We start from the raw sequence: 47,301 nt of genomic DNA, 5'->3' as shown, positions 1-47,301 counted from the left end.
CCAGATCAGCCCATTGCGCGTCGCTCAGCATCGTCCCTCCTCCATCAGAGAGACGAAAACGCAAGCCCAGCCAATCTGTTCAGGCGACGACAGGCCCTAGCGGCATGCAGGGTCACGAGGAACTTTAAGCGGGAGACGGTGCGATATAATCCGGCGCGGAAACCTCGGAAACTACCTCAAAGCTTTTGGGTGAGGTTGCTGTATAACTCCGGGTCTATGAGCAGCGGGGCGAGTTAGGTGATCGATACAGACGGCATCGTCGACATGCTCCACTGGCTGGCCTTAGGCGTCAGGCTGAACGAAGCCACACTTCGGCGGATTGCCGATGAGGTGCGCGGCGAGGGCAAGGTGCAGACGCGGGACGAGCAGGTCGCGGAAATCCGATGGCGTTTGTTGGAAGCAGCAAAGGCCTAGAACGCAAAAACCCGGCGCGCCATGACAGCGGCCGGGTGGGTGGAAGCGGTCTTGGGATGAGGATGCCTTGTCGCGAAACGCAATCCGCGACGCATTGGGTATGCCAGTGCTTGGCTGCCGCATCGCTTGGATCGCGGTGCGAGCATCGCAGCTAACAATGACTAAAACGAACTAGCGTGCGGCGATAGCTCTTGTTAGATATGGCTAGCGTTAGGAGATCTGCCGCGATGGACCCATTCGCCAACCCGTTTGCCCCAGGGGCCGGAAGCCGTCCGCCGGAACTAGCTGGCCGTGACGACATCCTCGAAAGGGCGCGAATCTCGTGTGGTCGCGCTATCCAAGGTAGGTCGGCTCGCTCAATGATGCTACTCGGCCTCCGGGGTACGGGAAAAACCGTCCTCCTCAGCGAGATCGGTCGGATTGCTGAAGCTGATGGCCTTCTAGTTTCGAAGGTAGAAGCTCCAGAAGGGCAGAGCCTAGCAAAACTGCTCTTCCCAGAGATGCGCAAGGTTTCGCGATCTCTGTCGGGCGTTGAGGCGGCCAAGCATTTTGCTTCGAGGGCTCTTGGTGGTCTCCAAAACTTCGCAGCAGCCTTTAATATCGAAGTGGGAGGCGTTGGCATGGGAGTTAATCCCGCGGCAGAGCCCGGACTTGCTGAAAGCGGCGACATTCAACACGATTTACCGGATCTATTCGGACAGATCGGGCGCGCAGCTAAGGCAGCAGGAAAAGGCTGGCTTCTGCTTATTGACGAGGTTCAATACCTTTCAGAAGCTGATTTGTCCGGCTTGATCGTAGCTCTTCATCGGATGTCTCAAGATTCACTTCCGGTTGTGTTCGTGGGCGCCGGCCTCCCTCAGGTGGCCAGACTCGCCGGCGATGCGAAATCGTATGCCGAACGGCTATTCATTTATCCTCCCGTAGGCCCACTCGATGAAGCGGCTGCATCAAAAGCAATAAAAAAGCCAATCACTGACGAGGAGGCGGACATATCTGCTGCTGGACTTGCAAAAATCTATGCTCTGACTCAAGGTTATCCATTTTTTCTTCAGGAACTTGCATCGTTTTCATGGAACAATGCTGAAGGTCCGCAGATTAGCGAAGAAGATATCGCGGCTTCATATGACGAGACTGTTCGTTCTTTGGATGATGGATTCTTTCGCGTTCGTCTTGATCGACTTACAAAGGCCGAACTTCAGTTTGTGAACTGTATGGCTTCGCTAGGTGACGGCCCATACCAATTTTCTGACGTAGCTCGAACTATGCATAAGGAAGCAAAATCTCTTGGTCCGGCGCGTGCAAGCATCATTGGAAAGGGAATGATCTATAGCACCGATCACGGCTATTTGGACTTTACGGTCCCACTGTTCGCTGATTTTGTCAGAAGACAAAATGCGGAGTGACTGCCTCCACTATGAGGCAAACGATTTGAACAAAAATCGCCTTCGACCATCCGGCTCGCGCGCATCTTCCTGAGTGCGCAACCGACGCGCCGCGTTACGTCCGTGAGCAGGCGCCGGTCCCGGCTGTGCTCTCGCTGCGCTGATCCAGAAAACCCGCTGCGGCTGAAACCGAGCGGGCTTCGGTCCGGTGAGGGTTCTGGGTCAGGCAAGGTCGTTCTGTTCCTCAGGGTCCTCGGGCAGCCGCTCCGCCGGATCGATCGTCTCCTGCGTGTGGCTACCTTCGATCTTCGGAGTCTTCATGATCACCTGATCCATGGGCACGTTCAGAGCGTCCTGCGGATCGGGGGCAGTCGGCGCGGACGTCGCATCACTCGGGGGCGCTTTATTCTCGCTCATCGTTTCCTCGCTGGCTTCTTGGATGAAACCAACGGCTGGGTGACGTGGATGTTCGAGCCGGCGTTTGACCCATCCTCGGTTCGTTGAAGCGACAGAACGAGCAACAAAAACCCGCCGCGGCCGGAGCCGGGCGGGTGAAGGTGGGTCTGGGTTGAAGGCTCGACGTTAGGCGGCCGATTCGCGAGCGGCCATCACATGGGTTGCCCCGATCGCAGGATGGGCTCGGTGCGTCGATCGGCTATCCCGCGCATCGGATATCCCGCGCGCCGCGCGTGAGCCCCTGGATCGCATCGATCAGCTCGCGGTGCTCCCGATGCCGGTCCTCGGCAAGCCGCTGCTCGTGCTGCCGCCGCTCCTCCGCAAAACGTTTCGCTGTGGTAGAAGGCCCGTATGCGCTCTTGGCCGTACCTTTTCGTCCTGCTCCTCGGCACGCCGGCCCTGGCTGATCCGATAGTTGGCCGGGCCAGCGTTACCGACGGTGACACGGTGGTAATCCGCGAAACGCGCATCCGCCTGCACGGGATCGATGCACCGGAGAGCGCTCAGACCTGCAAGGACGCCACCGGCAAGGACTACCGCTGCGGCCAGGCCGCCGCCCTGGCCCTCGCCGACCATATCGGCAAGCGTGTCGTGACGTGCGAGCCCCGGGACACCGACCGTTACGGCCGTGTGGTAGCCGTGTGCCGGGCGGAATCTAAGGATCTGAACGCCTGGATGGTCCGCGAGGGCCATGCCATCGCGTACCGGCGCTATTCCGAGGAGTACGTGAACTCCGAGCTCACGGCGAAGTCTCTTCGGCATGGCATCTGGGCAGGCACGTTCCAAGACCCGTCCGATTGGCGCCGCGAGAAGCGAGCTGGCGGGGAGCATTCGCGGCCCGAAACGCTTGCGGCACCGACCAAGGCCAGCGGGTGCAACATCAAAGGCAACATCTCAGCCGGGGGTGAGCGGATCTACCACCTTCCCGGAACCCGCGACTACGATCGCACCCGAGTCAACGACCGCGCCGGCGAGCGAATGTTTTGCTCAGTGGATGAGGCGAAGGCAGCCGGATGGTGCGCCCCGCGGAGCTGAAGAGGACCCCCTCGACGGCCATGTGACCGCCGCGCTACGCCCGATGTTTCTCGTTCGTTCCACAGGCTGATGCGCTCGCATCCGAAAGGTTGGTGGAGCACATAGGGGACACACCCGCTTCCGGTCCTGTCCCATGCTGCTCGCTTCTCGCACCGTCCTGCATCAACACCGCGAGGTAGCCGCGGTAATGGCCACCTACGGGATGTTCCTCAGCGCCATTCTAGCGCTGGCATGGGCGATCGGCTGAGGTCCTTTGACGTTCAAAGCGTTGCACGGACAGGAACGCTCACGATCACAACAGCTTTGCTTCTTGCAACGATGAGGGAGCGAGAAAGTGATCCAAGCCGATACGCCGCTGCCCGGCGCCGACCTTCAGCCGATCGAGGATGCGCCCGCCTCCCCGAAGCTGCCTGAGCGAGAGGCACCCTCGATCCCGGAAGCAGACGATCCGGAGATCGAAAAGACCGAGGAACAGCCGAGCTGATCGCACGCTGATGGCCTCGGACCGCAAGGCGGCCGGGGCTTCGTTCATCTGTCGCGCTCTAGGAGCGAATAGGGGTAGGATCGGCAAAGACCTGTCACTAGGGCAGGATCGAGGGAAACCGCCTATGACCCAGACGGCCGTGGCAAAACCAGAGCCGACGCCATTCTGGTCAGCGCTCTTCACGGATCGTCGGATCGCACCGGCCCTCGGCCTCGGCTTCACGTCAGGCATCCCGTTCCTGCTCGTCTACTCGACACAGTCGGCCTGGCTGTCCGACATCGGGATTTCGATCGTGACGATCGGGCTCCTCAGCGAGCTGACCCTCGCCTACAAGTTCAAGTTCCTATGGGCGCCGTTCCTCGACCGGTACGATCCGCCCTTGCTCGGCCGCGTCCTCGGGCGACGGCGAGGATGGATCGTCGTTGCGCAACTCGGTGTGATGCTGGCCGCGGCGGGGATCGCCTTCGGTGATCCCGCGCATCAGCTCGCCTGGACCATCGGGTTCTCGCTCGCTCTTGGGTTCGCTGGAGCCACGCTCGACCTCGTGATCGACGGTTGGCGCATCACCAGCGTGCGCCCTCCGGAAAAGCAGGCCGTACTCTCGTCATGGACGGAGATCGGCTGGCGCATCGGCAACCTTGCAGCTGGAGCTGGAGCGCTGTTCCTGGCCGACAGGATCGGCTGGCGCGGCGCCTACCTGTGCATGGGCGCTTTGATGCTGCCGGGCATGATCGCGGCTGTGCTGGCGCCTGAGCCGCCCTCGGACAAGCGTCCCCACCTCGCCAAGTCCGGCTTCCTCGACACGATCTGGGCGCCGATCAGGGAACTCTTGGCCCGGCTCGGGCCCATGGCGCCCGTGATCCTGCTTCTCGTCGCCGGCTTCCGCATGCCGGGCTACGTCGCGAGTGCGATGGCCATCCCGCTGTTCAAGCACCAGGGCTTCTCAAACACCGACATCGCCACCGTCACCAAGCTGTTCGGGTTCTGGATCGCGCTTGCCGGCACGTTCCTGGCCGGCGCGCTCATTCCACGGATTGGCATGCTGCCGAGCCTTCTCATCGGCACCGTGGCGGGCTCGGCCTCGCATTTGAGCCTCGCCTACCTCGCCGCACATGGCGGCGACGGTGGGGCGGCCTTCTGGACCTTCGCAGCTGCCGTGAGCATCGACGGCTTCGCCTACGCTTTCGCGTCTGTCGTGCTGATCACCTACATGTCGACGCTCGCATCGACCGATCACGCAGCAAGCCAGTTCGGCCTGCTGACGTCGCTGTGTGCCTTCCCGGGCAGCGTGCTGGCGGGGCTCTCGGGCTTTGCGATCGAGCGAACCGGCTTCACCTGGTTCTTCGTCGGCACGTCGCTGATCGGGCTGCCGGTGGCCCTGCTCGCCGTCTACGTTTGGGCAAAGGTCGGCATTTCCGATGAGTCTGCGCCGCGGCCCCCTCCGGCGCATTGAGCTGCATACCGCACGGCCGTGGTGCGATCGAAAACCTGCTTAGGGCGATATGGCACCGCGCCTTCGCGTTCCGTCACCCAACGGTCCTCGAAATGCGCTTGTCGGCGAGCGCGATCGTCCATAGCTCCCGGCCATGACTGCGATCCCGTTCGACAACATCTATGTCCGCTTGCCGGACCGCTTCTTCGCCCGCCGTGTGCCGACGCCCGTCGCTGCCCCGCGCCTGATCCGCTTGAACTACGCCTTGGCGGCAAGCCTCGAACTTGACCCGGACTGGCTCGCCGGCCCCGCCGGGGTAGAAATGCCTTCAGGGAACGGCGTCCCTAAAGGCGCCGACCCGACCGCGACGGGTGCCGCCGCGATATCCAGCTCAAGGGCGCGGGGCAGGTAGCGCCCGTCGAGCCCTGCCGGGATCGTTCCGGTCACGGGTAGATCCAGCAGCGTCAGTTCCTCACGCATCGGCGTGTGGACGCCGACCACGAATGGGTGCTGCGTTCCCGGCAGACGGAGCCGGTTGCAGGCTGCCACCAGCGCGACGAGGCCCTCGGCGGCGATGCGCAGGATCGACTCGACAGCATTCGGCATCGGTTGCAGTCTCGGGACTTTGGGGATTACCTGAACAACTGGGTTGGGATTCGCTGTTACATATTCAGCCTAGCCCAAATCTGAGTGTATCCTTATCTACGCACGTTGCGTGTAAATGGCCCCGCTTTTGGCGATACGGAGAAGAACGTGGCTGACGTAACGGGTGATTTGGCAGCAGCGGGTAATATCGAAGGCCCGCCAGCGCGCCTATCTGAAATTTCGCGCCTTGCGACACTTCTGGCTGATCGGGTTCTAGATGCTCAGATCATGAAACGTCCGGTTCTAGACGATGACATTCGCAGTCTTCTTGATGCCGGCTTGCTTCTTAAAGAGTACGGATTCGAGCTCCCGTCTTTACTCGGCCAGATCATGCTCGCCGCTGAAATATCAGAGCCCGACGTGTGTCCAAAGCCGGAGACGGATGCTGAAGAGGTAGGCCGGCTTGCGTGGCTTCTGCGGCCATTCAAGGGTGAAAAAGGCTGAATCCGGCCCGTCATTTTTAGCATGTATTACAGATTGAATTAATTAAAAAATGCAACCAAATGGCTGGCATTTATCTCCGGGCCTGCGGCACACTTGGGGCGTCGATCAGAAGCAACACCGCTCAATTTTTCGATTTTAGCAGCTGCCACACTCCATAAGATATTGACGATCGATGCGATTTCCGCAGGGTAGCGATAGAGAATTTTCGCACATGGGCGGAGGCGGGGGTGGTCAGTGAGCGAAACAGATAAGCTTACGTGGGACTTATCATTGCAACATTCTGATACTCCCGCAATCAGCACTATGTCCGATGATCGCAAAAGCGCGAAATTGACTAACGTTCTTAGGGTGTTTGGCTCATCTGGTGATGGCTATGCTCAATCGGCGCCAAATCGCAACTCGCCGCCGCAGGATTGGTCTCAACTGATAGAACGTGTGCGCTCTGCTGCTCTCCGCGTAAGGGAGGTCGAGGCGGATGCCCACGACCAAGAGTTGCGGGTCCGTGAACTGCTAAAAAATGTTCAGGAGGACATCAAAACTGCAAACGAAAGGGTTCGCGCTGCTGAAGCGCATGCTCGCGATATTCAAAACCGTGCTGATGCCCTGCTTAAGGCGGCAGATGATCGTGTGAGAGCGGCGGAAGAGCGAGCTCGGGTTGCTGAAGAATGGCTAACCCAGCTTTCGATAACGATTATTGATGGGTTCGGTGATAGCAAAACTGAGCGATTGATCGCGTAACCGGATCATACTGATTTTACTTGGCGAACATGGCCAACGCACCCCCGACCACCGGCGAACTCTCTAAAGCGAAGGCCGTGACCGAAGCGGACATCGTCGCTGCGGTGGACGCCTTCATGGCCGATCCGGGCACCACGGCGTTCCTGTTCGGCGAGGGGTATCGCCTCGACCTCGCTGAGGCCGTGCGCGCGCACGAGTGGGCCTCCGTCACAACGGCCAACAAGGATGCGACGGACCACCTGAAGCGCGCCGCCGTGCGTACCGCGATCCTGCTCGCTCGGCCGGAGAAGGTGTGATCCCGAATCGGGAAGAGGCCACCGCCAAACTCTTGAGCCACCCGTAGCCCGTCGGCTGTGGGCAAGATCATAAGGACTTACGTTCAAGGCGCGCATTTGCTGATCTTGCCGGCGATGTGGCTTTTGCACCCTCGTAGGTCTTCCAGGAATCATATTCCTTGGCGGCTCCAAAAAAAGGAGGCGTGCGTGCGTATCTGTGTTGCCCTGGCGCTCGGCGCATTGCCGCTCCCCGCAATGGCTCAGGGTCTTACCTTCGCGGATCCAGTGGCAATTTTCGGCCCGTCACCGATCGGATACCCCTTCACCGTTCCTGGTGGCACGCCAGTTTCCTCGGTCCAGTCGTATATCGCGGTGCTTCCGATGGGCACTGGGCAATATAACGGCTACATTTCGACCAACGATCTGATCGCCGCTTCATCTGAGGCGTCGAATGTGACAGGGCAGGTGAACGCGAATTCGGCGGCTCTCGTCGCTATCGCCAATCGGCTCGACCGGTTCGCGGATCGGTTCCGGGAGGGTATTGCCCTGGCTGGCGCCATCAACGTCCTGCCGCCCAATCCCGGAGACCGCTTCGCCGTGTCGTTCGGTGGTGCAGGATATGACGGCACCGGGGCCGGCTCCGTGGCGATCTCTGCGCGCATCAACGAGAGCACGCTGGCCTATATCGGCTACGCGCGCGGCCCCACGCAGAACCTCGTGAAGGGTGGCGTCGGCTTCTCATTTCGCTAAGCATCAGACCAACCCTCACGCGTGCGCCGTCGGCAGCTCGGCCACCTGCGTGGTGTAGCGTGGGCTGGCGCGCGCTGGCACCACCGACCCCCGCCCGAAGCGCCTGTTGCATTCGTCCATCGCCGCCATGAGTGGGCCGCTGCGCTCGCGGTCAAGCTGGCCGATGAGCGCCCGCGGGCTGTGGCGGAGCGGCATGAGGTCGGTCGTGATGACGCCGGCCTTGCTGTAGCGCCACGGCCGGTCGCCGGGCGCCTCGTGCCAGGTCCGGGCAACGCCGAGCTGCGCGGCCTGGATGAGCACGAGGCTGTCGTTCGTCGCCTCGGGCAGCGTCACGGTGGTGGAAACCGAGCGCATCGGGTCGCCGCGGTCGTGGGTCGAGGTGTGGTAGAAGACCGTCAGCTGGTCGGTGCCCAGCCCCTCGCGTCGTAGCTTCTCGCCCAGGCGCGTCGCGTGCGTCGCCACCGCCTGCTCGACCGTGCCCCGATCCTCCACCCGGCGGGAGAACGACCGGGTCACCGCGCAGCCTTTGCGCTGGGCTGGCACCAGCTCGAGGGGCAGGCACGACAGGCCGCGCAGCTCGTGGATGATGCGCTCGCCCACCACCGTCATCGCCTTGCGCACCGGGCGCGGGTCGAGGTCGCGCAGGTCCGCCACGGTGTCGACGCCCATGGCCTCGATCTTCGCCGCCGAGGCGCGCCCGATCCCCCAGACCTCGGCCGCCGCGATCCGGCAGAGCCAGTGGTCGTAGGACACCGGGTCGGTCAGGTCGCACACGCCGTCGAGGTCCGGCTGCGTCTTGGCGATGTGGTTGGCGAGCTTCGCCAGGGTCTTCGTCGCGCCGATGCCGACGCAGGTCGGGATGCCGGTCCAGGCCCGCACCGTTGCACGCAGATCGCGGGCGAGCTCGATGCGTAGGTCCGGGTGAACGTCCGAAAGGTCGAGGAACGATTCGTCGATCGAGTAGATCTCCACCCGCGGGGAGAAGTCCCGGTAGACCGCGTTCGTGCGCGCGCTCATGTCGCCGTAGAGGGTGTAGTTCGAGGAGAACACCCGCACGCCGTCGCGCCGGCACTGCTCGCGAATCTTGAAGAACGGGTCGCCCATCTTGATCCCGAGGGCCTTGGCCTCGGCCGTGCGGGCTATCGCGCATCCATCATTATTGCTCAGCACAATCACCGGCACCCGGGCGAGCTTCGGGTCGAACACGCGCTCGCACGAGCAGTAGAACGAGTTGCCGTCGATGAGCGCGAGGGCGCGCCCGCCGCCGATCCGATCGCGCAGGCCCGGCGCCGGACCGCTCACGACAGCCGCCCGCGCACCAGGTGCCAGCGGATCGAGAAGCGCAGCACGCCCCAGATCTCGACCTCCCCGTACTCGTCGACGGCGAAGGCAGGCATATCGGGATTGTCGAAGTACAGCCGGGGGCGGTTGCCGGCCATCCGGTAGCGCTTGCACGAGAGCTGCCCGTCGACCACCGCCACGACGACGGAGCCGTCCTCGGCGCGGAGGCTTCGGTCGATACAGGCAAGGTCCCGGTCGTGGATGCCAGCGCCGCGCATGGATTCGCCGCGGACCTGCATGAGGAAGGTCGCCGGCGGGTTCGGTACGAGCCAGCGCGGCAGCTCCAGCGCACCTTCGATGAAGTCGTCGGCCGGGCTCGGGAAGCCGGCGCACAGGGCTTGGCCGATCACCGGCACGCGGACGGCGTCGGCGCCGCCGAGGATCAGTTCATCGACGGAATATGGGCTCACGCGGCGGTACTCACCTCTGCCACGGGCACGGCGCCACGGACGTAGCCCCGCGAGATCAGTCGGTCCCGCTGCATCGTCCGGCGCTCGGCCTCCGCGAGGTCGGCAAGCGCGTCCTCGACCGCTCGCACCAGCGCGGTCCACGCGTCCCCATGGGCGGCCCGATGATACGCCAGGGCAATTCGCTCAGCCTCGGACAGACGGATCTCAACAGGCGGCTCGTGGGGATGGGCGTGCATCTCGCGTCCGACTCCTGCTAGAACAGAGCAGGAACAAACCGCATCTTGGCTGGTGGTTCAATCGATACGGCCAAGTCTGGAAAGGCGCCGGTGGACGCCTGTGGAGTGCGGGGTAGAAGCTCAATGCCGACGCGGCTTTACCGCTTCCACTGCACGGACGGGCACGATCTCGTGGTCGATCTGCGCGGTCGGCGGATTCCGACGGTGGCACTGATGCGCCTTCACGCGGAGCAGGTCGCCCTCGACCTCATGGCCCGGGGCGTGCGGATCGATTGGTCGGCCTGGCACGTCGAGGTCTACGACGAGAAGGGCCGCGCGGTGCTGGCGAAGGCTTTCACCGAGGTTCGGTATGACCGCCGGGCCGGCCGTGACTGAGGGGCGGTGGGCTGGCGTAGGACTTGCCCAACACCCGCAACAGGTCCGGCGCGCGGATGAGTTGGAAGTGCGACGCCGGTTATCCCATGAGGCCCTGATGACATCGTTCAATTGGACCACGGGTTATCCCACGGTGCGCATGCCGATTTTTGGACGCAACGTGGTGGCCACATCCCACGCACTCGCGGCACAGGCCGGCATCCGCATGATCTGGCAGGGCGGCAACGCCGTGGATGCCGCCATTGCGACGGCGGCGGCGAAAACCATCACCGAACCATGCAGCAACGGCCTCGGCTCAGATGCCTTCTGCATCCTGTGGGACGGGCAACAGTTGCATGGGCTGAACGCCTCTGGCGGCGCCCCGGCGGCTTGGACCCGTCGCTACTTCGAACAGAAGTACGGCACCAAGGCCGAACGTCCGCCCTGTCGGGGGTGGGATTCCGTCACGGTGCCGGGCGCCGTCGCCGCATGGGTGGCTTTGAGCGAACGCTTCGGCCGTTTGCCTTTCGCCGACCTTCTCGAACCCGCCATCGAGATTGCCGAGCGTGGCTACCTCGCCCCCATCGTGGTCCAGCAGAAATGGGCGGCCGCCGCCCGGATCGACGAGATCACCAGACAGCCAGGCTTTGCCGAGACCTTTCTGCCCTACGGCCGGGCTCCCCATGTTGGTGAACGTGTCACCCTGCCAGGGATCGCACGAGCCTTGCGAGCCATTGGACAGACCAAGGGGCGGGCCTTCTACGAGGGCGAGATCGCTGAGGCGGTGGAGCGGCACGCGGCGGCCCATGGTGGGGCGATGACGTTGCGCGACATGGCGGCGTACCGCCCCGAATGGGTCACGCCGACGGCTCAGAACTACCGCGGTCACACCCTGCACGAGATCCCACCGAACGGTCAGGGCATCGCCGCACAGATCGCGCTCGGCATCCTGCAGAACTTCGATCTTGCCGGCTTGGCCCCGGACGGCCCGGAGGCCCAGCACCTCCAGATCGAGGCGATGAAGCTCGCATTTGCCGACACCTACCGCTACGTCGCCGACCCCCTGACCATGGAGGTGACCGCGGAAGCCATGCTCGACCCGGCCTACCTCGCCGGACGGGCACAGCTCATCGACCGGCAGCGCGCTCAGGTGTTCGGCGCTGGCAACCCCGTGCGCGGGGGCACGATCTATCTCACTACGGCGGATGAATCCGGCATGATGGTGAGCTTCATCCAGAGCAACTTCATGGGCTTTGGCTCCGGCGTGGTCGTACCCGAATGGGGTTTGTCCCTCCAGAACCGAGGCTACGGCTTCTCCCTCGACCCAACCAGTCCGAACGTGGTGGCGCCGGGGAAGCGCCCGTTCCACACCATCATTCCCGGTTTCCTGACTAAGGACGGCGCACCGATGATGAGCTTCGGCGTCATGGGCGGCAACATGCAGCCCCAGGGGCACGTCCAGACCCTGGTACGGATGCTGGATCATTCCCAGAACCCCCAGGCCGCCTGTGACGCGCCGCGCTGGCGCTTCAACGCCGGCCTAGAGATCAATGCTGAATCCACCATGCCGTCCGCCACGCTTCAGAGCCTCATGGACTACGGGCATCGGGTGGAGGTGATCGAAGACAGCTACCAGGATTTCGGCGCTGGGCAGTTCATCTGGCGTATGGGCGATCCCGCCACCGAGGGCTACGTCGCCGCCAGCGATCCGCGCCGCGACGGACAGGCGGTGGTGTGGTGAGTTCTTTATCCAGCCTCAAGCGAGGGGCTGGCACAGATAATGTATGCACTTTGGCGGTGACGGCCTTCGATCCCTGCGCTTCGTCCCGCGGTGAAGCCACTCGCCTGACCCGCCCATTTCCAGCCTCGCCCATTCCAAGGGAAGCCTGATGCTGCGTCTGTTCGCTGCCTGCCTTGTCGCGGGCTCCGTTTCACTCGTCCCCGTCCAAGCCCAGACTCTTCGCTTCGGATTGATGGAGGATCCGGACGCCCTCGATCCAACCCTGGCCCGTACCTTCGCGGGCCGCATGGTCTTCGCGGCCCTCTGCGACAAGCTCGTGGATATCGGCCCCGACCTGAAACCGGTGGCGCAGCTCGCGACCGGGTGGAGCCTGTCGGAGGACGAGAAGACCCTAACCATGACTCTGCGGGCCGGCGTACTATTCCACGACGGGGAGAAGCTCGACGCGGCGGCGGCGAAGTACAGCATCGAGCGGCATATGAAACTTCCGGGCTCACAGCGTCGCGGCGAAATCGCCCCAATCGATCGGGTCGAGGTGGTGGACGACCTCACCTTCAAGATTGTCCTAAAGACGCCGTTCGCGCCCCTCATGGCGCAGTTCACCGACCGCGCCGGAATGATGGTCTCGCCCAAGGCTGCCGAACGCCTGGGCGACAAATTCTCCACCGCACCCGTCTGCGCCGGCCCGTTCAAGTTCGTCGAGCGCGTGCCGCAAGACCGGATCGTGGTGGAGCGCTTCGACGACTACTGGAACAAGGATCAGATCCGTCTCAAGCGCATCGAGTTCCGGCCGATCCCCGACGGAACCGTTCGACTAACGAACCTCCGCGCCGGCCAGCTCGACCTGCTCGAGCGCCTGACCCCCACCGACCTGCCGCAGGTGACCCGCGACACGAAGCTGAAAGTCGGGTCCATCATCGAACTCGGCTTCCAGTCCATCGTCCTCAACCCGAACAAAGTCGGATCGGCCTTGGCCGATCCGCGCGTGCGCGCCGCCTTCGACCTCGCCATCGACCGCAACGCCCTGAACCAGGTGGTGTTCAGCGGCGAGTTCCTGCCCGGCAACCAGTGGGTCTCACCGCAGCACCCCGCCTACGTGAAGGCGTACCCGGTTCCGAAGCGGGATGTGGCCAAGGCCAAAGCGCTTCTGGCGGAGGCCGGCGTCCCGAAGCCGGTCGTCACCATGACGGTCTACGCCAACAACGAGGCGCCCCAAGTGGGCCAGGTCATCCAGGCGATGACCCGCGAGGCCGGCTTCGACGTGAAGATCCAAGCCATGGATTTCACGACGGCGCTCGACGCCGCCGATAAGGGTAGTTTCGACGCCTACCTCTATTCGTGGAGCGGCCGGCCGGACCCGGACGGGAACACCTTCAGCTTCCTCGCCTGCAAGACGCCCCTAAACTACGCGCACTACTGCGACCCGGAGGCGGACGCAGCTCTGGCTGCCGAGCGCGCCACCATCGATCCGGCCCACCGCGCCGAGGCCTGGAAGCGCCTAGCCGACAAGGTGATGGCCGACCGGCCGCTGATCTACCTGTTCCACCGAAAGTTGTTCTGGGCCTACTCCACGAAACTGTCAGGCTTCACGCCCTATCCCGATGGCCTCGTGCGCTTTACCGGCCTCACGTTGAACTGAGCGAGGAGCCCAGCCAATGCTGCGCTTTCTCGTCCAACGTCTGGCGCTCGCGATCCCCACTCTGGTGATCGCGTCGATGATCATCTTCACCCTGCAGCAATTGCTGCCGGGCGACACCGCGACGGCGCTGTCGGGGGAGGAGCGCGACCCCGAGGTCATCGCCTTCATCCGGCAGAAGTACCATCTCGATCAGCCCCTGCCAGTGCGCTACGTCCTCTGGGCCGGCGGCGTGCTCCAGGGCGATCTCGGCGGGTCGATCCGCCTGCAGAAGCCGGTCATCGACCTCGTGGTCGAGAAGCTGCCCGTCACCCTCGAACTCGCTTGCCTCGCCATGCTGGTGGCCCTCGTCATCGGCGTACCCATGGGCATCCTGTCGGCGGTGAAGCGCGGCACCGCCGCCGACACCATCGCCAACGGCGTGGCGCTGTGGGGCCTGTCGGTGCCGAATTTCTGGCTCGGCATCCTCATGATCCTGCTGTTCTCCGTGCAGCTCGGTTGGCTTCCGGCCTCGGGCTACGTCTCGCCCTTTGAAAGCCTGTCCGAGAACCTGCGCGCCATGGCGATGCCGGCCTTCGTACTTGGCAACGCCATCGCGGCGGTGATGATGCGCCACACCCGCGCGGCCATGCTGGGCGTGCTCGGCTCGGACTACGTCCGCACCGCGCAGGCCAAGGGCGTCTCGCCGCTGCGCCTGATCCTGCGCCACGCCCTACCCAACGCGGCGATCCCGATCATCACCCTGGGCGCCCTCGAATTCGGGCAGCTTCTGTCGGGCGCGGTACTCACCGAGCAGGTGTTCTCCGTGCCGGGCTTCGGCAAACTGATGGTCGATGCGGTGTTCAACCGGGATTACGCCACCGTCCAGGGCGTCGTGATCTGCACCGCAACGACCTACGTCCTCCTCAACCTCGCGGCGGACCTGCTGGCCGCCTTCGTCAACCCGAAGCTGAGGCGCGCGTGAGCAACGTCGGCATCACCCGGCCGGGCATCATCGAACCGGGCACAGGGCTTCCACCGGCATCGCCGCTCCGTGCTGAGCCCGGACCGATCCGTGAATTTTGGGTGCGCCTCGCCGCGCGCCGCACCGCCATGGGGGGCCTTGTCATCGTGGTCGCGCTGATCCTGATGGCGGTCTTCGCCGACTTGATCGCGCCCTACGACCCCATCGCCACCGATTGGAGCGCCATCCGCGCGGCGCCGAGCCTCGCCCATCCCTTCGGCACCGACGAGGTCGGGCACGACGTGCTGTCGCGCATCGTCTTCGGGGCGCGCGCGTCGCTGGGCGCGGGCCTGACTTCGGTGGCTCTCGCGGTGGCGTTGGGGCTGCCGTTCGGGCTGATCGCCGGCTATGCGGGCGGCGTCCTCGACCTGCTGATCATGCGCCTCACCGACGCGCTTCTGGCGATCCCGTTCCTCATCCTGGCCATCGCGCTGGCGGCCTTCCTTGGGCCCAGCCTCACCAACGCCATGGTGGCGATCGGCCTGTCCGCGACCTCGACCTTCGTGCGTCTAACCCGCGCGCAGGTGCAGGCCGTGGCGGCGGAGGAGTTCGTGGAAGCCGCCCGTGCCGTGGGCAACCCACCCTGGCGCATCGCCATCCGCCACATCGTGCCCAACATCGTCCCGGCGATCCTGGTCCAAGCCACGCTGACCATCGCGGCCGCCATCATCGCGGAGGCGAGCCTGTCCTTCCTCGGCCTCGGGCAGCAGCCACCGGAGCCGTCCTGGGGCTCGATGCTCAACGTCGCCAAGAACTTCCTCGAACAGGCGCCCTGGATGGCGATCTGGCCCGGCGCCTCGATCTTCCTCGCCGTGCTGGCCTTCAACCTTCTGGGCGACGGCCTGCGCGACGCCCTCGACCCGCGGCAGAGGACCTGAGGATGACGCAGGTTTCCGAGAAGACCCTGCTCGATGTCCGCGACCTCGGCGTCGCCTTCGACAGCGAGGGCGGCGCGGTCCACGCCGTCAACGGCGTGTCCTACACCCTGGCCGAGGGCGAGACCCTCGGGATCGTCGGCGAATCCGGGTCGGGCAAGAGCGTGCACGTCCTGGCGATGCTGGGCCTGATCCCGCGCCCGCCCGGCCGCATTACCAGCGGCCAGGTGCTGTTCCGGGGCCGCGATCTCCTGAGCCTGCCGGAAAAGGACCTGCGAACGGTCCGGGGCGGCGAGATCGGCTTCGTGTTCCAGGACCCGATGTCGTCGCTCAACCCCGGCATGACCGTGGCGGCGCAGATCGTCGAGCCCCTGCGCATCCATCTCGGCCTCGACGGCCGGGCCGCCCGCGCCCGTGCGAAGGACCTCCTCGACCTCGTGCGGATTCCCAATGCCGGCGCGCGCCTCGACCAGTATCCGCACGAATTCTCCGGCGGCCAGCGCCAGCGGGTGATGATCGCCATCGGCCTGTCCTGCCGTCCGAAGCTCCTCATCGCCGATGAGGCGACGACGGCCCTCGACGTCACCGTGCAGGCCGAGATCATCGCTCTGGTGCAGGAGCTGAAGCGCGAGATCGGCATGGCGATCATCTGGATCACCCACGATCTTGGCGTGGTGGCGGGCATCGCCGACACCGTGCAGGTGATGTACGCGGGCAGCATCCTCGAACGCGGCCCCGTGGACGACATCTTTCGCGATCCGCGTAGCGCCTACACCCTCGGCCTCCTGCGCTCCCTGCCCGACCTCAGCCGGGGCCAGGCCGGGCGCCGGCGCCTGCATCAGATCGAGGGCGCGCCGCCCGACATGCGGTATCCGCCACCGGGCGACCCCTTCGCAGAGCGCAACGCCTACGCGACGCCGCGCTGCCTGACCGAACCGCCGCCCCTCGCCCAGGCGCCCGGCGCCGTGCCGGGCCATCTCGTCGCCGCTTGGTACGACCTGCCGGCGCTGCTGGCCGTGGAAGGTTCGGTGCGATGAGGCCGGAACCTGCCAACCGCTATCCGCTGCTCTCGGTCCGCAACCTCAGCAAGCACTACCCATTGCGCACGTGGTGGGGCGGGCAGGGCTCGGTCTTCCGCGCCGTGGAGAACGTGAGCTTCGACATCCGCCCCGGCGAGACCCTTGGCCTCGTCGGCGAGTCCGGCTCCGGCAAATCGACCATCGGGCGAGCGGTGACGATGCTGAACCCGCCGAGCGCCGGCACCGTCGCGTTCGAGGGTTCCGACCTCGCCAAGCTCAACGGCCGGGAGATGCGCCGGATGCGCGCCCGCATCCAGATGGTGTTCCAGGACCCCTACGCCGCTCTGAACCCGCGCATGAGCATCGGCGACTACGTGGCGGAGCCCTTCCGGCTCCACCGTCCCGGCATGGCTCGCGCCGAGCGCCGCGACGAGGTCGAGGGTCTCCTCGGCCGGGTCGGCCTCGATCCACGTTTCGCCCGGCGCTACCCGCACCAGTTCTCCGGGGGCCAGCGTCAGCGTATCTGCATCGCCCGCGCGATTGCGCTGAAACCGAGCTTCATCGTTGCAGACGAGCCCATCGCCGCCCTCGACGTCTCAATCCAGGCCCAGGTGGTCAACCTGCTGCAGGACCTGCAAGACGAACTCGGCATCTCGTACCTTTTCATCTCCCACGATCTGCGCATGGTGCGTTACCTATGCCAGCGCGTGGCCGTGCTCTGGCACGGTCGTATCGTCGAGCTCGCCGACGCAGACGCCCTCTACGACGATCCGCGCCACCCCTACACCCGCCGCCTCCTCGGCGCCGTTCCGGTGCCGAACCCGGGCGAGGAGCGCGCCCGGCTCGCGGGCGCTGCCCGGATGCCCCAGGCCGACCCGGAGGCCATAGGGGCTCTGGTCGAAGTTGCCCCCAGCCATTGGGTCGCGGGCGGCCCTCACTCCTGACACGTCGAGGATACGCTGCTGTGAGAGACTTCTCGAAGCCGGGACGTTCGCCCGTCTATGCCGCCAACGCGGCTGTCGCGACCTCGCATCCCCTCGCGACCTTGGCGGGGATCGAGGTGCTGCGCTCCGGCGGCAACGCCGTCGACGCTGCCATCGCGGCCGTGGCCGTGCAGGGCGTGGTCGAGCCGGCCATGACCGGGATCGGCGGCGACTGCTTCGTGCTCTACACGCCGAAAGGCGTATCCGCGCCCGTCGCCCTCAACGGCTCGGGCCGCAGCCCGGCGGCCGCCCACGATGCCTGGTACCTCGAACGCGGCCTCGCCATCGGGCCGACCTCGCCCCACGCCGTCACGGTGCCGGGCGCCGTGGCGGCCTGGGCGAAACTTCTGGCCGATCACGGCACCCGTTCGCTCGGAGAACTCCTGCAGCCGGCGATCGCCTGCGCCGAGGACGGCTACGCCGTGCAGCCCCGCGTCGCCTTCGACTGGGCCCGCAACCGCGACAAGCTCCGCGCCGATCCGGGCTCGGCCGCCGCCTACCTCGTCGACGGCGAGGCGCCGAAGGTCGGCACCTTCATGCGCCATCCCAAACTCGCCGCCACCCTGCGGCGCATCGCGGAGCACGGGGCGAAAGGATTCTACGAGGGACCGGTGGCCGAGGACATGGTCGATCGCCTGCGGGCGCTCGGCGGCCTCCACACCCTGGCGGATTTCGCGGGGGCCGCACCCGAATACGTCACCCCGATCACCACCCGCTATCGCGGCTACGACGTCTACGAATGCCCGCCCAGCGGCCAGGGCCTCGCCGCCCTAATGATGCTCAACGTGCTGTCGCACTACGACGTCGGCGCCCTGTCGGAGGTCGACCGGGTCCACCTCTTCGCCGAGGCGTGTAAGCAGGCCTACCACCACCGCGACGCCCTGTTCGCCGATCCCGTGGTTGCCGCCGTGCCGGTGGAGCACCTGCTGTCGGAGGCGTGGCGGGCCTCGGCGCGGGGCGCCATCGACATGGGCCGCGCGCGAGACCCGGTGCTGTGGCCGGAGGTCCGCCACACCGACACGGTCTACCTCTGCGTGGTCGACCGCGACGGCAACGCCATCTCGCTCATCAACTCGATCTTCCAGGGCTTCGGCAGCGGCATCACCGCGCCGGAAAGCGGCGTGCTCCTGCACAATCGCGGGTTCTCGTTCCGGGTCGAGCCCGGCCATCCCAACACCATCGGACCGTCGAAACGCCCGATGCACACCATCATCCCGGGCATGCTCATGCGAGACGGCCGGGTGGTGGCGCCGTTCGGCGTCATGGGCGGGCACTACCAAGCCATGGGCCATGTCGAGCTCCTCACCGGCCTCATCGACCGGAGCCTCGACGTGCAGGAGGCCCTCGACGCCCCGCGCAGCTTCGCCTACGGCGGCGGCGTCGAGCTCGAGGGCGGTTTTTCCCCGGGCATCGCCGCGGCCCTAGCGGCCCGCGGCCATGTCACCATCCCGGCGCCCCTGCCCATCGGCGGCGGCCAGATCATCTGGATCGACCCCGAAACCGGCTTGCGCGCCGCCGGCTCCGATCCGCGCAAGGACGGTTGCGCCCTGGGGTATTAGCGGCGGGGCGAGGCAGAGGATGGAGGCGAGCTGGTCTGTGCTCAATAGGTCGCGAAAATCTCGGCGATGGCCGCGGGTTTACGCGTAACCGTAAGGGCGAGCGCCAGCAGGATACGAGCCTTCTGAGGGGTGAGGTTGTCGGCGCTTAGGATCCCACGCTCGGCCAAGCGCGTGGTGAGCGGTACGACCCCACTGCCGGCCCGAGTCGATTGCACAACAATGACGCCGGCTGAAACCGCTTCCTCAAGAGCATCAGCTTCGCCCGGCGGGGTCATACCAGGCGCGAGGCCCGCGGAGACAATGCCGCGCGCACCCGCGGCGACGAACGCCCTTACCGCCGTGCCGTCGGCGTCAGCATACGCGTAGGTCACGTCCACCCGCGGCAGCGCCGCGCAGCCGCGGATGTCGAAGGGCGTCCCGGGGGCGTGGCGGCGCTCCGAGCGACGGTAGTAGCGCACCGACGCGCCATCGACCTGCCCGAGGACTCCAAAATCCGGCGTTCGGAAGGTCTGGAGCCGTGCCACCGAGGTCTTGGTGACGTCGCGGGCGGCATGGATCTCGTCGTTGAGCACCACCAGAACGCCTCGTTCGCGTGAGGCGGGGGCAGCGGCGGTGCGCAGGGCGGCCACGAGGTTCAGTCCCGCATCGCTCGACAAGGCGCTAATGGGACGCTGAGACCCCACGAGCACGACGGGACAGGCCACCGTCAGGGTTAGGCTCATGGCATAGGCCGTCTCTTCCAGGGTGGCTGTGCCGTGGCCAATGACGATACCGGCGAGATCGGGGTGCTGTTGAACCAAGCGCTCGCACAGCCACACCAGATCGCGCCATTCGGTAAAGCCGATCGCGGGGCTCGCCACCGCCCGGAACGGCACGGCCACGACCTCGGCAATCAACCGCACCTCCGGCACCCGGTCGAGGATCGCATCCGCTGTCAGCCGGATGCCGGTGGCCGTGTAATCGAGGATGTCGAGGCTGTCGGTGCCGAGAGACGAGATCGTGCCACCGGTGCCGATGAACGCCACTTTCGGTCGGTTCGGCATTCTGTGTTTCTCCGCCGCAGCGCAGGATAGAACGGTCGCGGCCCGTCCGGCTCCACATCGGAGGCGGAGACCGGGCACGAGATGCTTGCATGCACGATCCCTGCCGAGGCGCTGGAGGTGTCGCGAGCCAAGGAGCCGACGCCTATGCCCACCCCTCTGCTGCTCGAGACCAGCCTCGGCCCGGACGAGGAGGCGGAGTGGCTCGCCGCATTGACGGTCGCCATGCCCGACGAGGCGATCATCACTGGCGGCGACGACGCCGCAATTCGTCGCAACGCCGAGATCGCCATCGTGGCGAACCCGCGTCCCGGATCTCTACAAGACCTCCCACGCCTCCGGTGGGTGCAAAGCCTCTGGGCCGGCGTCGATGCTCTGCTTGGGGATGCTACCGTTCCGGACGTCCCGGTCGTGCGCCTTGTCGATCCGTCGCTCGCCGGAGCTATGGCCGAAGCCGTCGCGGCGGCGGTACTGTATCTCCATCGCGACCTCCACCTCTACGCGAGCCAGCAGCGGCGCAGGGAGTGGCGGCCGCACCCGGTCCGGTCCGCGGATCACCGTAGGGTCACCATCCTGGGCATGGGCGAAATGGGTCGCGCCTCCGCCGCCCTGCTCAGGACCATCGGCTTTCCCGTATCAGGCTGGAGTCGCTCCGGCGCCGATTGTAAGGGCGTCACCGTCCACTCAGGACGCGAGGGCTTGTGGAGCGCATTGGCTCAGGCCGACATCCTGGTGAACCTGCTTCCTCTCACGCCGACCACGCGAGGCGTTCTGAACCGGGACGTCTTCGGGCGTCTTCCACGGGGCGCGGGCCTCGTGAACTACGGTCGCGGTGCCCACGTCGTCGAGGCGGACCTGTTGGAGGCGCTCACGATGGGCTTGGTGGGGCATGCCGTCCTCGACGTCTTCGAGAACGAGCCGCTGCCCGTGGATCACCGCCTGTGGGCAACCCACGGCGTGACGATTCTTCCACACGTGGCGGCGCCAACGAGCCGATCCTCCGCCGCCGATATCGTGGCCGGCGCGGTGCGCACATACCGGCTGACCGGCTACATCCCGCAAGGTGTGGATCGAACTCGCGGATACTGAACGCAGTGGTGGGACTGTTGTCGCATAAGCAGCCACTCGATCTCACCAATCCAAAGAGCTGACGAAAGGTCCACCGGCTCAGCGCACTCTACAAATCCCACCCACACCTGCGCGCTAGTTGGGCACGGACAGGCAGCGCTGCCCTCTCCCGCAACTATTGGGCGGTCCCACTGAGACGATTTTTACTCCCTTGCCATCAAGATCGACCAGGAGAGCGCGGGTGGCGACAGACGGGGCAGTGATGCCTTCCACCGGATGAACTTTGACGAATAGAGTTGGATCGGCACTACTGACGATTAGGCCCTTCGTGTGACCATAGTAGTTTGGTTTGATGCTGACTGACCCATCAGCGTCCGCCTGAATAAGAGCGTGAAAGTCGCCTTTCCCATCGCTTGAGATGAGGTGGATCATCTGCGACGGCGAGGCACCGGTTTTCGTCGTTTTCCCGATCTCTGCGAACTCTGTTGCCGACCCGTGATCAGTTTTGATGGCGTTCTTCCAACCTGCCGTTCCCTGCGCGCCGATGTGCAGGCCGTTCATCTGGCCATCGACCTTCGAATTCCACTCGCCTGTGATCCAGATGCCGTCGGCGTTTGATCCGGCCCAGCCCGATGCTGGAGCCACCAAGTTCATATCTACTTCGACGCCGTATGCTTGGCCGTTAAAGCCGCTCGCAGGCGGTACCCCGGAAGAATCAAAGTTCTTGGTCGTAAAATTGGCTCCCCATGCTTGAGCTTTTGAGACAGCCATATGCGCCCCTCCATAGACGCCAACAGCGGGCGCAGCGATTGAAGAGGTTCTCGCCACACCCAGTATTCCAGATATGATTATTAATCCGGACGTATTTTTGCTAATAATATTAGCATCTGCCGTAGCGGGGATTTCGATTGCACCAGTTATCGCAGACACGACGCCATAATCACCACCACCAGGCATTAGTTTCTGAGGCGGATTTCCAATTTCTACAGAAAAACCGGAATAAGCTCCTCGCAAATTTGACCAGCTTGGCGGCACAACACTAATTATTGATGGACTATTCTCCCCAGCGTTCGCGGCAGCAATTGGAATTGGAATATTATTGTTTACTGGAGCCGCATTATTTTGTGGAACTATTGCAGGCTGAGCCAGCGCACCACTACTTAGCAGCATACACAACGCAAGCACGACGATTCGCATAACAACCTCCACTCTTTTTCTTATTGTCTGTATCATGCCAAACGGCAGGCGAAACCTACGTTGAACCCCCAATCGCACGGCAGAACGTAGCTATGGCATCGTTCGGGATGCCAGCACTAAAAAAAATTCGCCGCGGCGTAAGCCAGGCGAGTTCCTTAATGACGGTGTCGATTAAACTACCGTGGAACCAAGAGTTAGGGCGCTTTCGTGCTTAAGCAGCCTTCTTTCGTCTAGGGGCCGCCGCCGGCTGTGCAGCCTCGCTACGACCGCTCGGACGACCGAGGCCGATGGACTTCGCCAGGGCCGAGCGCTGCGCTGCGTAGTTCGGGGAGACCATCGGATATTCGGCGGGCAGGCCGAAGCGTTGGCGGTAGCCCTGCGGATCGAAGCCGTGCCCCGTCAGGTGCCGCTTCATGGTCTTGTAGGTTTTGCCATCCACGAAGCTGACGATGCCGTCTGGCGTGACGGACTTGCGGATCTGCGCGGCGGTGGGCTTTTCCGTCGGTGCCGTCGGTGATGACTGCGACGCCTCCGGCGCCGTACCGGCGGCGAGGGCGCTCAGCGCCGCATGGACGTTACAGATCAGCGCCGGCAGCTCGGCCACCGGCACCGAGTTGTTCGACACGTAGGCCGAAACGATATCACCGGCCAGATCGATCAAAGCCGTTCTCATTTAGACTGCTCCTGCGAAGATGATGCGGTTGGCGATGCCGACGGGCGGCAGGACGTTGAAGGGCTGTCCGCCGCCGGGATTGGAGAGCCCGAAGTTGAAGGTGCGCGGGTCGGGCGTGGGCGACTGCGCGGACTCGGTGTTTCGCCACAGGTTGGTGACGTTGGTGCCGGTGCCTGGCTGGACGACGTCGAGCTGGCCGTACTTGACGAAGGCGTAGCTCGGGTACGTCACCGTCACGGCCCCGCCCGGCAGCGTCACGGGGAGATTCAAGAGCGTCAGAATGCGGGCCTCGTTGCCGCCGACGGACGCCAGTCGGTCGCCCGCGATGCTGGGGAGGCGGCCGGCGGCCCCGCCACCCATGTCATCGCGCCCGGCGATCATGCGGCCACGTGTGTCGGGGAGCTGGAAGCTGTAGCCATCCGCGCCGTTGCCGTAGGGACAGAACCGCAGAAAGACCTGGGTGCCGGACTGCGTCGCCGGGTTCGATAGAACTGCTTGATTGCCTGCGACCGCGCCAAGAAAGGTGCCGGCCGGGATGCCCGGGCCTTCAACGGCAGCGCCGATCAGGCCATACCCTCCCAACGGGACAGCGAGGTTGGTGATGGTCGCCGATCCGACGGTCAGATCGCATGGAATGCGCGACGTCAGTGCCTCGAACAGGGCGGGGTAGGCGGAGCGGACGAGGTAGTCGCCGTTCGCAAAGCGCCAATTCAAGGGCGGGGAAATCCCGGCGTATTCGACCATCGTGCCGACCGGCACGATGCCGAGAGACGGTGCCGCATGCGTCGGGTCGACCTGCCCGATACCAAGCACGCGGGCGTCAACAGCCCGATCCTCGAGCTGCGGATGTGCGACAGCCTTAAGGCCGATCTTCTCGCGGGTGATGGCGCCGTCTGCGACGACCATGGCCTGCGAGAGGTCGGCCACGAATTCCCAGGTGCCCGTAGAGCCGGCTGGATCACTCCCGACGTTGGCGGTCAGCGCCCGGTAGAGACCAGTTCCGCGCGTGACGGTGTCGTTCAGGGTGTAGGCAGTGCCCGCGGCCCAAGGTCGGGACGGGCCGAACCCAACCGCGACGTCTGCAGCCAGCGCATTGCGCCCGACGGACCCGTTGGCGAGCTTTCCATCGGCTCGAATCAGGGTCCGGAGCGTGCCGGTGATGTCGTTGATGGCGTTGTTGGTCTGGTCGAGGTCGGTGTCGAGCTGCGTGCCCGCGAAAGTGCCGTTTCCGAGCCCCTGAGCGAAGCCGGTGAACGAGTATTGGCGCCGGATAGTGGACGGAAAGGCCATGTCTCTGAATCCTAAATCTGACGGCAGGACCGAGTCGGGCGGCACGCTCATCGACGGCGCGATGGCGGTGCAGCGATGGTGCGCATGGCTTCAGGCGGCCTCGGTCACGGTCACAACGACTGCGCCGCCGAGCCACGAGGTCACGGCCTCCAGAGACGTGAAGCGATGCTCAATCTTGCTGAACGGGTGCGGCCGGCGCTCGGGCGGGAGGTCCTCCAGCAGTTCCGCGTGCCATCCGCGGGGCTCGCCATAGCGCGAGACGCTGCGGACCACGCTGCCCATGACGACCCCGTCATGGACGAGGTCGTAGCTGCCGGCGGCGAGGTGGTGGAGCTCGTAGGTCATCGCGGGCGCGCCCTCTACCTGCCCCGTTGTACAGGCTCGTCCAAGCGGGCGAGCACGGTTGCTCGGCTGATCGGACGAAGCTGCAACCCAGGCACAGGGAAGCGATGCGCGATCGCAACGCGACCCGATACCAGCGGCGTGGCAAGCCCGATGTCGAAAATCATGGCGTCTTTCCGATACTGACGATGTTGCTTGGCGCGCCCCAGTTCGCTGAGCCGGTGTCGAGAAGCAGGCGCGCGCGAGCCATGAACACCGGCGACACCGTGCTCCAGTTGTCCGTAGCCCGTTGAATCTGACCCCGCTCTTCGAGGGTGAGATCGACCTCGCCCCCGTCAGCGATCTTCAGAGCTATGGTAAAGCGCTCGAACGCAGCCGCCTCTGGTAGCTTCTCGTCGGGCCATGCCCGGGTCAGCGCTGTTATGCAGATCGCGCGCAAGGTGATCGGGACAACCTTCGGCTCCTGAAGTCGAACAAAGCCACCATCGCCCCCGGGAACAAAGACCGGGTCGCCATCGTCGCCGGTGACAGGCACAAGGACATTGCGTCCAGACGGCGTCAGTTCCGGCTCGTACTGTACACGACCAAGAGCATCTACGATCTCAGTGTCGAAATTTACCAGCATTTGTGTATCCTTTACGTTTGAACAAACAAGACAGCACCACCTGATGGCACAGAGCCAGGATAGGCTAACTGTACATCCCTGCCTCCGAACCGAAGGCGAGTTGTAGAAAGCAGACCGCCTGGGAGATTTAGATCGCCATTGATCGTAGCGGTGCTATTGACGGTCAGCAGATTTGTTAGCGTGAGCCCGCCGACGGCGAGGTTCCCCTCAAAGCCGCCGCTGCCTCTCGAGCTCACGTTTCCAGAAACTGAGATGCTCGGGCCGTTGAAACCGTTCGTCGGGTGGATCGTGCAGGCGGCGGACAGGTTGCTGTTCGCGACTGTGAACGACCCCTGCCCCGAGAAGTAGTCCGGCTGCATGACGAAGCCACCGTCCGGCGCTAGCGCGAGGTAGCCGTGGCGGAACTGCGAGTTCGACGTTGCTGATATGAAGTGCAGCGACTGAGAGCCGGACGCTCCCTCCCCGGGGTACTTGACGGTGTGGATCTGCGCGAACTCGTTGCAGGCGCCCGGATCGGTCCGGATTGCCTCTTTCCAGCCAACCTTCGGAAACCCGGCGCGTCCAGTGGAGGCGTTGTTGATGTCGATGGCCGAGATGTGAACCGCCGTGAACCCACCATCTGGCTGCGACTGCGGCACGCACACGATGGACGCACCGTAAGCGTTCGTCCCAGCCCAACCACCGGCCGGCGTGTTGATGTTGAGGTCCAGTTCGCAGGCGATAAGCTGCCCGTTCTTGCCGGCAGGGAACCCAAAACCGCGCTGCTCGAAATTCGCTAGGGTGCCGTTGATAGCCCAACCGCGCCCCTGGTCGAGGCTGATGCCCCCGCTGAAGTACCCACCCACCGCGACGTTGTTCAGGCAATCCGTGAGCGCGAGGCCCATGACGCCAGACGCGATGATGATGGCGGGGCCGCCGTTGATGTTGTTGTCGCCAGCCTCGCGAGGAAGACGGATCGCTCCGGTGATAGCGGAGACGGCCGCGTAATCACCGCCGCCGGGCCAGATGTAGCGAGGGGCATTGCCGAGGTTGACCAGGAAACTGTTGTTGTCGGCCTTGAACGTGGCCCATGCCGGCGCAGGGTCGGCTTTCACCGTGATGCCAGCGAGAGACGACGACAGACCGGAGAGCGTTGCAGTCGTCGCCGCTTGTGCGGAGAGAGCGAAACGGCTGTCGTCGAAGGACGCCACGCCGCCGGTCACGCCGACGGCCAGGATAGCAGCGGCGCCGAGCTGCAACGCATCCCGCCCTTGCGCAGGCGTCCCCGTCAGCACCGACCGTCCGGACCCGCTGGAATCCGTGATCGAAGACGACGTGACGGGCCCGGGCGTCCCACCCCCGCCGCTGCCGAGATCCGGCAGGTTAGCGAGCGGAACGCGCCCGGTAGCGTCCAGGGGCGCGTAGCCGTTTGCCTGCCCGCGCCGGGCGATATTCTCAGGCGTGAACCCGAGGGCGGGTTGCAGCCCCGTGAGATCGACCGGAGGAAGATTGAGCGACGGAACCTTGGCGTTAGCGTCAAGGGGGGCGTACCCGTTGGCCTGTCCGCGGCGCGCGACGTTCTCCGGCGTGAACCCGAGCGGTGGCTGGACGCCGAGGACGGCCTTGAACGCGTCGATCGTGACGGGCTGCGGGTATGCGGCCGAGTTGAGGAGGTTGACGTTGAGGGACCGGGCCGGGAGCGGGCGCAGCGCCTGCGTGGCGAGGTCGAGCGCCGTCAGGACGCCCGCGATCTCGTCGAACTCGATGTCGAGGCGCTGTCCCGGCTGCGGCGCGCGCGGCTGGTTGGCCTGAAAGCTTGAGAAGCTGAAGCCGCGCTTGTACGGAGGGGCCATCAGACGGTCTCCCCACGGGCCGGCTGCGGGAAGGGGATCACCTGGCAGCGATCCGGCTCGCGCAACGACGGCAGAGGCGGCAGGAGCGCGTCGAGCGCTACACCGGGGGCACGCTCGGCCAGGGTGTTCCAGCGCCGCATGTTGCCGACATCAGCGCGGAAGCAGGTCAGGGCAATTGCACGAGCGCCAGCAGGATCGACTTGGTGCCGTTGGTCAGGCTGCATGGCGACGAGATCAACGAAGCCGTGTGCAGCCCGATATCCCAGGGCGATCTGCTCTGGCGGATAGCGATCTATGAGCAGGCGTTCACTGGCAAGCCGCGCTACGCGGAGAGTGCCATCGAAAGCCCGGCGGTCTGCAGACGACAGCGCTTCGCCTCGTCCAATACCGAGGAGACCATCCAAGAAAAGCTCAAGGTTCCAGACGTGCCGCTCTCGGGTGACGTCCGGCCGAGCCGCGTTCCGGCCGAAGCCAAGATAGTGCCCCGGAGGGATCGAAGGTTTGGGGTTGGCGTTCACGATCGATGTCCCGCGGCTCATCGAACCTCGGCGCCACAACGGGCGCACTGGCCGCGTAACGCAGGCCTGGTTCGGTGTTTGAGCTTCACGCTCCTCGACGAAATCGCCTCGGAGAACGGATGCAGCTGCCCGAGTGCTGCGGTCGATCGGGACAATCGAAACTTAGCGCGGATTTGCTGAGCGCTCAACAGTAAAGTGTGGTCCGATGGGAGATATTTTATCTATCTTGGCGAGGCGTCGGTTGGACCTCGAAGTCTAGCTCCTGATCATCCACCTCCGACAAACTGTCGGAAAGGTTTTTAGGACTGCAATTTTGTACGGATGGGCGTCGGCGTCTCCGCGTGGCGCGCGAGGGCATACCGGGGGGCTACCGGGGGTACCCCAGTGCAGGGCCCTACAGGCCTTCCGGCAGGACCAGGGCATCTTGTAGAGAGCTAATTCAATCACTTAGACGCCTGGCAGTCAGCACCATCCCAGGCCCCGAAGTGCGCGCAACGGTGTTTCCTGGGCGCGACGGCGGCCCGACAATCTGTCCCAAGGCCTATCAAAACCCTGCAACGGACAAATTTTCTTATCTCGTGAGTTTTTGGATTGACGTCCCGACAACTTGTCTTCTACTTTGGGGGTGGGCCTAAAGAACCCATCCCACCAGCCGTTTTCTGCAGCGCCCGGTAGGCTGTAGAGTGCTACACGGTCCAGGGTCCTCGTGTGAATGTCCAAGGCTTCGGCCCAAAGACACGAGTGGCCGTCTGGTGCGGTTCTTTAGCCCTGGACTGTAGCCAAGCCGCCTAAAGAACGGCTCACCAGAAAGCCCTGCACCAATGATCAACGACAGCGAAGCTGCGTTCGAGGCCCGTGATATCGCGTGCACCAACCACCGCAAATCCCTGCCCAAGACACTGCAGGACGAATGCCACTACTTCTTCTGGGCGTCCGAGTACAACTTGGCACACGGGATGACGACGGCAACACAATTTAACGTCCGAGACCGACGGTTGGCACGGGATTATTTCAAGATCGAGAAGGATATTGGCAAATGGTGCCCACCTTTGGCTACTCACTGTGAACGTATTCTAAAGGCCGATCGCGATAAGCGCATCGCTCTCATTCGTGAACGCCGGTATGCAGCCTCCGAGGCCGTCTCGGAGACCGTTTTACGTCTCAAGCTCAACATGCAGGGCGGAGACGTCATACCGTTTCCTGCCGAGCGTCGGGCTGTGGCTCAACAGGCTACAGCTCAAAAAACAGCTTCCGCGTGATGATCTATTGACCAGTCCACGAGGCAGAGCACAGTTATTAGTCAGGGCGCCCGGAGGGGCGCCCGTTTTTGTCTGAAAGACACGTAAAGCATCAGACAAAACTTCAGACAAATACTTGTATTGACTTTGGGTATGATATGGGTTCGATTTTGCGCACTCAATGAGGCGCACAAATGAACCAGCCGAAACTGCAACGCCACCCGAATGGAAAGTTCTATATCCATTGGGTGAAGGGCCGCCGCTCCCTACGGGTGACCACGGGCCAAGACAACATGCGCGGAGCCCTCTTGGTCTACGCGGATTGGGTCTTCGCCAGCATCGACGCGCTTTTCCCGCCGAAGGGTTCCGAGAGAGGGCTTCAGCACGACGACACGGGCCGCCTGAGCTCTCGACCGCTCACATTGAGCCGCATGTCGGAGGCGCAGGTCGCCAAGGCCTTCGAATGCACAGTGCCACAGCTGCGCAAACTCCGGGCTGCGTTGCTGCTCGATGTCGAGGAAACTCACATCGGCGGATGAGCCCAAGGCGGTGCTGATCCCGTGCACATTCGCCAAACGAGGGTTTGGCCGTTCTGCAAACCAGGTGACGAAGCATGCCAAGCCGGATCGCAGTCGCCTATTTCCGCGTGTCAACGAAGCGCCAGGGGCGCAGCGGCCTCGGAATGGAAGCGCAGCGCGAAGCCGTCGAGCGATTCGCCGAGGCGCAGGGGTTCGCCCTCGTGAGTACGTTCACGGAGGTGGAGACGGGCAAGGGCTCCGACGCGCTCGAGACGCGCCCACAGCTCGCCGCGGCGATCCGTGACGCCAACCTGCGCCAATGCCCCGTGCTCGTCGCCAAGCTCGACCGCCTGAGCCGCGACGTGCACTTCATCTCCGGCCTGATGCGCACCCGCGTGCCGTTCATCGTCACTGAACTCGGCCCCGACGCGGACCCGTTCATGCTCCACGTCTACGCCGCCTTGGCCGAGAAGGAGCGCGCCATGATCTCGACCCGCACGAAGGCGGCGCTTGCCGCCGCGCGGGCTCGGGGGACCAGGTTGGGCAATCCGAACGGGGCGACGCACTTACGAGGCCTCGGCAACGCGAGCGCCATCGAGGCGCTCAGGGCCGGCGCGTCGCAGCGCGCCGCGGGCCTCGCCGGCCTCATCGACAGCATCAGGGCCGAGGGCACCACCTCGGCGAATGGAATCGCCCAGGCGCTGAACGCCCGACGCATCGCGACGCCGCGCGGGGGCCGGTGGACGGCGCGCAGCGTCTTGAACGTCTTGGACCGCTTGGCGGCATAGGCCGACGTGACGCGACCGCTGCAACCTTAAACCGTGCTGGAGGCAGAATGAGCACTCTCGCCAAACTCAGGACCGAAGCCGAGGCTGCGGCCGAGCTTAAATGCTCCGTCGCAAAACTCCGGAAACTGCGTGCGGCCGGGCGCCTGGCGTTTATGCCCGGGCGCCCCGTGCTGATCCCGGAGGCCGCGTTCCTCAAACTGCAGCATGAGGAGGCCGAAATCGCCTACGCACGCTGGGAGAAGCGCAAGCACAAGAAGCGAGGCACCAAGCCTCCGAATCCGAACGAGGATCCGCACGCCGAGACTCGCCGGCGCGCAATCCTCGCATGGCTGCGGCATCGCGGGCCCGTGGTTTTGCGCCACCTGGCCAAGCCGGCCGGCAGGCGAACGCGCACGTGAGGATCTGCGTTCCTGCCGGGGTGATCCGTCCGGCCGCGACGTTCATCGGCTATGTCGCCGGTGAATTCGCTTTTTCGCCAACCGTCCAGCGGGCCCTCGGCTTTGACGATCGGGACGAACCCTTAGCCGAGATGATCGCGGGCGGCATCATGGGCGCCGCGCTGGCCTGGGCCATCGCCCGAATCGTCTGGCGTGAGCGTTGATCCTCGCCGGCTCTCCAAAAGGCGTTGGAAATTTTTGCCTGCGCGGAATCTGATCCCGGGCGACAAATCAGACACTGGTATGTTGGCCGCCTCAAGAATCTGCAGGGCACCGGCCGGTACGAGGGCCAAACGCTCGCCGCACCACGTGCTGAGCGGCGCTCGAGGCTCGCGGGTAAAGCAAAGATTGGAGCCAGGGGTCAGATCGCGCCCTTCTCACCCGAACAGCTCGGACGAGCCGTCGGCCTCCTCGTCCAGGGCGGCCAGCACCTGGCGCGCCTGCTCGGCCCGGGCGACGAGCTCTGCGCGCGTCATGGTGCTCGGTGCCTTCTCGTCGCTGTCGTCCTCGCCAGCGCCCTCGAAGATGCCGCTCATGCGGCAGATCAGGTTTGCGGCATCGAGGCGCTCGGCCGGTCGGGCCTTCTCGTTCTTGCAGGTCTGTAGGACCGCCTCGAAGGCGGCAGGAAGGCCTTCGGTGCGTGCGCGGCCGCGGATCATCCTCACGACGTCCGTGTTCACTGCAACGGGTCTGGGCCGGGCCATGATCGTTCTCCTAGGCGAAGACGCCGATGCGCTCGCGGATCGCGCGCTCGGCAGTGAGGGGCTTGGGTTTGCGAATCCTCCGCGGCGCGGGCGGTGGCTCGTCCGGCGCCGACATGAGCTCTTGGAGCCACTGAGCGGCGTCGCGGTCCTGGCGGCGGCGTTGACGCTTCGCTGGGCTGCCAGGGGCGTGTGAGGCCTTCCAGGCCTCGTAGCGGGCCCGTTCCTCGGGCGTCATGTCCTCGACCCGGGCGATCGCCTTCCAGCGCCGACGCTGCTTGAAGGCGTCGCTCCGCAGTTTGCCGGTGGGCATGCCGCCCGGGAACGCCGGCGTATGCCAGCCGGTGGGGCCTGACCCCTTGGGCGTGGCGCCGCCATGCAGGCGGCAGCGCGTGCGGCCGGGCGAAGGCAGATTCTGGCAGAGGGTGCCCGTCGACTTGCGCTTGGCTCCACATTTCGGGAGCAGGTGCCGACCGGCGTGGAACTTGAGAATGGCAGCCCGAGCGATGGCGGCCCACTCAGGTGATTTATTCCAGCCAGGGTGTGAGCATGTGTGGCGCCGCATATGGCCTATCAGATCCTAATTCACGTGAGGTATCGAAAGGGGCCGCTGAGTTGGCACAGTGTCCGACAACTTGTCCTGAGAGGCAGGTCCCAAATCACGCATCCAGCCAACGCCAACTACATACGAACGAGAGGTGGTGGTCGGCCCGCAGGCCGGAGCGGAGCGGCCGACGCCACCGAATACGTAGTATAGGTCTGCTCCGCTGTTCCGCCATCTCTGCTCCGCCAACCTCCGCCAATGATTTCAATGACTTACGAGCGCTCCTCCGCCGTTCCGCCTCTGCTCCGCCGCCGCTCCGCAAAACCCGCTCCGCCTAATGATTTCAATGACTTAGCGGGCCAGCTCCGCCAAAAGAAATCCCTGCTCCGCCGGATTTCAGTCGAAGACGCTGCCGCTGGGAGCGGGCGCGGAGCTTGTGGCGAGCCGCCGATATCCAGCCTTCTTGCTCTTTCGATCGACCACCTCGATGCCGATCAGCCCTTGATCCTGCAGGGTCTGGATCAGCTCCTGCGCACGCCCCGCGTCGAAGCCAAATTCCTTCACGAGCTGAGTAACAGCGTACCTGTCTCGCGATTGAGCGCCCTGTCCCCACGGCTCGCCTGATCGCCAGGCCTGGTCGATCGCTTCGAGGATCTGCTGCTCCTGCGCCGCCGGTACGGGAGCGCCGTCCCCGTCGGCGGTCAGACATCTTGTCGGAACGAGACTGGTGCCGCCTGGATAAGCCACGGTGTCGAAGCGGTAAGGCTCGCTCCAGCCGTCAGGAGCATCCTTCTGCTTCTCGCAGGTCAGCTTGCCAGCGACTGCTGACGGCTTCCGTTCGAGCTTGAAAATGAAATCGCCAGCGCCACCGAGGACCGTCGAGCCGCGCATATTGCCACCCTGCCTTGCCGCATGGTGGACGCCGAGCACGACGCACTGAAACTCGCTCCGGATCAGGTCGCAGGCTTGGACGAAGCGCGTCATCTCCCTCTGCTGATTCTCGTCCGCCCCCGGCATTGAGCGCGAGACCGTGTCGACGACAACGAGGACGGTGCCCGGGGCGCCAGCGCGGATCGTGCGCGCCAGCTTTAGCAACTGATCCCGGTCCATCAGGTCGACGCTATGGGCGAGGAGCGAGAACTGCCCGCGTGCATCCTCCACCGCATGCCGGTGCATCCAGGCTCGAACGCGAGACTTGAGGCCCGCCACGCCTTCGCCCGCGATGTAGACGACGTGCGCGTCGGGCGGCGCGTCGATTGGGTCGCCGTGCCAGGCCCCCAGGCCGAACGCGATGTGGAGCGCCCAATCCAGAGCGATGAAGCTCTTGCCAGTACCGGGATCGCCGTAGAGGAAGCCGAGGGCGTTCTCGGGCAGATGCCGTCCAATCAGGTACTTGGGGTCCGACATCTCCAGGAGGCCGTCGATACCGAGCAGCGCGAACGTGTCGCTGGCGCTCTGTCGCTGCTTCTCCGGCGTGGCACTCAGGCCCGAGAACGCCGAGGTGTCCACTGATCCCTCCGGCACGACGTCGAAATACCGCTCAGCCGGCATCTGCTGCACCCCCGTGGCGGCCGCGGCCTGCTTCTGCAGATTGTCGATCCCGAGCGCGAACGGCGGCGCGAGGCTGCGGAACACGCGCTCGTCGAACACCGGGTCGGGCCGGCCAAGAGACCAGCGCCCGCACCAGTCCAAGTAGATGTCGAGGCCGACTTCGATGTCGTCCTGGAGGGCTCCGCGGATCGCCGCCGCCATGTTGCGGTAGCTTTCGTAGTCCGGCTCCTCGTTGGGGATCAGGGCTACGAGGCGCGCGACCTCGTCCTCCGTACCTTGAAGAGCGGTCTGATCTACCCCCGTACGGTCAACCACCTTGCCTGAGCGGGGTGCCTTGGACGCTGGCAGCATGGCCGCCAGGGCCTCGAAAAAAGCGTCGATCTGCTCGGCCGTGACGAACGGCAGGTCGTCGTAGCGGGGGACACCTAGCGGCCACGAGTAGGGCTTGCCTGTATCGGGGTGGATGCCGCCGGTGACGTACTGCCGGCCTGCGCAGAGCAGCTCGACGCGGGGATCCTTGCCCGGGGCGAAGTTGGTACCGTCGTTGAACAGGACGGCACGGTAGGCCACCTTCGGAACGTCGGCCTCAACGACCCGCAAGGGCAGGAGCACCTTAGGGGCCCGGCCCACGCGCCGGGGTCCTGCGCCAAGCATCTCAATCGCGAGGGCCTCGACGCGAGACGACCAAGTCTCGTCTAGCGTGTCGATGTCCAGGGCGATAAGACCTTCGCCCGTGCGCGTGCCGACACCGGCACCCATGGCGAACCACTTGCCGAGGTCTTCTTCAACGGTCTCGTGCTGGTGCCAGTTGAAGCCAAACCATTTTCCAGATGGCCCGCAGATTCCGACGACCTTGCCGCGGCACTTGGGGTGCTTGGCAAGGGACGAGGTCGGCGAGAGCTCAGCTTCTGGCGGCACGATCGGCACGAGGCGCCGATACCCCATGCTCCACAGGCGAGCGAAGGGGTTGATTGCGGGGTTGCGTTCGGGCGGGACGTCGTGTTGACCGGGTGCGTCTAGTTGAAGTGCATCGCCTAACTGTACAAGCGTGCCTTCCGGCTCTACATTCTGGCTGTCCATAATGACTTCCTGCCGAGCGGCTTCAGCAACCGCTCAAGTTTGAGTTCAAAGACTCGAAAGCGGCGGTTCCCTGGTGGTGCGGGAGAGCCGCCGTTTCGCGTTTGAGGGCATCTGGCAGGGGGCTGGTCTTGGCGGGCGCGGCCGCGGTGCTGGATGGTCAGGCCGTGCTCGGCCACCGCGTGCGTGCCGCGATGTCCCGCAGGCGGGCGGCCGTCGGCTGATCGAAGCGTTCGACCCGCTTGATGCCCGCCATCACACCCGCTCGAGTGTTCTTGCGCAGATGCAGCGGCACGCGGACGTAGGCAACGATATGCGGAACGGCAGGATCTTCGGTGCGCGCGTACAGCAGGGAGTTACCCTTGGGCTGTCGCTCCCAACTCCCGAAGTCGGCCTTCAACAGCGGTCGCAGCTGGATCAGACAGGCAGGGTCCGGATCGAAGAACTGCGCGTTGCCGGCGGCTGTGTCCGGCTCGGGGGCGAAGACAATCGTCTTGACGCCTTGGACCTTGAGCATGAACGGCATGAGGGAAGCCATCACGCGGCTCCCATCCATTCCCGGGTGTCCCGGACGCGGTAACGCGGACGCCCTTCGACGATTGTCACCCGGGGGCCGCGCCCCTCTCAGGCCCACTTCTTCAAAGCCTGTTCCGTGTAGCCAGCGAGGCCAGCGACTTGGCTTCGCGTGAGAAGTGCCGTGTCAGGTAGTGTCGCAATATCCGGAAGAGGCCGTGGGCGATGGGTGCGCTGGACAACCCTTGCTTCTGCTTCAGGCATCTCATGCTCCTGTCTGATCGTTGTCTGATGCCAGACAGTTACCCGACAGAACCCGCGCTAATAGCGTCAAAACCCCATATCTAGGTTGTGTCCCGTTTTCTCCTCGACGCGGCCAGAATGACCATTAGCTCGCCAAGGCCATTCGGCTTTCCGAACCTCTCGAGAAATCGTCTCTTATTTTTCCGCAGAGTACTGTTATCCGGCCCTTGGTCAGGCCGGTAACCGAGTTCAGCCCTGACTTGGTCGTACAGAGCTCTGCCCTTCAGTCCCTGCTCCTTAAAACCTACCAAAACAGCCAATTCGCGCAGGTGTTTTTCGGTCTCCCGCGGGCGGCCACCGACGTTCACAGGCACTGCCTCAATCGCGAGGAGCTTTCGAAGCGCCCGTGCGAGAGGCTCGTCCTTATGCAGCCCTTCGAGGACTCGATCAGGGTCTTCTCCGACAAGGATAGAGAGCGCAGACACCAGATTTTCGGCCTCAATGCGCGGTTGCTCTTGGCGAGACCGAACCCACTCAGGATCGCTAAGCAGATCACCGAGCGAGCGGGTGTCTTCCGTCACGCTGCGCTCCTCATCGAAGCCGGCATCTCGGCTAGGGCAACGACCCGACTGGCCCATCGCTCAAAGGCATTGCGCAATCGATCGAAGGCGTCGTCGCGGTTGTAGATAGCTTCGAGGTCCGCTCGGGCATGGCCGATCGCGATCTCTGCGGTGTCGACGTCCACACCCAGCTTCGAGAGCCCAGTTCGGAACGTCCTCCGGAGGTCGTGAAGGGTGAAGTCGACTTCAGCCCTCGCGGTGAAGGCCTTCATGGATTTCGTCCATCCGCTCATCTCGCCCCCGGTACGGCCTGACGGGAATACGAGATCGGAGCGCGCGTCCCGGTGGCACAGGTCTAAGATCGCCCGCAGCGCAGGGGCGATCGGCACCTTGTGGCCCCGTCCCTGTTTCACGAAGACGGCCGGAAGATCGAACACGTTCTCTGCGCTGTTCATCATGGTCCATGTCAGTCCCGCGCCTTCGCCACGACGGCACCCGGTGAGAACGAGAAACCGTATCAGGCGGCCGAACGTCGTTTCAGGATCCGCGGCGCTCCACACCCTCGCGAGTTCGAGGTCGGTAAGGGCTCGCCCTTTCTCCTCCTTCGCGATTCGGTCGGCCCGGGTTGACCTTTCCTTGCGGTGGCCTGCCAACGGATTGACGGGCAGAACCTTCGCTCCGGTCACGCACCAAGTGAGGAAGGCCCTGCAGTGGGTCCTGAACGCTTCGGCCGCGCCGAACAGCCCTCGTTGCCTAATGCCCTCAACGATCTTCGCGAGGTCGGCTCCGGTGATGGTGAGGATGTCACGCGAGAGCAGCGCCGCCATTCGGGTCCGGAGGCTGCTCAGCACGTCCCGTCGGTTCACGTACTGCCTGCGATCGAGATGCCGATCGTAGCGGTCGAGGAGATCGTTCAACCGGGCATTCTCGCGCACGCGCTGCTGCGCGCGCTCTGCGAGCGGATCTGCGCCGGAGGCGATCCGACCTTGCGTCACCTGCGCGAGCGTACGAGCTGCCGATACCTTGGCGACAGCTCCGACCGTCGCCAGCTTCATCTTCTTGGTGTTAGCTCGTCGGCCTGCGCCGGCTGGGCGATAGGCGAGGATCCAGCTTTTGCCGGTTGGGCGGATGCGCAGTCCGAAGCCGGACACATCCCGGTCCCAGATCACCAGATCTACCGTACCGGGCGGCAGAGCCGCATTGGCGACGAGGGCGTCTGTCAGCCTGACTTTCATCTGCAGGGCTCGCTGGGCAGCACGTGGACGGCACGGCTGCGGAAACCCCGCTAAATGCCGAGAACCCAACCGTACCCCAGAAAACCCAATGGTGACAGAGATTTGTCACAACCGCGCAACCCCCTCAGACCCTCTCGTACCCCTGGTGCGACACTTTTGGTAATGAGGAGGTCGACAGTTCAATCCTGTCCAGCAGCACCATCACAATCAATCACTCAACCCCCACACCGCGGACTGGCCAAGCGTTCCGGCAGGCACGGTGACGTGTGCCCGGCCCGCGACATCGGCGAAGGGTGAGCGCGGAGGAACTTGAGCCCTTCCCGTCCCAGAGCTCAACCCTCCGGCGTGGGACACATCCGGCCGTCTCCTGTCGCGCAGTGCGCTGCATCAGGCCTTCGCCGACGAGGGCGAAATCGCACGCTTTGTTCAGCCACGCCGGCTGGAGACCCTTCGCAAGGCCCTGCGTCGGCCCCATGAAGGACGGTCGGTCGCAGCATTCGCCTGCGGCTTCGTCAGAAAGAGCCACTGCCGCCAAGCCTTCCGAGCCGCGTTCGGAAGCCTCCGGGCCGCTACCGCGCCGGCATCCGACAGGCGCGCCAGGGCGAGGCCGGCGGCGGATCGACCCTCGAGGTTTTCCAGCGCTGGGCGAACCAACTGTATTGACCCGTGTCCGGGCCTCGGACGGCACCGTTCCGGGAGGAGGCCCGACGAACCCTGAGGCCTCGGTCTTGATCGGACGTCGCGGGTCGCCCCTGATCCGTCCGCACGACGAAAGACCCGCCTCGGATCGCTCCGGGCGGGCAAGGTGGGAAGATCATCTCGGGTTCGAGGGATCTATGGGGTAGACGGATTCAGGGGACGCGATAATCCGTGGTCCGCCTCCGGCCCCCGGCATCGACCGCGCCCACATCGACCAGGTGGCTCAGCCGGGCCGGCACGCGTCGAACCCGCTCCTGCGAGCCTCGATCCTTCATCCGAATTCCATCGGCGTCGGACAGTACACCTGAGCCAATCGAAGCAATCACCCAAAAAACCCGCCCTGACCGAAGCCGAGCGGGTTCTTGAATAGCAATGAAGGAATGCTCCTTCACGTGTCCGGTGAAATCAGCAGTCGTTGCTGCCCGGCTTGACGACCTGGCCTTCGGCCGGCTTCTTCTCGCCCGCGCCGGGCTGAGTGTTGCCGCCGACATTGGACATGGCGCCGACCGTGCCGGGCGACTCGGCCTTGGCGCCGGGAGTCACCTTCGCATCCGAAGGACCATCCGCCTTGGAGGTCTTGTCGGTGGACGCGTTCTGGCCCTGGGCGTTCGTCGTCGTTCCGACAGCGCAGGGCGCAGCCATGGATGCCGATCCCGTGGCGATCACAGCGGCCGCCGCGATGGCAATCATGCAAAAATTCTTCATTGGTTTCTCCGAAGGCGTTTCCCAAAGTTCCCAACGACGCGAAGCGCCATCACGTTCCGATGGCCGAGCAGGTTCCGACACGAACCGGGGGCCGGAGACCGAACCGCCGCCTTCGCCGCACGGCCACGCCCCCCCGATCCGTCCAGCCCATCGGGCTCATGGACGAACCCGTCACGGTCGCGCTCAAACCGACGATCACGGTCTCGAAACGAGCAGCGGTGCCTTCGGCGATCCTGTAGAAGCGGACGTGAGCCTTCCGACCCTTCCCCCACGGACATCGTCATGCCCCGCTGGTTCCTCGCTTTCGTTGCCGCGATCGCCACCCTGGCCGTGGTGATCGCCCTCCTGTTTCTCGGCAGCGGTGCCACCAAGAACACCGTTCCGGCGCCGGAAGCGGGGGTGAAGGAGACCACGAAGTAGCCGCGACGGTTCGCCCGGGCCGCGAACAAAGGCGCGCCCGACGGCGTTTCACGCCTGAACCTCTCCACACGACGGAACGCTTCATGCGCAGGACGACCCTTGCCCTCCAATGGACGGCCCTTGCCCTCGCGACTTCGTTGATTCTCTCGCTGACGGGGCCCGCCGACGCGCAGACCCCGGGTGGCGCCCCGGCGACCAGCGACGGGAACACCGCCGCCGATCTCAGGAGCAACGGCGACAAGGCGGACAACCGCACGATCGGGTCCTCCAGGGGCGGGAGCGACAACCCCGGCGGACGTCCCTCCGATCATAACGGCACGGCGAACACCCTCGGAAAGGAGAACGGTAGGGCCGACGGTTCCGCGTCGTCGCCCGCACCGCGCCCGTGACCGTACCCCGATCGTTTCCGGGCTCGGACTTTTTCTCCGATCAGTCCTTCACCCCAGGTCCGTGAGTCCGACCTTCGAAGCGATGAGCCAAAAAACCCGCCGCGGCGTGAGCCGGGCGGGTGATGATGATCCGAACCGATGGACGGGTTAGCGACCGCCGCCGTTGGCGCTGCCGTTGGGGATCGCCTGTTCGGGCCGCGAGGCGTTCCCACCGGCGGCGGAATCGGTCGTCGCCGTGTCGGCACCGGTCGCACCGCGCGAGATTGCGATGTTGGCGTCGTTGCCAGTGCTGTTCGGCTCGCTCTGCACGACGACACCGGGAGCGCCCGGCTGACCCGGAGGGCCGACCTGGGCGAGTGCGGGGGTGGCGGCGAACAGGGCGGTGGCGAGGATGAGTGTTCTCATGGCGAACTTTCGATTGGGCCGACGGCGGGACAATCTTCGCCGGCTCAGCTCGAAACAAACTCCGGAACGCCCCGAAGTTTCCTGACCGCTGTGTCACACCCGGAGGCGATCTGACCCGAAAACCCGCCTGGGCGGGCTTGGCGGGCGCGGGGATCATTTCGGCTTATCGCCCGGACCCCAACCATGCGCCTTGATGACTTGCATGATCTTGGTCTGCATCTCCGGCATCAGCGCTTGCATCCACTGCGTCGTCCCGGTCATTTGCGCCTGAGCGAGCTGCGGCTGGGCAGCCGCCAGGCGCCGGCCCGCCGGAGAGGCGTAGAACGCTCCCACCGCTTGGAGATCATCCTTGGAGAGGACCGTCGCGAAGCTGCGGGCCTGGAGATCGAGGAGTTCGTCGTAGTGCGCGGTCAGCATCGGAAGCACGGCTTCGCGGACGATCACCTGCGCGCGCTCCGGCTCGCGCACGCCCATCTGCTGCATCATGCCGGCCATGGGAGCGGCCATCGCGTTCAGGGTGGTGACACGGTCGCCCTGCATCTGGGCAACGACCTCGCGCGCCACCTTCAGAGTCGCCGGATCCTGCGTCGCCGAGGCCGATGGCTTGTCCGGGGACGGGGCCGCCTGTGCGTACGCCCCGTTCGCGAGGGACGTGCACAGGGCGAGGCCCGCGACGATGCGGCCGAATTGGTTCAGCAAAAGCGTTCCTCCAACATTGGCACCCGCGAGACGGGGCACTCCAAAAGAAGAACCCGCCGGGCTGGGAACCGGGCGGGTGAAGGTGGTCACATATGAGGATGCCCTGGGAAGGGCAAGGGACTATCGCATCTGGTATGCCAGACGCCAAGCCCCCGGCGGCCGGATTGGTCCGCTATTCGACGCGCCGACGGTCCTCGCCGCATTCGTCTCTTCACGGAACCGGTGCCGGGCTTCGAATGGGTCGGCCGAAAGGCGCCCATGGTCGGACCGGCCTCCGGGTCGTGGAACGAATCCAATCCCATTCGAATACTTTCACGGGTACGGATGGGGTGCGCGCGAATGCTTGCGAGATTGTTGAGCGCCATCGCGGGTGCTGGCGCGGATCGGGCGGCCGAGAACACCCGGCCCGCGCAATCTCAACGGGAGGCGACGAAGGCACCCGCGAGACCGCCGTCGCCCCGGAACGACGAGGGGATGCGGAGGGTCTGCGAGGAAGTGGAAAAGGCGCTGCGGGAGGCCGGGCATCTGCGGTGAGGGAACGCCGCCGCAAGGTCGGTGATGGGCCGTCGGGTTGCCGCGGCGCGCTGCCGCAAACAGGAACTCGCCGATCCTCGGCCCTCTTTCCCCGTCACAGTCCAGGAACGGATAGAGAGTTGCTTCATGCGTCATGCAGTGATCGGATTTGGTGCGCTTGCCGCCGTGGTCTCGGCGGGGCCGGTCCTCGCCCAGGGTAAGCCGCTCCCGGCCCCATCGAGCAGCACCACGGTTCAGGGGGAGCTGACCATCACGATGGATGGCGACAAGCCCGTCTGTGCCCCGGCCGAGCTCAAGCTTCCGGCCAACACGAACGTCGAGCTCCACATCGTCAGCACGGCGAACGTGCCCGTCACCATCACGGCACCCGGCCAGTTCGAGAAAGGTCACGTTCTCCACGCGGACGGCTCGCTCGTCCACGTGTCGAGCGAAAAGGGCTACCTCGTGAAGGCGAATGGCCAAGGCGTCCTGAAGATCCGGACCATGGAGGCTGGAACGGAAACCTACGCCTGCACCACCACGAGCAACCAGAAGGCTCCCTTCGAAGGCAAGCTGGTCCTGACCGCTCCGGCAGGGTAGCCGCGTCTCGAGCCTCGGGACAGCCGATCCACGGCTGCGCCGGGCAGGGGACGAGCGACGAACGGCCCTGCGACGGTCGGGCGGATGACCGGAGCGGATCGGGCCGTGGCCCGGTCGATGATGACGGGGCTGTTCTTCGCTCTCTTTCTCTACGGCGAGACGCCGGCTTTGCCGGCCCTTTTCGCCCGACGTTCGCGATCTCTGCCGGAACGCAGGTGATGCGAGGCAGAGGGCGAAACCGAAAAAATGTCTGCGGCCCCGGGGGATCGAAGGTAGTCGATGCAGGTTTAACCTTAGAATATGCTTGGCGTCGGCGAAGCGAATACCGCCTCGCCGTCACCGAGGATAGCGAGATCGAGAACGATGACTTGCCGCACGGCAAGGGCTTCCGATTCAGGAGCAGACGATGGCAGACGATCAGCCGAAACCGTCTCAAGTGGACGCGACGCCGGATGCCGGCTCGCCGGCGCCGCAGCAGCCCGAGCCGGGCCATCATCCGAAGCCGGCCGAGACCGACGCGCAGCCGGACAGGCCGGTCCCCAACGACGCCGCAAATTCCTGAGCGCCTCTCTCGGGGACCCGAACCATGGCCTTTCCCCAACGCTCCCCCGCCGCCGTGAGCCAGGAAGGTCGGTACGCGCGCGACCGGGGCGATCCGCTCACCGCCAACCCGTATCCCGAGGGCTCCGAGGAGCATGAGACCTGGGCACGGGGCTGGACGGTTCCCGATGGTGAGATCGGGCACGAAACCGCCGGGAGCGATGTTGGCTGATGCGGTTCGATTTGGACGGTCGGGGTTGTCCAGGCTCCGGGCCGAACAGGACCGTTTCCGGCTTGTGGTTGTCCTTCTTCCCCGGCACACGCGGGTTTGCGACCAGATTGCACATGCCGCGAGGCTCACCCTCCGCACGACAGGTCTCGCGCCGAATTGGCCGGTGATCTATTCAGCCCGCCGCAACGGAGCGGCACGATGAGTCAGATCGCCAAGGAATTCTTCCGTGATTGGGTTGCGGACAACCTCGACCCCGACAAGCCCCCCCAGACCCACCTAGACGAGCTGCTGCAGGATGCCGACGACGAAGGCATCTCCGAGGAAGAGATGGTGAAGGCCGCCGGTGGCGATCTGCTCAAGGCCGTCTCGAAGGCGATCGCGAAGGCCAAGCAGGACTGAGACCGTCTCCGGATCATCCGTTCGGAGAACAGTCTCAGGCAGCCCGCGCGGCGCCTGAGCGAAGCCGAAATCCGCATCATGAAGCGATCAACCGGTATGAGCGCCCATTTCCAGAGCCGCATCGGGTGGAATTTGGCCGAACGGCTCCGACGCAGAACCGCCGCTCATGGCACCTGCAACCTGTGGGCGGTTCCCGAATCAGGACGGAACGGAGTATCGAAAGCTTCGCCGTAAGCGCGGCGCAGCACCCCAGGAGCCTGGATGACCAAAGACGTGCAGCCCGATCGCTCTGCCTCGACGCTCGCATCCGTCTCTGACGAGATCTATCCAACCCCCTTGAAAAGCAGGCCGGACCTTCCGGCCGAAGACCTGTCGCCGGCCCCCGCGGAGGATTCGGACCTGTCGGCCGCCCATACCGAAAGCTTCGAGGGATTCAGTTCCTTCGGCTGAGTACAGTCCCACATCGTGGACGGCCTACGGCCTGCGTTGGGGCCGAGTGCTGCAGGCCGTCCCGATACCCACCCCTTCGGCGATGTCACCGACCTGGCCCGACCTCGGAACCGGGGCCCTGGTGTCCAGCCTACTCGCGCGGGCGGGACACGTCCTCGGCTTCCGTACCGGGTCGATCGCTCGGCCCCTCGGGGGTCGCCCGTACGGTGTCATGGTCTGCGTCGCGCGGGGAGACCGCCGCTCCGCCCATGTCGGGTTTGGAGTGCCGCTCGCGCGCGCCGCGTTCCTGATCGTAGGTCGATTCGGGCAGGTTCTGGTTCGAGGCGGTCAGATCGGACATGCGTCGCTCTCCCGTTCTGCCAGCAACGCACTGGGCGTCGAAACGGTTTCGGACGACCGCAACCGTCGATTCCACCGCCTTCGTAGCTCGGGCGATCGGCTCAGGGACGTTCCCCACCCGATGGATCTTCCCCCCTCCGCTGGCGCTCCTCCTGCTTGCGGCCGAGCCAGAGACTGTTGAGCAACCATGCGATCGAGAGCGGTACCGCGGTCACGGCCACCGCCGTGGAGCCGAGGCCGAGCGCCCCGATCCCGGCGAAGGACCACGCTCCGATCTGGTCGCCGGTGCGGTAGACCACGGTGTCGAGGAAGTTCTTCGCCTTGTAGCGATCCTCGCGCGGCACGACGGTGAACAGAACCTCGCGGATCGGCCGGGCGATGGCGAAATTGCCGGCCCGCCGCAGGACCTGGAACACCACGATGGCGGAGATGGTCGGCGATACGGCAAGGGCGGCAAAACCCAGGACGCTGGCCGCCGGCAGGAGGGCGAGGCTCGGCCCGACGCCGATGCGCCGGACGATCCGGCCGGTGAGGAAGAACTGCACCCCGAGCGTCAGCGCGTTCACCAGGAGGTCGACGCTGGCGAAGAACGCCGTCTGCGCCCCGCGGTTCGCGAAGCTCTCCTTCGCGATCTTGGCCTGCTCGAAATACAGGAACGTCGAGGTCACCGAGAACAGCAGCAGGAACAGGCCGATGTTGAGGAGGTAGAGCGAGCGGAACGTGCGGGTGATGCCCGCGAACGCGCTGCCGCCGATGGCGTCGGCCGGGGCCACGTCACCGGCCACGGGGCGCTGGTGCAGACGGTCCGACAGGCGTGCGAGGCCGCGCATGCTGAACACCGCCGCCTCCAGCAGAACAGCCGCTCCGATGAGGAGCGCCCAGGTCGGCACGTCGCGGGCGAGGATCGCGGTGGTCGCCGAGCCCGCGATGGCCCCGAGGGTGGCACCGGCGGCGATGAAGCCGAACAGGCGCTTGCCCTGCTCCGTCGAGAAGACATCGACGACGGTGGCCCAGAACACCGACACCACGAACAGGTTGAAGATCGACAGCCAGATGAAGAACGCCCGGCCGATCCAGACGTCGCCTTCAGGACCGGCGAGGTAGAGCGACACAGCGAAGACGAGGATGTTGGCGGCGAAGAAGCGGTAGGTCAGGGGCACGAACCGGGCGCGCGGCAGGGTCTTCACCAGCCAGGCGAAGGGCACGTTCAGGGCCAGCATGCCGATGAGCGTGCCGGTGAACAGCCAGGGCAGGTTCTCGATCCCACCGGCGATGCCCATCTGGTCGCGAATCGGGCGCAGGACGTAGTAGGCGGCAAGAATCGAGAAGATGTAGGCCCAGGACCACGCGAGCGCCGGAACTTCGCCCGGCCGGACATCGACGAGGCGCCCTAGCCACGAACGCGACCGGCCCTCGGCGGGGACGGGCTCCGCCGCCCCGCCGAGGCCGCTCAACGCGCCACCCCGAGGCGCGCGCCCGATTCAGCGGCGGTGAGGTCGTGCCCGAAGCCCGGCGACCCCATGGCGAAGCTGTCCGCCTTGGAAAGGGGCCCGACGATCACCGGATCGAAGCCGGCCTCGGTCACCAGCTTGGCGACGGTCGCCACGGCTCCGGCATCGTCGCCCGCGAGGGGGATCGCCATGCGGGCGCCGTCGCGATGCGCGTTCTTGGCAAAGACCTTATAGTTCGCCGCGTTGAAGGCCCGCACGATCCGGGCGCCGCGCAGGTACTTGGCCGAGACGGCGGCGATGCCGCTCTCCTTCACCTCGGCGTAGACCTCGCCGTCGCGGGCCTGGGTCGCGTTGCCGGCATCGATCACGGTCTTGCCCTGAAGAGCGGCGCCGTGGTCGGCGCTCAGTTGCGGATAGGCCTTGTAGGGCACCGCGATCAGCACGACGTCGCCGAAGGCGATGGCCTCGGCCGGAGTCCCGGCACGGGCCTTCGGACCGAGGCTCTCGACGAGGCCCTTCAGCTCCTCGGGGTGGCGGGAGGAGACCATCACCTCGTGCCCGGCCTTCGCCCATAGGCCGCCTATGGTGCCGCCGATGTTGCCGGCACCGACGATGCCGATGCGTGCGGGCTGCGCGGCGGACTGGGCCAAGGCGCTCCCGCTGGCGACGAAGGCGGCGAGCGCGAGAGCCGCGCGGCGGGACACGAGTTTAGAGCGCATCGACAAAGGCCTCCATCCGGGCACGCTGGGCCGCATCGGGCATCCGGCCCCGGGCGGCCCCGAGGTTGTCCTCGACATAGGCCACCTTGGCCATGCCGGGGATCGGGCAGGTCACGGCCTCGTGTCCGAGGACGTATTTCAGGAAGAACTGCGGCCAGCTCGCGCAGTCGAACTCGGCGGTCCAGGGCGGCAGTTCGCGGCCCTGGACCGCCTTGAACAGGCGGTCGCGCCCGAACGGCACGTTGACCATCACGGCCATGCCGCGCTCTGCGGCGAGCGGCAGGATGCGCTGGGCGGCCAGCCGATCGTCGAGGGCGTAGTTCACCTGGATGAAATCCAGGGTCTCGCGCTTCATGACGGCTTCGAGATCGGCGAACTGGCTGTCGCGCCACACGGTGACGCCCGCATAGCGGATGCGCTTGGCCGCCTTGAGGTCGCGCAGGGTGGCGAGGTTGGTGGCGGTGTCGATGAGGTTGTGGACGGCGACGAGGTCGATGGTCTGCGTGTTCAGGCGCTTGAACGAACGCTCGATTTCGGCGAGCCCGGCCTCACGCCCCGGCGTGCCGACCTTGCTGCACAGGAACACCTTCTCGCGCAAACCATCCTGCGGGAGGATGAGGCCGAGCACGTCCTCGGCCGTGCCGTAGCTCGGGGCCGTGTCGATGACGGAGCCGCCGAGCGCCACGAACCGCCGGACCGCCTCGCGCAAGGGCGCGACCTTGTCGGGCGTCGGCTCGACCTCGTAGCGGCGCGAGGTGCCGATCCCGAGGACGGGAATCCGCTCGCCCGTGGACGGGATCGGCCGGCTCAGGAGCCCGGCCGCTTCCGCCTGCGCGGGTGACGCGGCGGATCCGAGAAGCGGCACCGCCAAGGGAAGCAGGCCTGTGCCGGCCAGGAAAGCGCGTCGGGATGGGTGCATGCGGGCTCCTCACGGGGACGGGCGTGCACTCCCATCTAGGTCACCGGTCCGCCTCCGACATGGGTGTCCGACATGAGTGAATGCCGACACACGCGTCACCCGACGGCCCGTTGCAGGGCGGCGGCGAAGCCGGTGAACTCCACTGTCCGGCGCCGGTAGCACTGGAAGACCCGCACGCCGCCGGCCTGGAGCGCGGCGCGCGGAACCGCGAGTTCGAAGCCGCTGCCGAGCGCCTGGGCCGTGCCGAGATGCGCGGCGACCTCAGGCCGGGCGAGGCGCGCCGAGACGCAGACCTGCGGGCGGCCTGCCGCGTCGTTCCAGACGGCGAGGGTGCACAGCACGTCGCCGAGGCCCCTTGCGAAGGCCCAACCGCGGCACGCGATGCTCCCGCCGAGGCCGGTGAGGTTTACCCGCTCCGTCCGCTCGATGGCCGGCGCACGCTTCAGCCGCTTGATGAAATGGCGGCGGAAGGCGGGCGGCATCGTCTGGTCGAGGCGGTAGCAGCCCGGCCCCGCGACGATCTCGAGACGGCGGGGCACGGCACCGGAATGCACGCCGTCGCCGCCGTGCAGGGCGATGTCGTAGCGGCCGGGCTCCAGGCCGGTCAGGGCCGCGACGAG

56 protein-coding genes and 1 pseudogene (1 of these 57 cut by a window edge) are annotated in these 47,301 nt (G+C 65.2%); 30 read left to right on the top strand and 27 right to left on the bottom strand.

What is annotated here, in order from left to right; translation table 11 throughout:
* Positions 1 to 237: 237 nt before the first annotated feature.
* A complete protein-coding gene (locus tag ASF22_RS23900) occupies positions 238 to 414 on the top strand; it encodes a hypothetical protein (protein WP_156647715.1) in 177 nt (58 codons plus the stop codon).
* A 227-nt stretch (positions 415 to 641) separates the two neighbouring features.
* Positions 642 to 1,817 carry an ATP-binding protein gene (locus ASF22_RS23140; RefSeq protein ID WP_082483701.1) on the top strand — a complete coding sequence of 392 codons (1,176 nt, stop codon included), beginning with the start codon at positions 642 to 644 and terminating at the stop codon, positions 1,815 to 1,817.
* 201 nt (positions 1,818 to 2,018) lie between these two features.
* Here ASF22_RS23140 and ASF22_RS24625 read toward each other — a convergent pair whose 3' ends face one another.
* Positions 2,019 to 2,213, bottom strand: a complete 195-nt coding sequence (locus ASF22_RS24625; RefSeq protein ID WP_156647713.1) for a hypothetical protein — start codon at positions 2,211 to 2,213, stop codon at positions 2,019 to 2,021.
* A 390-nt stretch (positions 2,214 to 2,603) separates the two neighbouring features.
* Here ASF22_RS24625 and ASF22_RS13675 point away from each other — a divergent pair, with 390 nt between their 5' ends.
* The 4 genes and pseudogenes from ASF22_RS13675 to ASF22_RS24905 all read left to right on the top strand — a co-directional run.
* Positions 2,604 to 3,287 carry a thermonuclease family protein gene (locus tag ASF22_RS13675; RefSeq protein WP_056265193.1) on the top strand — a complete coding sequence of 228 codons (684 nt, stop codon included), beginning with the start codon at positions 2,604 to 2,606 and terminating at the stop codon, positions 3,285 to 3,287.
* A gap of 334 nt (positions 3,288 to 3,621) precedes the next feature.
* Positions 3,622 to 3,771: a hypothetical protein gene (locus ASF22_RS23890; RefSeq protein WP_156647711.1), complete on the top strand. Its 150-nt coding sequence runs from the start codon at positions 3,622 to 3,624 to the stop codon at positions 3,769 to 3,771.
* 124 nt (positions 3,772 to 3,895) lie between these two features.
* Positions 3,896 to 5,224 (top strand): MFS transporter, encoded by a 1,329-nt coding sequence (locus tag ASF22_RS13670; RefSeq protein ID WP_056265190.1) that lies wholly within the window; start codon positions 3,896 to 3,898, stop codon positions 5,222 to 5,224.
* A 133-nt stretch (positions 5,225 to 5,357) separates the two neighbouring features.
* Positions 5,358 to 5,564: pseudogene (locus ASF22_RS24905) on the top strand (hypothetical protein); the annotation flags it as partial.
* On the opposite strand, the gene ASF22_RS24900 reads toward ASF22_RS24905, so the two are convergent.
* The gene (locus ASF22_RS24900; RefSeq protein WP_056265187.1) at positions 5,462 to 5,809 is read right to left on the bottom strand and encodes a hypothetical protein; all 348 of its coding nucleotides are present in this window, start codon (positions 5,807 to 5,809) and stop codon (positions 5,462 to 5,464) included. The pseudogene ASF22_RS24905 and the gene ASF22_RS24900 sit on opposite strands and share 103 nt — an antisense overlap.
* Before the next feature lie 147 nt (positions 5,810 to 5,956).
* Between ASF22_RS24900 and ASF22_RS23125 the strand changes: the two genes are divergently transcribed.
* From ASF22_RS23125 to ASF22_RS23120, 4 genes are all read left to right on the top strand, one after another.
* Entirely contained in the window at positions 5,957 to 6,292 is a 336-nt protein-coding gene (locus ASF22_RS23125; RefSeq protein WP_244474283.1) for a hypothetical protein, read from the top strand.
* Positions 6,293 to 6,526: 234 nt separating this feature from the next.
* A complete protein-coding gene (locus tag ASF22_RS23885) occupies positions 6,527 to 7,030 on the top strand; it encodes a hypothetical protein (protein WP_156647710.1) in 504 nt (167 codons plus the stop codon).
* 29 nt (positions 7,031 to 7,059) lie between these two features.
* Positions 7,060 to 7,326, top strand: a complete 267-nt coding sequence (locus ASF22_RS13660) for a hypothetical protein (RefSeq protein ID WP_056265184.1) — start codon at positions 7,060 to 7,062, stop codon at positions 7,324 to 7,326.
* Positions 7,327 to 7,512: 186 nt separating this feature from the next.
* Positions 7,513 to 8,055, top strand: coding sequence for a YadA-like family protein (locus tag ASF22_RS23120; protein ID WP_162239563.1), 543 nt, complete (start codon positions 7,513 to 7,515; stop codon positions 8,053 to 8,055).
* 15 nt (positions 8,056 to 8,070) lie between these two features.
* Here the strand turns inward: ASF22_RS23120 and ASF22_RS13650 are convergent, their stop codons facing one another.
* The 3 genes from ASF22_RS13650 to ASF22_RS13640 are packed head-to-tail and all read right to left on the bottom strand — an operon-like array spanning position 8,071 to position 10,042.
* Positions 8,071 to 9,357 carry a Y-family DNA polymerase gene (locus tag ASF22_RS13650; protein WP_056265179.1) on the bottom strand — a complete coding sequence of 429 codons (1,287 nt, stop codon included), beginning with the start codon at positions 9,355 to 9,357 and terminating at the stop codon, positions 8,071 to 8,073.
* Complete coding sequence (locus ASF22_RS13645; RefSeq protein ID WP_056265176.1) at positions 9,354 to 9,806, bottom strand: S24 family peptidase; 453 nt, start codon at positions 9,804 to 9,806, stop codon at positions 9,354 to 9,356. Before ASF22_RS13645 ends, ASF22_RS13650 begins: the two co-directional genes overlap by 4 nt.
* Positions 9,803 to 10,042 (bottom strand): hypothetical protein, encoded by a 240-nt coding sequence (locus ASF22_RS13640; RefSeq protein WP_056265174.1) that lies wholly within the window; start codon positions 10,040 to 10,042, stop codon positions 9,803 to 9,805. Before ASF22_RS13640 ends, ASF22_RS13645 begins: the two co-directional genes overlap by 4 nt.
* Positions 10,043 to 10,165: 123 nt before the next feature.
* On the opposite strand from ASF22_RS13640, the gene ASF22_RS13635 reads away from it, so the two are divergent.
* The 8 genes from ASF22_RS13635 to ASF22_RS13600 all read left to right on the top strand — a co-directional run bounded on the left by ASF22_RS13635 (position 10,166) and on the right by ASF22_RS13600 (position 19,212).
* Positions 10,166 to 10,417, top strand: a complete 252-nt coding sequence (locus ASF22_RS13635; protein WP_056265173.1) for a hypothetical protein — start codon at positions 10,166 to 10,168, stop codon at positions 10,415 to 10,417.
* A gap of 97 nt (positions 10,418 to 10,514) precedes the next feature.
* Positions 10,515 to 12,137 carry a gamma-glutamyltransferase family protein gene (locus tag ASF22_RS13630; protein ID WP_056265172.1) on the top strand — a complete coding sequence of 541 codons (1,623 nt, stop codon included), beginning with the start codon at positions 10,515 to 10,517 and terminating at the stop codon, positions 12,135 to 12,137.
* Positions 12,138 to 12,285: 148 nt separating this feature from the next.
* Positions 12,286 to 13,776, top strand: coding sequence for an ABC transporter substrate-binding protein (locus ASF22_RS13625; RefSeq protein ID WP_056265170.1), 1,491 nt, complete (start codon positions 12,286 to 12,288; stop codon positions 13,774 to 13,776).
* 16 nt (positions 13,777 to 13,792) lie between these two features.
* Positions 13,793 to 14,737, top strand: a complete 945-nt coding sequence (locus tag ASF22_RS13620) for an ABC transporter permease (RefSeq protein WP_056265166.1) — start codon at positions 13,793 to 13,795, stop codon at positions 14,735 to 14,737.
* Between the two features lie 86 nt (positions 14,738 to 14,823).
* The gene (locus ASF22_RS13615) at positions 14,824 to 15,654 is read left to right on the top strand and encodes an ABC transporter permease (protein WP_200927143.1); all 831 of its coding nucleotides are present in this window, start codon (positions 14,824 to 14,826) and stop codon (positions 15,652 to 15,654) included.
* Positions 15,655 to 15,656: 2 nt separating this feature from the next.
* On the top strand, positions 15,657 to 16,688 hold the full coding sequence (locus tag ASF22_RS13610; protein WP_056265164.1) for an ABC transporter ATP-binding protein: 1,032 nt from the start codon (positions 15,657 to 15,659) through the stop codon (positions 16,686 to 16,688).
* On the top strand, positions 16,685 to 17,614 hold the full coding sequence (locus ASF22_RS13605) for an ATP-binding cassette domain-containing protein (RefSeq protein WP_056265161.1): 930 nt from the start codon (positions 16,685 to 16,687) through the stop codon (positions 17,612 to 17,614). Before ASF22_RS13610 ends, ASF22_RS13605 begins: the two co-directional genes overlap by 4 nt.
* A gap of 20 nt (positions 17,615 to 17,634) precedes the next feature.
* The gene (locus tag ASF22_RS13600; protein ID WP_056265157.1) at positions 17,635 to 19,212 is read left to right on the top strand and encodes a gamma-glutamyltransferase family protein; all 1,578 of its coding nucleotides are present in this window, start codon (positions 17,635 to 17,637) and stop codon (positions 19,210 to 19,212) included.
* Positions 19,213 to 19,253: 41 nt separating this feature from the next.
* Here ASF22_RS13600 and ASF22_RS13595 read toward each other — a convergent pair whose 3' ends face one another.
* Positions 19,254 to 20,255: an asparaginase gene (locus ASF22_RS13595; RefSeq protein ID WP_056265155.1), complete on the bottom strand. Its 1,002-nt coding sequence runs from the start codon at positions 20,253 to 20,255 to the stop codon at positions 19,254 to 19,256.
* Between the two features lie 144 nt (positions 20,256 to 20,399).
* On the opposite strand from ASF22_RS13595, the gene ASF22_RS13590 reads away from it, so the two are divergent.
* Positions 20,400 to 21,341 carry a glyoxylate/hydroxypyruvate reductase A gene (locus tag ASF22_RS13590; protein WP_056265248.1) on the top strand — a complete coding sequence of 314 codons (942 nt, stop codon included), beginning with the start codon at positions 20,400 to 20,402 and terminating at the stop codon, positions 21,339 to 21,341.
* A gap of 114 nt (positions 21,342 to 21,455) precedes the next feature.
* On the opposite strand, the gene ASF22_RS23880 is transcribed toward ASF22_RS13590, so the two are convergent.
* The 7 genes from ASF22_RS23880 to ASF22_RS23875 form a co-directional block, all read right to left on the bottom strand.
* A complete protein-coding gene (locus ASF22_RS23880; protein WP_156647707.1) occupies positions 21,456 to 22,517 on the bottom strand; it encodes a hypothetical protein in 1,062 nt (353 codons plus the stop codon).
* 211 nt (positions 22,518 to 22,728) lie between these two features.
* The gene (locus tag ASF22_RS13585; protein WP_244474282.1) at positions 22,729 to 23,178 is read right to left on the bottom strand and encodes a MucR family transcriptional regulator; all 450 of its coding nucleotides are present in this window, start codon (positions 23,176 to 23,178) and stop codon (positions 22,729 to 22,731) included.
* A 12-nt stretch (positions 23,179 to 23,190) separates the two neighbouring features.
* Positions 23,191 to 24,480, bottom strand: a complete 1,290-nt coding sequence (locus ASF22_RS13580) for a hypothetical protein (protein ID WP_056265151.1) — start codon at positions 24,478 to 24,480, stop codon at positions 23,191 to 23,193.
* 90 nt (positions 24,481 to 24,570) lie between these two features.
* Positions 24,571 to 24,825 carry a hypothetical protein gene (locus ASF22_RS13575; RefSeq protein WP_056265148.1) on the bottom strand — a complete coding sequence of 85 codons (255 nt, stop codon included), beginning with the start codon at positions 24,823 to 24,825 and terminating at the stop codon, positions 24,571 to 24,573.
* A gap of 160 nt (positions 24,826 to 24,985) precedes the next feature.
* Positions 24,986 to 25,447, bottom strand: a complete 462-nt coding sequence (locus ASF22_RS13570) for a hypothetical protein (RefSeq protein WP_056265145.1) — start codon at positions 25,445 to 25,447, stop codon at positions 24,986 to 24,988.
* Positions 25,448 to 25,458: 11 nt separating this feature from the next.
* A complete protein-coding gene (locus ASF22_RS13565) occupies positions 25,459 to 27,279 on the bottom strand; it encodes a hypothetical protein (RefSeq protein ID WP_056265142.1) in 1,821 nt (606 codons plus the stop codon).
* Positions 27,279 to 27,818 (bottom strand): hypothetical protein, encoded by a 540-nt coding sequence (locus tag ASF22_RS23875; RefSeq protein ID WP_156647706.1) that lies wholly within the window; start codon positions 27,816 to 27,818, stop codon positions 27,279 to 27,281. Before ASF22_RS23875 ends, ASF22_RS13565 begins: the two co-directional genes overlap by 1 nt.
* 800 nt (positions 27,819 to 28,618) lie before the next feature.
* Here ASF22_RS23875 and ASF22_RS23870 point away from each other — a divergent pair.
* From ASF22_RS23870 to ASF22_RS13545, 5 genes are all read left to right on the top strand, one after another.
* Entirely contained in the window at positions 28,619 to 29,056 is a 438-nt protein-coding gene (locus ASF22_RS23870; RefSeq protein WP_156647705.1) for a hypothetical protein, read from the top strand.
* Positions 29,057 to 29,229: 173 nt separating this feature from the next.
* A complete protein-coding gene (locus tag ASF22_RS13560; RefSeq protein ID WP_056265140.1) occupies positions 29,230 to 29,574 on the top strand; it encodes a hypothetical protein in 345 nt (114 codons plus the stop codon).
* 74 nt (positions 29,575 to 29,648) lie between these two features.
* Entirely contained in the window at positions 29,649 to 30,341 is a 693-nt protein-coding gene (locus tag ASF22_RS13555; RefSeq protein ID WP_056265137.1) for a recombinase family protein, read from the top strand.
* Between the two features lie 47 nt (positions 30,342 to 30,388).
* Positions 30,389 to 30,739, top strand: coding sequence for a helix-turn-helix domain-containing protein (locus ASF22_RS13550; RefSeq protein ID WP_156647704.1), 351 nt, complete (start codon positions 30,389 to 30,391; stop codon positions 30,737 to 30,739).
* Positions 30,740 to 30,759: 20 nt separating this feature from the next.
* A complete protein-coding gene (locus tag ASF22_RS13545) occupies positions 30,760 to 30,942 on the top strand; it encodes a hypothetical protein (protein ID WP_056265132.1) in 183 nt (60 codons plus the stop codon).
* Between the two features lie 213 nt (positions 30,943 to 31,155).
* On the opposite strand, the gene ASF22_RS13540 is transcribed toward ASF22_RS13545, so the two are convergent.
* The 7 genes from ASF22_RS13540 to ASF22_RS13515 form a co-directional block, all read right to left on the bottom strand.
* Positions 31,156 to 31,437, bottom strand: coding sequence for a hypothetical protein (locus ASF22_RS13540; protein WP_156647703.1), 282 nt, complete (start codon positions 31,435 to 31,437; stop codon positions 31,156 to 31,158).
* Between the two features lie 55 nt (positions 31,438 to 31,492).
* Positions 31,493 to 32,044 carry an HGGxSTG domain-containing protein gene (locus ASF22_RS24620; protein WP_156647702.1) on the bottom strand — a complete coding sequence of 184 codons (552 nt, stop codon included), beginning with the start codon at positions 32,042 to 32,044 and terminating at the stop codon, positions 31,493 to 31,495.
* A 375-nt stretch (positions 32,045 to 32,419) separates the two neighbouring features.
* A complete protein-coding gene (locus ASF22_RS13530) occupies positions 32,420 to 34,654 on the bottom strand; it encodes an AAA family ATPase (RefSeq protein WP_156647701.1) in 2,235 nt (744 codons plus the stop codon).
* Between the two features lie 157 nt (positions 34,655 to 34,811).
* Positions 34,812 to 35,189, bottom strand: a complete 378-nt coding sequence (locus ASF22_RS13525; RefSeq protein WP_156647700.1) for a hypothetical protein — start codon at positions 35,187 to 35,189, stop codon at positions 34,812 to 34,814.
* A 319-nt stretch (positions 35,190 to 35,508) separates the two neighbouring features.
* Positions 35,509 to 35,988, bottom strand: coding sequence for a hypothetical protein (locus tag ASF22_RS23860; RefSeq protein ID WP_156647699.1), 480 nt, complete (start codon positions 35,986 to 35,988; stop codon positions 35,509 to 35,511).
* Entirely contained in the window at positions 35,985 to 37,202 is a 1,218-nt protein-coding gene (locus ASF22_RS13520) for an integrase arm-type DNA-binding domain-containing protein (protein WP_082483698.1), read from the bottom strand. Before ASF22_RS13520 ends, ASF22_RS23860 begins: the two co-directional genes overlap by 4 nt.
* A 1,104-nt stretch (positions 37,203 to 38,306) precedes the next feature.
* On the bottom strand, positions 38,307 to 38,591 hold the full coding sequence (locus tag ASF22_RS13515; protein ID WP_156368980.1) for a hypothetical protein: 285 nt from the start codon (positions 38,589 to 38,591) through the stop codon (positions 38,307 to 38,309).
* Positions 38,592 to 38,888: 297 nt separating this feature from the next.
* On the opposite strand from ASF22_RS13515, the gene ASF22_RS23855 reads away from it, so the two are divergent.
* Entirely contained in the window at positions 38,889 to 39,026 is a 138-nt protein-coding gene (locus ASF22_RS23855; protein WP_156368979.1) for a hypothetical protein, read from the top strand.
* A gap of 536 nt (positions 39,027 to 39,562) precedes the next feature.
* Here the strand turns inward: ASF22_RS23855 and ASF22_RS13505 are convergent.
* Entirely contained in the window at positions 39,563 to 39,820 is a 258-nt protein-coding gene (locus tag ASF22_RS13505; RefSeq protein ID WP_056166089.1) for a hypothetical protein, read from the bottom strand.
* 153 nt (positions 39,821 to 39,973) lie between these two features.
* Complete coding sequence (locus ASF22_RS13500) at positions 39,974 to 40,519, bottom strand: DUF2059 domain-containing protein (RefSeq protein WP_244474281.1); 546 nt, start codon at positions 40,517 to 40,519, stop codon at positions 39,974 to 39,976.
* A gap of 660 nt (positions 40,520 to 41,179) precedes the next feature.
* Here ASF22_RS13500 and ASF22_RS13495 point away from each other — a divergent pair.
* The 5 genes from ASF22_RS13495 (at position 41,180) to ASF22_RS13480 (ending at position 43,253) form a co-directional block, all read left to right on the top strand.
* Positions 41,180 to 41,632, top strand: a complete 453-nt coding sequence (locus tag ASF22_RS13495) for a hypothetical protein (RefSeq protein WP_056265115.1) — start codon at positions 41,180 to 41,182, stop codon at positions 41,630 to 41,632.
* 406 nt (positions 41,633 to 42,038) lie between these two features.
* Positions 42,039 to 42,194, top strand: a complete 156-nt coding sequence (locus ASF22_RS23850; protein ID WP_156398765.1) for a hypothetical protein — start codon at positions 42,039 to 42,041, stop codon at positions 42,192 to 42,194.
* 24 nt (positions 42,195 to 42,218) lie between these two features.
* Complete coding sequence (locus ASF22_RS13490; RefSeq protein WP_056265112.1) at positions 42,219 to 42,404, top strand: hypothetical protein; 186 nt, start codon at positions 42,219 to 42,221, stop codon at positions 42,402 to 42,404.
* 198 nt (positions 42,405 to 42,602) lie between these two features.
* Positions 42,603 to 42,803 carry a hypothetical protein gene (locus ASF22_RS13485; RefSeq protein ID WP_056166078.1) on the top strand — a complete coding sequence of 67 codons (201 nt, stop codon included), beginning with the start codon at positions 42,603 to 42,605 and terminating at the stop codon, positions 42,801 to 42,803.
* 261 nt (positions 42,804 to 43,064) lie between these two features.
* Positions 43,065 to 43,253, top strand: a complete 189-nt coding sequence (locus tag ASF22_RS13480; protein WP_056166075.1) for a hypothetical protein — start codon at positions 43,065 to 43,067, stop codon at positions 43,251 to 43,253.
* Positions 43,254 to 43,383: 130 nt separating this feature from the next.
* Here ASF22_RS13480 and ASF22_RS13475 read toward each other — a convergent pair whose 3' ends face one another.
* The 5 genes from ASF22_RS13475 to ASF22_RS13455 all read right to left on the bottom strand — a co-directional run.
* Positions 43,384 to 43,593, bottom strand: a complete 210-nt coding sequence (locus ASF22_RS13475; protein ID WP_056166072.1) for a hypothetical protein — start codon at positions 43,591 to 43,593, stop codon at positions 43,384 to 43,386.
* A 100-nt stretch (positions 43,594 to 43,693) separates the two neighbouring features.
* Positions 43,694 to 45,046: a hypothetical protein gene (locus ASF22_RS13470; RefSeq protein ID WP_056265110.1), complete on the bottom strand. Its 1,353-nt coding sequence runs from the start codon at positions 45,044 to 45,046 to the stop codon at positions 43,694 to 43,696.
* On the bottom strand, positions 45,043 to 45,762 hold the full coding sequence (locus ASF22_RS13465; RefSeq protein WP_056265108.1) for an NADPH-dependent F420 reductase: 720 nt from the start codon (positions 45,760 to 45,762) through the stop codon (positions 45,043 to 45,045). The genes ASF22_RS13470 and ASF22_RS13465 overlap by 4 nt, the downstream gene beginning before the upstream one ends.
* Positions 45,752 to 46,681, bottom strand: coding sequence for an aldo/keto reductase (locus tag ASF22_RS13460; protein WP_056265105.1), 930 nt, complete (start codon positions 46,679 to 46,681; stop codon positions 45,752 to 45,754). Before ASF22_RS13460 ends, ASF22_RS13465 begins: the two co-directional genes overlap by 11 nt.
* Before the next feature lie 95 nt (positions 46,682 to 46,776).
* A protein-coding gene (locus ASF22_RS13455; RefSeq protein WP_056265101.1) for a glycosyltransferase crosses the window boundary here: on the bottom strand, positions 46,777 to 47,301 show its 3' portion. 3,081 nt of this gene lie beyond the right edge of the window; only the last 525 of its 3,606 coding nucleotides appear in the window; its start codon lies beyond the right edge, outside the window; its stop codon occupies positions 46,777 to 46,779.

It is taken from the genome of Methylobacterium sp. Leaf87, from assembly GCF_001422775.1.
Taxonomy (GTDB): domain Bacteria; phylum Pseudomonadota; class Alphaproteobacteria; order Rhizobiales; family Beijerinckiaceae; genus Methylobacterium.
The sequence above is the reverse complement of the archived record's forward strand: the minus strand, read 5'-3'. Positions and strand labels throughout refer to the sequence as shown.

Bases quoted from the DNA above. Each gene is read 5' to 3' on its own strand.
- ASF22_RS23140 (WP_082483701.1), top strand. From the start codon at position 642: ATGGACCCATTCGCCAACCCGTTTGCCCCAGGGGCCGGAAGCCGTCCG.
- ASF22_RS24625 (WP_156647713.1), bottom strand. From the start codon at position 2,213: ATGAGCGAGAATAAAGCGCCCCCGAGTGATGCGACGTCCGCGCCGACT.
- ASF22_RS13675 (WP_056265193.1), top strand. From the start codon at position 2,604: ATGCGCTCTTGGCCGTACCTTTTCGTCCTGCTCCTCGGCACGCCGGCC.
- ASF22_RS13670 (WP_056265190.1), top strand. From the start codon at position 3,896: ATGACCCAGACGGCCGTGGCAAAACCAGAGCCGACGCCATTCTGGTCA.
- ASF22_RS24900 (WP_056265187.1), bottom strand. From the start codon at position 5,809: ATGCCGAATGCTGTCGAGTCGATCCTGCGCATCGCCGCCGAGGGCCTC.
- ASF22_RS13660 (WP_056265184.1), top strand. From the start codon at position 7,060: ATGGCCAACGCACCCCCGACCACCGGCGAACTCTCTAAAGCGAAGGCC.
- ASF22_RS13640 (WP_056265174.1), bottom strand. From the start codon at position 10,042: ATGCACGCCCATCCCCACGAGCCGCCTGTTGAGATCCGTCTGTCCGAG.
- ASF22_RS13635 (WP_056265173.1), top strand. From the start codon at position 10,166: ATGCCGACGCGGCTTTACCGCTTCCACTGCACGGACGGGCACGATCTC.
- ASF22_RS13630 (WP_056265172.1), top strand. From the start codon at position 10,515: ATGACATCGTTCAATTGGACCACGGGTTATCCCACGGTGCGCATGCCG.
- ASF22_RS13625 (WP_056265170.1), top strand. From the start codon at position 12,286: ATGCTGCGTCTGTTCGCTGCCTGCCTTGTCGCGGGCTCCGTTTCACTC.
- ASF22_RS13620 (WP_056265166.1), top strand. From the start codon at position 13,793: ATGCTGCGCTTTCTCGTCCAACGTCTGGCGCTCGCGATCCCCACTCTG.
- ASF22_RS13610 (WP_056265164.1), top strand. From the start codon at position 15,657: ATGACGCAGGTTTCCGAGAAGACCCTGCTCGATGTCCGCGACCTCGGC.
- ASF22_RS13605 (WP_056265161.1), top strand. From the start codon at position 16,685: ATGAGGCCGGAACCTGCCAACCGCTATCCGCTGCTCTCGGTCCGCAAC.
- ASF22_RS13595 (WP_056265155.1), bottom strand. From the start codon at position 20,255: ATGCCGAACCGACCGAAAGTGGCGTTCATCGGCACCGGTGGCACGATC.
- ASF22_RS13590 (WP_056265248.1), top strand. From the start codon at position 20,400: ATGCCCACCCCTCTGCTGCTCGAGACCAGCCTCGGCCCGGACGAGGAG.
- ASF22_RS23880 (WP_156647707.1), bottom strand. From the start codon at position 22,517: ATGCGAATCGTCGTGCTTGCGTTGTGTATGCTGCTAAGTAGTGGTGCG.
- ASF22_RS13580 (WP_056265151.1), bottom strand. From the start codon at position 24,480: ATGGCCTTTCCGTCCACTATCCGGCGCCAATACTCGTTCACCGGCTTC.
- ASF22_RS13575 (WP_056265148.1), bottom strand. From the start codon at position 24,825: ATGACCTACGAGCTCCACCACCTCGCCGCCGGCAGCTACGACCTCGTC.
- ASF22_RS13570 (WP_056265145.1), bottom strand. From the start codon at position 25,447: ATGCTGGTAAATTTCGACACTGAGATCGTAGATGCTCTTGGTCGTGTA.
- ASF22_RS13565 (WP_056265142.1), bottom strand. From the start codon at position 27,279: ATGGCCCCTCCGTACAAGCGCGGCTTCAGCTTCTCAAGCTTTCAGGCC.
- ASF22_RS23875 (WP_156647706.1), bottom strand. From the start codon at position 27,818: ATGAGCCGCGGGACATCGATCGTGAACGCCAACCCCAAACCTTCGATC.
- ASF22_RS23870 (WP_156647705.1), top strand. From the start codon at position 28,619: ATGATCAACGACAGCGAAGCTGCGTTCGAGGCCCGTGATATCGCGTGC.
- ASF22_RS13560 (WP_056265140.1), top strand. From the start codon at position 29,230: ATGAACCAGCCGAAACTGCAACGCCACCCGAATGGAAAGTTCTATATC.
- ASF22_RS13555 (WP_056265137.1), top strand. From the start codon at position 29,649: ATGCCAAGCCGGATCGCAGTCGCCTATTTCCGCGTGTCAACGAAGCGC.
- ASF22_RS13550 (WP_156647704.1), top strand. From the start codon at position 30,389: ATGAGCACTCTCGCCAAACTCAGGACCGAAGCCGAGGCTGCGGCCGAG.
- ASF22_RS13540 (WP_156647703.1), bottom strand. From the start codon at position 31,437: ATGATCCGCGGCCGCGCACGCACCGAAGGCCTTCCTGCCGCCTTCGAG.
- ASF22_RS24620 (WP_156647702.1), bottom strand. From the start codon at position 32,044: ATGCGGCGCCACACATGCTCACACCCTGGCTGGAATAAATCACCTGAG.
- ASF22_RS13530 (WP_156647701.1), bottom strand. From the start codon at position 34,654: ATGGACAGCCAGAATGTAGAGCCGGAAGGCACGCTTGTACAGTTAGGC.
- ASF22_RS13525 (WP_156647700.1), bottom strand. From the start codon at position 35,189: ATGGCTTCCCTCATGCCGTTCATGCTCAAGGTCCAAGGCGTCAAGACG.
- ASF22_RS13520 (WP_082483698.1), bottom strand. From the start codon at position 37,202: ATGAAAGTCAGGCTGACAGACGCCCTCGTCGCCAATGCGGCTCTGCCG.
- ASF22_RS13515 (WP_156368980.1), bottom strand. From the start codon at position 38,591: ATGATTGCCATCGCGGCGGCCGCTGTGATCGCCACGGGATCGGCATCC.
- ASF22_RS23855 (WP_156368979.1), top strand. From the start codon at position 38,889: ATGCCCCGCTGGTTCCTCGCTTTCGTTGCCGCGATCGCCACCCTGGCC.
- ASF22_RS13505 (WP_056166089.1), bottom strand. From the start codon at position 39,820: ATGAGAACACTCATCCTCGCCACCGCCCTGTTCGCCGCCACCCCCGCA.
- ASF22_RS13495 (WP_056265115.1), top strand. From the start codon at position 41,180: ATGCGTCATGCAGTGATCGGATTTGGTGCGCTTGCCGCCGTGGTCTCG.
- ASF22_RS23850 (WP_156398765.1), top strand. From the start codon at position 42,039: ATGGCAGACGATCAGCCGAAACCGTCTCAAGTGGACGCGACGCCGGAT.
- ASF22_RS13490 (WP_056265112.1), top strand. From the start codon at position 42,219: ATGGCCTTTCCCCAACGCTCCCCCGCCGCCGTGAGCCAGGAAGGTCGG.
- ASF22_RS13485 (WP_056166078.1), top strand. From the start codon at position 42,603: ATGAGTCAGATCGCCAAGGAATTCTTCCGTGATTGGGTTGCGGACAAC.
- ASF22_RS13480 (WP_056166075.1), top strand. From the start codon at position 43,065: ATGACCAAAGACGTGCAGCCCGATCGCTCTGCCTCGACGCTCGCATCC.
- ASF22_RS13475 (WP_056166072.1), bottom strand. From the start codon at position 43,593: ATGTCCGATCTGACCGCCTCGAACCAGAACCTGCCCGAATCGACCTAC.
- ASF22_RS13465 (WP_056265108.1), bottom strand. From the start codon at position 45,762: ATGCGCTCTAAACTCGTGTCCCGCCGCGCGGCTCTCGCGCTCGCCGCC.
- ASF22_RS13460 (WP_056265105.1), bottom strand. From the start codon at position 46,681: ATGCACCCATCCCGACGCGCTTTCCTGGCCGGCACAGGCCTGCTTCCC.